This window comes from Endozoicomonas sp. ALE010 (genome assembly GCF_049310165.1).
Lineage (GTDB): Bacteria > Pseudomonadota > Gammaproteobacteria > Pseudomonadales > Endozoicomonadaceae > Endozoicomonas.
Genome location: NZ_JBLYNV010000022.1, coordinates 1 through 57,671, shown reverse-complemented (window position 1 = coordinate 57,671; position 57,671 = coordinate 1). Strand labels below are relative to the sequence as shown.

General features: G+C 49.0%; 47 protein-coding genes, 1 rRNA gene and 1 pseudogene (1 of these 49 running past the window's edge). 19 read left to right on the top strand and 30 right to left on the bottom strand.

Annotation, left to right across the window (positions count from 1 at the left end):
• On the bottom strand, positions 1–2,127 hold the 5' portion of the coding sequence (pflB, locus tag ACO6UY_RS11270; protein ID WP_422461679.1) for a formate C-acetyltransferase. 156 nt of this gene lie to the left of the window's left edge; 2,127 of the gene's 2,283 nt are visible here — the first part of the coding sequence; the start codon lies at positions 2,125–2,127; the stop codon falls past the left edge of the window.
• A 663-nt stretch (positions 2,128–2,790) separates the two neighbouring features.
• Between pflB and ACO6UY_RS11265 the strand changes: the two genes are divergently transcribed.
• Positions 2,791–3,249: a hypothetical protein gene (locus ACO6UY_RS11265; RefSeq protein ID WP_422445842.1), complete on the top strand. Its 459-nt coding sequence runs from the start codon at positions 2,791–2,793 to the stop codon at positions 3,247–3,249.
• A gap of 156 nt (positions 3,250–3,405) precedes the next feature.
• Here the strand turns inward: ACO6UY_RS11265 and ACO6UY_RS11260 are convergent, their stop codons facing one another.
• The 5 genes from ACO6UY_RS11260 to ACO6UY_RS11240 all read right to left on the bottom strand — a co-directional run bounded on the left by ACO6UY_RS11260 (position 3,406) and on the right by ACO6UY_RS11240 (position 8,759).
• Positions 3,406–3,864: a methylglyoxal synthase gene (locus ACO6UY_RS11260; protein ID WP_269674774.1), complete on the bottom strand. Its 459-nt coding sequence runs from the start codon at positions 3,862–3,864 to the stop codon at positions 3,406–3,408.
• A 120-nt stretch (positions 3,865–3,984) separates the two neighbouring features.
• The gene (locus tag ACO6UY_RS11255; RefSeq protein WP_422489957.1) at positions 3,985–5,283 is read right to left on the bottom strand and encodes a sodium ion-translocating decarboxylase subunit beta; all 1,299 of its coding nucleotides are present in this window, start codon (positions 5,281–5,283) and stop codon (positions 3,985–3,987) included.
• A gap of 67 nt (positions 5,284–5,350) precedes the next feature.
• Positions 5,351–7,171 (bottom strand): sodium-extruding oxaloacetate decarboxylase subunit alpha, encoded by a 1,821-nt coding sequence (oadA, locus tag ACO6UY_RS11250; RefSeq protein ID WP_422489956.1) that lies wholly within the window; start codon positions 7,169–7,171, stop codon positions 5,351–5,353.
• A 20-nt stretch (positions 7,172–7,191) separates the two neighbouring features.
• Positions 7,192–7,467 (bottom strand): OadG family protein, encoded by a 276-nt coding sequence (locus tag ACO6UY_RS11245; protein ID WP_422445848.1) that lies wholly within the window; start codon positions 7,465–7,467, stop codon positions 7,192–7,194.
• Positions 7,468–7,814: 347 nt separating this feature from the next.
• Positions 7,815–8,759: a tRNA-dihydrouridine synthase gene (locus ACO6UY_RS11240; protein ID WP_422445850.1), complete on the bottom strand. Its 945-nt coding sequence runs from the start codon at positions 8,757–8,759 to the stop codon at positions 7,815–7,817.
• A 487-nt stretch (positions 8,760–9,246) separates the two neighbouring features.
• On the opposite strand from ACO6UY_RS11240, the gene ACO6UY_RS11235 reads away from it, so the two are divergent.
• Positions 9,247–10,347: a hypothetical protein gene (locus ACO6UY_RS11235; RefSeq protein ID WP_422445852.1), complete on the top strand. Its 1,101-nt coding sequence runs from the start codon at positions 9,247–9,249 to the stop codon at positions 10,345–10,347.
• Between the two features lie 158 nt (positions 10,348–10,505).
• Entirely contained in the window at positions 10,506–12,518 is a 2,013-nt protein-coding gene (gene mnmC, locus ACO6UY_RS11230; RefSeq protein ID WP_422489954.1) for a bifunctional tRNA (5-methylaminomethyl-2-thiouridine)(34)-methyltransferase MnmD/FAD-dependent 5-carboxymethylaminomethyl-2-thiouridine(34) oxidoreductase MnmC, read from the top strand.
• A gap of 274 nt (positions 12,519–12,792) precedes the next feature.
• On the opposite strand, the gene msrA is transcribed toward mnmC, so the two are convergent.
• The gene (msrA, locus tag ACO6UY_RS11225) at positions 12,793–13,434 is read right to left on the bottom strand and encodes a peptide-methionine (S)-S-oxide reductase MsrA (protein ID WP_422445856.1); all 642 of its coding nucleotides are present in this window, start codon (positions 13,432–13,434) and stop codon (positions 12,793–12,795) included.
• 51 nt (positions 13,435–13,485) lie between these two features.
• Positions 13,486–14,286, bottom strand: a complete 801-nt coding sequence (locus ACO6UY_RS11220; RefSeq protein WP_422461687.1) for a M23 family metallopeptidase — start codon at positions 14,284–14,286, stop codon at positions 13,486–13,488.
• 306 nt (positions 14,287–14,592) lie between these two features.
• Here ACO6UY_RS11220 and ACO6UY_RS11215 point away from each other — a divergent pair, with 306 nt between their 5' ends.
• Positions 14,593–15,213, top strand: coding sequence for a hypothetical protein (locus tag ACO6UY_RS11215; RefSeq protein WP_422445860.1), 621 nt, complete (start codon positions 14,593–14,595; stop codon positions 15,211–15,213).
• A 28-nt stretch (positions 15,214–15,241) separates the two neighbouring features.
• Here the strand turns inward: ACO6UY_RS11215 and hemG are convergent, their stop codons facing one another.
• The 6 genes from hemG to alaE form a co-directional block, all read right to left on the bottom strand.
• Positions 15,242–15,847, bottom strand: coding sequence for a menaquinone-dependent protoporphyrinogen IX dehydrogenase (gene hemG, locus ACO6UY_RS11210; RefSeq protein ID WP_422466273.1), 606 nt, complete (start codon positions 15,845–15,847; stop codon positions 15,242–15,244).
• A 332-nt stretch (positions 15,848–16,179) separates the two neighbouring features.
• Positions 16,180–17,148, bottom strand: coding sequence for an ABC transporter permease (locus ACO6UY_RS11205; protein WP_422466306.1), 969 nt, complete (start codon positions 17,146–17,148; stop codon positions 16,180–16,182).
• Between the two features lie 5 nt (positions 17,149–17,153).
• Entirely contained in the window at positions 17,154–18,134 is a 981-nt protein-coding gene (locus ACO6UY_RS11200) for an ABC transporter permease (protein WP_101747624.1), read from the bottom strand.
• A gap of 132 nt (positions 18,135–18,266) precedes the next feature.
• On the bottom strand, positions 18,267–19,835 hold the full coding sequence (locus tag ACO6UY_RS11195) for an ABC transporter substrate-binding protein (RefSeq protein ID WP_422489952.1): 1,569 nt from the start codon (positions 19,833–19,835) through the stop codon (positions 18,267–18,269).
• 63 nt (positions 19,836–19,898) lie between these two features.
• Positions 19,899–21,647, bottom strand: coding sequence for a dipeptide ABC transporter ATP-binding protein (locus tag ACO6UY_RS11190; protein ID WP_422466277.1), 1,749 nt, complete (start codon positions 21,645–21,647; stop codon positions 19,899–19,901).
• Positions 21,648–22,054: 407 nt separating this feature from the next.
• Entirely contained in the window at positions 22,055–22,483 is a 429-nt protein-coding gene (alaE, locus tag ACO6UY_RS11185) for an L-alanine exporter AlaE (protein ID WP_163369906.1), read from the bottom strand.
• 461 nt (positions 22,484–22,944) lie between these two features.
• Here alaE and thiM point away from each other — a divergent pair, with 461 nt between their 5' ends.
• The 7 genes and pseudogenes from thiM (at position 22,945) to ACO6UY_RS11150 (ending at position 27,798) form a co-directional block, all read left to right on the top strand.
• A complete protein-coding gene (gene thiM / locus ACO6UY_RS11180) occupies positions 22,945–23,754 on the top strand; it encodes a hydroxyethylthiazole kinase (RefSeq protein WP_422445870.1) in 810 nt (269 codons plus the stop codon).
• The gene (ubiT, locus tag ACO6UY_RS11175) at positions 23,751–24,263 is read left to right on the top strand and encodes a ubiquinone anaerobic biosynthesis accessory factor UbiT (protein ID WP_422445872.1); all 513 of its coding nucleotides are present in this window, start codon (positions 23,751–23,753) and stop codon (positions 24,261–24,263) included. Before thiM ends, ubiT begins: the two co-directional genes overlap by 4 nt.
• A 208-nt stretch (positions 24,264–24,471) precedes the next feature.
• Positions 24,472–24,642, top strand: a pseudogene (locus tag ACO6UY_RS11170) (IS1 family transposase); the annotation flags it as partial.
• Between the two features lie 44 nt (positions 24,643–24,686).
• Entirely contained in the window at positions 24,687–25,643 is a 957-nt protein-coding gene (locus ACO6UY_RS11165) for an esterase/lipase family protein (protein ID WP_422445874.1), read from the top strand.
• Positions 25,644–25,711: 68 nt separating this feature from the next.
• Entirely contained in the window at positions 25,712–26,785 is a 1,074-nt protein-coding gene (locus ACO6UY_RS11160; protein WP_422445876.1) for a lipase secretion chaperone, read from the top strand.
• Positions 26,786–27,163: 378 nt separating this feature from the next.
• The gene (locus ACO6UY_RS11155; RefSeq protein ID WP_422445878.1) at positions 27,164–27,430 is read left to right on the top strand and encodes a hypothetical protein; all 267 of its coding nucleotides are present in this window, start codon (positions 27,164–27,166) and stop codon (positions 27,428–27,430) included.
• Entirely contained in the window at positions 27,430–27,798 is a 369-nt protein-coding gene (locus tag ACO6UY_RS11150; protein WP_422445880.1) for a type II toxin-antitoxin system PemK/MazF family toxin, read from the top strand. Before ACO6UY_RS11155 ends, ACO6UY_RS11150 begins: the two co-directional genes overlap by 1 nt.
• Before the next feature lie 190 nt (positions 27,799–27,988).
• On the opposite strand, the gene ACO6UY_RS11145 is transcribed toward ACO6UY_RS11150, so the two are convergent.
• Entirely contained in the window at positions 27,989–28,414 is a 426-nt protein-coding gene (locus ACO6UY_RS11145) for a helix-turn-helix domain-containing protein (protein ID WP_422461695.1), read from the bottom strand.
• On the bottom strand, positions 28,411–28,725 hold the full coding sequence (locus ACO6UY_RS11140) for a type II toxin-antitoxin system HigB family toxin (RefSeq protein WP_422445884.1): 315 nt from the start codon (positions 28,723–28,725) through the stop codon (positions 28,411–28,413). The genes ACO6UY_RS11145 and ACO6UY_RS11140 overlap by 4 nt, the downstream gene beginning before the upstream one ends.
• A 330-nt stretch (positions 28,726–29,055) precedes the next feature.
• On the opposite strand from ACO6UY_RS11140, the gene ACO6UY_RS11135 reads away from it, so the two are divergent.
• Positions 29,056–29,289: a DUF6364 family protein gene (locus ACO6UY_RS11135; RefSeq protein ID WP_422445885.1), complete on the top strand. Its 234-nt coding sequence runs from the start codon at positions 29,056–29,058 to the stop codon at positions 29,287–29,289.
• Positions 29,290–29,485: 196 nt separating this feature from the next.
• The gene (locus ACO6UY_RS11130) at positions 29,486–37,990 is read left to right on the top strand and encodes an autotransporter domain-containing protein (RefSeq protein ID WP_422489950.1); all 8,505 of its coding nucleotides are present in this window, start codon (positions 29,486–29,488) and stop codon (positions 37,988–37,990) included.
• Between the two features lie 171 nt (positions 37,991–38,161).
• On the opposite strand, the gene ACO6UY_RS11125 is transcribed toward ACO6UY_RS11130, so the two are convergent.
• Together ACO6UY_RS11125 and ACO6UY_RS11120 are read right to left on the bottom strand one after the other, a co-directional pair.
• Entirely contained in the window at positions 38,162–38,452 is a 291-nt protein-coding gene (locus ACO6UY_RS11125) for a helix-turn-helix domain-containing protein (RefSeq protein ID WP_422466281.1), read from the bottom strand.
• On the bottom strand, positions 38,433–38,570 hold the full coding sequence (locus tag ACO6UY_RS11120; RefSeq protein ID WP_422489949.1) for a type II toxin-antitoxin system RelE/ParE family toxin: 138 nt from the start codon (positions 38,568–38,570) through the stop codon (positions 38,433–38,435). The genes ACO6UY_RS11125 and ACO6UY_RS11120 overlap by 20 nt, the downstream gene beginning before the upstream one ends.
• 228 nt (positions 38,571–38,798) lie before the next feature.
• Between ACO6UY_RS11120 and ACO6UY_RS11115 the strand changes: the two genes are divergently transcribed.
• Positions 38,799–39,080 carry a hypothetical protein gene (locus ACO6UY_RS11115; RefSeq protein WP_422489947.1) on the top strand — a complete coding sequence of 94 codons (282 nt, stop codon included), beginning with the start codon at positions 38,799–38,801 and terminating at the stop codon, positions 39,078–39,080.
• On the top strand, positions 39,067–39,450 hold the full coding sequence (locus ACO6UY_RS11110; RefSeq protein ID WP_422445895.1) for a type II toxin-antitoxin system VapC family toxin: 384 nt from the start codon (positions 39,067–39,069) through the stop codon (positions 39,448–39,450). The genes ACO6UY_RS11115 and ACO6UY_RS11110 overlap by 14 nt, the downstream gene beginning before the upstream one ends.
• Before the next feature lie 39 nt (positions 39,451–39,489).
• On the opposite strand, the gene ACO6UY_RS11105 is transcribed toward ACO6UY_RS11110, so the two are convergent.
• The 8 genes from ACO6UY_RS11105 to menD form a co-directional block, all read right to left on the bottom strand.
• Positions 39,490–40,362, bottom strand: a complete 873-nt coding sequence (locus ACO6UY_RS11105) for a U32 family peptidase (protein WP_422461701.1) — start codon at positions 40,360–40,362, stop codon at positions 39,490–39,492.
• Positions 40,363–40,493: 131 nt separating this feature from the next.
• A complete protein-coding gene (ubiU, locus tag ACO6UY_RS11100) occupies positions 40,494–41,501 on the bottom strand; it encodes a ubiquinone anaerobic biosynthesis protein UbiU (protein WP_422466288.1) in 1,008 nt (335 codons plus the stop codon).
• 317 nt (positions 41,502–41,818) lie between these two features.
• On the bottom strand, positions 41,819–42,460 hold the full coding sequence (gene thpR / locus ACO6UY_RS11095) for an RNA 2',3'-cyclic phosphodiesterase (protein WP_422489946.1): 642 nt from the start codon (positions 42,458–42,460) through the stop codon (positions 41,819–41,821).
• A 123-nt stretch (positions 42,461–42,583) separates the two neighbouring features.
• On the bottom strand, positions 42,584–43,984 hold the full coding sequence (gene menE, locus ACO6UY_RS11090; protein WP_422489944.1) for an o-succinylbenzoate--CoA ligase: 1,401 nt from the start codon (positions 43,982–43,984) through the stop codon (positions 42,584–42,586).
• 36 nt (positions 43,985–44,020) lie between these two features.
• A complete protein-coding gene (menC, locus tag ACO6UY_RS11085; RefSeq protein WP_422466294.1) occupies positions 44,021–45,016 on the bottom strand; it encodes an o-succinylbenzoate synthase in 996 nt (331 codons plus the stop codon).
• 3 nt (positions 45,017–45,019) lie between these two features.
• Positions 45,020–45,859, bottom strand: coding sequence for a 1,4-dihydroxy-2-naphthoyl-CoA synthase (menB, locus tag ACO6UY_RS11080; RefSeq protein ID WP_422466296.1), 840 nt, complete (start codon positions 45,857–45,859; stop codon positions 45,020–45,022).
• A 20-nt stretch (positions 45,860–45,879) separates the two neighbouring features.
• Positions 45,880–46,701, bottom strand: coding sequence for a 2-succinyl-6-hydroxy-2,4-cyclohexadiene-1-carboxylate synthase (gene menH / locus ACO6UY_RS11075; RefSeq protein WP_422489942.1), 822 nt, complete (start codon positions 46,699–46,701; stop codon positions 45,880–45,882).
• The gene (gene menD, locus ACO6UY_RS11070) at positions 46,698–48,449 is read right to left on the bottom strand and encodes a 2-succinyl-5-enolpyruvyl-6-hydroxy-3-cyclohexene-1-carboxylic-acid synthase (protein ID WP_422489941.1); all 1,752 of its coding nucleotides are present in this window, start codon (positions 48,447–48,449) and stop codon (positions 46,698–46,700) included. The genes menH and menD overlap by 4 nt, the downstream gene beginning before the upstream one ends.
• 238 nt (positions 48,450–48,687) lie before the next feature.
• On the opposite strand from menD, the gene ACO6UY_RS11065 reads away from it, so the two are divergent.
• Entirely contained in the window at positions 48,688–49,929 is a 1,242-nt protein-coding gene (locus ACO6UY_RS11065; protein ID WP_422489939.1) for a hypothetical protein, read from the top strand.
• Between the two features lie 77 nt (positions 49,930–50,006).
• Here the strand turns inward: ACO6UY_RS11065 and ACO6UY_RS11060 are convergent, their stop codons facing one another.
• Positions 50,007–51,458, bottom strand: coding sequence for an isochorismate synthase (locus ACO6UY_RS11060; RefSeq protein WP_422445915.1), 1,452 nt, complete (start codon positions 51,456–51,458; stop codon positions 50,007–50,009).
• A 255-nt stretch (positions 51,459–51,713) separates the two neighbouring features.
• Between ACO6UY_RS11060 and ACO6UY_RS11055 the strand changes: the two genes are divergently transcribed.
• Positions 51,714–52,058, top strand: coding sequence for a hypothetical protein (locus tag ACO6UY_RS11055; protein WP_422445917.1), 345 nt, complete (start codon positions 51,714–51,716; stop codon positions 52,056–52,058).
• A gap of 53 nt (positions 52,059–52,111) precedes the next feature.
• Here ACO6UY_RS11055 and ACO6UY_RS11050 read toward each other — a convergent pair whose 3' ends face one another.
• Positions 52,112–52,336 (bottom strand): hypothetical protein, encoded by a 225-nt coding sequence (locus ACO6UY_RS11050; protein WP_101749297.1) that lies wholly within the window; start codon positions 52,334–52,336, stop codon positions 52,112–52,114.
• A 150-nt stretch (positions 52,337–52,486) separates the two neighbouring features.
• Here ACO6UY_RS11050 and ACO6UY_RS11045 point away from each other — a divergent pair, with 150 nt between their 5' ends.
• The gene (locus tag ACO6UY_RS11045) at positions 52,487–53,035 is read left to right on the top strand and encodes a hypothetical protein (protein WP_209203948.1); all 549 of its coding nucleotides are present in this window, start codon (positions 52,487–52,489) and stop codon (positions 53,033–53,035) included.
• Here the strand turns inward: ACO6UY_RS11045 and putP are convergent, their stop codons facing one another.
• Positions 53,036–54,556, bottom strand: a complete 1,521-nt coding sequence (putP, locus tag ACO6UY_RS11040; RefSeq protein WP_422445920.1) for a sodium/proline symporter PutP — start codon at positions 54,554–54,556, stop codon at positions 53,036–53,038.
• A gap of 216 nt (positions 54,557–54,772) precedes the next feature.
• Here putP and ACO6UY_RS11035 point away from each other — a divergent pair, with 216 nt between their 5' ends.
• Entirely contained in the window at positions 54,773–57,394 is a 2,622-nt protein-coding gene (locus ACO6UY_RS11035; protein ID WP_422489937.1) for a hypothetical protein, read from the top strand.
• 155 nt (positions 57,395–57,549) lie between these two features.
• Here ACO6UY_RS11035 and rrf read toward each other — a convergent pair.
• A 5S ribosomal RNA gene (rrf, locus tag ACO6UY_RS11030) occupies positions 57,550–57,665 on the bottom strand.
• Positions 57,666–57,671 lie beyond the last annotated feature (6 nt).

Genomic DNA, 57,671 nt, shown 5'->3' with positions numbered 1-57,671 from the left:
GTTGACGTTCAGGTGCTGACCGCCCTCGCGATGTTCCTCGTGATGGAAGTAGCCATCCATCAGACCCACCAGATTCCTGCTTTGGCTTTCTTCGTCCTTGCCCAGCGCCTTTGGTACGATAGAGAAGGTGTAAGAAATACCATCCTTCGCATAGGCAAATGGCAGCTTGGCAACAGAACTCAGGGAAGCAACCGCACCGCTGGTGTCACGACCATGCATTGGGTTGGCACCCGGGCCAAATGGCTGGCCTGCACGGCGTCCGTCTGGCGTAGTACCGGTCTTCTTGCCGTATACCACGTTAGAGGTAATGGTCAGAACGGACTGAGTTGGAATCGCATCGCGATACATCGTGTGAGAAGCGACTTTCTTCATGAACGTTTCAACCAGTTCACAGGCAATCGTATCTACACGCTCTTCGTTGTTACCAAACTTCGGAAAATCACCTTCAATTTCGAAGTCGATAGCAATGCCGTCTTCATCACGCACCGGCTTGACTTTGGCGTATTTAATGGCCGACAGAGAGTCAGCAGCAACGGATAATCCGGCAATACCACAGGCCATGGTGCGAATAACATCACGGTCATGCAGGGCCATCAGAGAGGCCTCGTAAGAGTACTTGTCGTGCATGTAATGAATACAGTTCAGGGCAGCCACATACTGGCTGGCCAGCCAATCCATGAGCGTATCAAAACGTGCATAGACATCGTCGTAATCCAGGTATTCAGACGTGATCTTGTCGGTTTTTGGACCAATCTGAATTTTCAGCTTCTCGTCAACACCGCCATTGATGGCGTACAGCAGCGTTTTACCCAGGTTGGCGCGGGCACCGAAGAACTGCATCTGCTTGCCAACAACCATTGGCGACACACAGCAGGCGATGGCGTAATCATCGCTGCTCATATCAGTACGCATCAGATCATCATTTTCGTACTGGATAGAGCTGGTATCGATGGATACTTTGGCGCAATACTCTTTGAAAGACACCGGCAGCTGCTCAGACCACAACACCGTGATATTTGGCTCTGGTGATGGTCCCATGGTGTACATGGTGTTCAGGAGGCGGAAAGAGTTTTTGGTAACCAGTGTACGACCATCAAGGCCCATACCACCGATAGCCTCAGTAGCCCAGATCGGGTCGCCAGAGAACAGCTGATCGTATTCAGGAGTACGCAGGAAGCGAACCATACGCAACTTCATTACGTAGTGATCGATCAGTTCCTGGGCATCCGTTTCAGTGATTCTGCCTGCTTCCAGGTCACGCTGGATATAGATATCCAGGAAGGTAGCCGTACGTCCCAGAGACATGGCCGCACCATTCTGGGACTTAACCGCAGCCAGGTAACCAAAGTACGTCCACTGAACCGCTTCACGGGCAGAGGCAGCAGGGTTACCGAGATCGCAACCGTATTTGGCCCCCATCTCCTTGATCTGCATCAGCGCCTTGATCTGCTCCATGACCTCTTCACGCAGCTGGATGGTACGCTCAAGATCCTCGCCGGAAGTCAGCGCCGCATCCAGAGACTTGTGCTGGGCTTTCTTGTCAACAATCAGACGATCAATACCGTACAGAGCGATTCGGCGGTAGTCACCAATAATACGTCCACGGCCATAAGCATCTGGCAAACCGGTAATTATGCCAGACTTACGACAGTTGCGAATGTCCGCAGTGTAAACATCGAAAACACCAGAGTTGTGCGTCTTGCGATATTCAGTGAAGATTTTGCTAACCATGTTATCCAGTTTACGGCCATAAACTTCACAGGAAGTTTCAACCATACGAATGCCACCGTTGGCGATGATGCCACGCTTCAGCGGCTTATCGGTCTGCAGACCAACAATGGTTTCCAGATCTTTATTGATGTAGCCAGCGTCGTGAGAAGTAATAGTGGATGGCAGATCGGTATCGAAATCCAGGGGGGCGTGAGTGCGGTTCTCTTCTCTGATGCCTTCCATAACATCAGCCCACAGTTTGTCTGTCGCTTCAGTGGAACCGGCCAGGAAGGAACTGTCACCCTCGTAAGGGGTGTAGTTTTTCTGGATAAAGTCACGAACGTTGATGCTTTCAGACCAGTCGCCGGAAGTGAATCCTTCCCATGCTGCTGGCAGTTCGCTGGTGGTTACAGTCATACTAAGAGGCTCCTGATAGGTTGGAGAATTCTTTGGGGATGCTGCTCCGGGTCAGTCAGACTGCATTGATTGGCGGCGACACCAACTTGATCTGCATCAATGAAAGTAAATCATTGTCGGCTTATCGTTTGCCTATCTTGCGGGGACGCAGACATTGCGATAACACATCATCACAAAAATCATCACATCTATGTGGTCATACCGCAGGTGTAAAACTGGCCAACCCGGTGAATAAGAAATAATTTCAGTCAAATTAACGTATATACGACAACTCTGCCATCAGTGTTAATACCTACCGGCTATAAAAAAACATAAACACATTTCCACAGGAATTAACAAAAAAAGATATCCTCTTATATTTTATTAACTATCCCTTGATTAGCAAAAATTAGTTATTACCAATAGTCCAAAATTCAAAAAAATTATGAAATCAAGCAACGATCTATTTTTATGAATGCTAGTCTTTGTTTCTGTTAATTCTATTTCGTTTCGTTTTTCAAAACAATTAACGACACTAACATTATACTGTTAACGTTTGTTGCCGTTTATTCAGAGAGTTTTAAGTAGTGTTACCTATTCATACCGAAAATGGGTTTGTCTAACATCGTCAACCAAATAAAGACATTTTATCCGTTTCTGGGAGAGGATGAACAGGAGGTAGTTATGAGCAAATATATTTACACAACCATTTATGAGCAGTTCACCGGCCTGAAGCCACCTGAGCCAAAAGACCACAAGCCACGTCGCCGTAGAGGCTACGGTCACCCTTATCGTATGCGCCTGAATATGCAGGAAGGTTCTGTCCAGAACAGTGAACTGCTGTCTGACCGGGACTCAGAAAGAGACCTGTATGAACAGACGCCTGTTTCCGTTTTTCAGCCATCGGTTACCAAGCAGCCTGTCCGCAGGTTTTCATCCGGTGGTCAAAGCTATCGCAGTGGTAACAGCGTTGGTAACAACAGCGCCATCAGCGGCACTATGAACTGCAGGCCTGCTGCGCCTGAAGACCGCCATAGCAGCGCCGAGCCCAAGGTAACCTACAAAAAGCGCCGCCAGTACGGGCCTTCAGGCTTCGGTATTGGCTCAATGAGCAGAGACGGCAACGACAACTCTGATTATTGAATACCCGTTTTATATTGATTGTTTTTGAATACTGACACTACCAGCCAGGCTTATTCAGCGGAGCTTGTCTAGCGGAACCCATTCATTACTTTCCCGGATTATTTTCGCCAAAGGCCCTTATTTCAAGGCCTTTGTGCTCTTTTTGAACCCATAAAATCAAAGCGTTCTTTGCTGTAGATAGCTGTCATAATCCGGAATATGCCGGTTATGAGATTGTCCAAGCAAGTCTGACGAGAATATGTAATCCGCCGAGCTCTGGTTACAGGCAACCGGGATATTCCACACCGCTGCGATCCGTAACAATGCCTTAACATCCGGATCATGGGGCATTGGCTCAAACGGGTCCCAGAAAAATACCAGCAGGTCCAGTTTGCATTCAGAAATCAATGCACCAATCTGCTGGTCTCCACCCAGCGGACCACTGATAAATTTTGTGACCGGCATAGACAGTTCTTTTTCCAGCAGACTTCCTGTGGTACCCGTGGCAAAAAGATCATGACCCTGCAGCTTTTCTTTATGGCGCAGACTCCACTGCACCAATTCCCCTTTCTTATTATCATGAGCGACCAGGGCAATGCGCTTCTTGGATGAGACACTGTATTCTTTATAAATCATAAAGTACTTCTCTATTTTTTCTGCGAAAAAATATAAAAATGGAAAGCGCTATATTCTCACTGAATAAAAAAAAATGCGATGACTTCTCTCGAAATCATCGCATTGTCCTTCAGAAAAAATTCATGACAGGTACTTAATCATCACCCCCGCTGCTACCGCTGAGCCAATAACACCCGCTACATTGGGACCCATGGCATGCATCAGCAGGAAGTTCTGCGGATTGGCCTCAAGCCCCATTTTGTTAGAGACCCTGGCCGCCATGGGTACCGCTGACACCCCGGCTGAACCAATCAACGGGTTCACTTTGGTAGACGACACCCGATTCATCAGTTTTGCCATCAGGACACCACTGGCTGTACCGATACAGAATGCCACAATCCCCAACGCCAGAATCCCCAGGGTTTCCATTTGCAGAAACTTGTCAGCACTCAGTTTGGAACCCACTGATAGCCCGAGGAAAATGGTGGTGATGTTGATCAGCGCATTTTGCGCTGTATCCGACAGGCGTTCAACCACACCACACTCTTTCATCAGGTTACCAAAACAGAACATCCCCAGCAGCGGAGCCGCATCGGGTAATAACAGGGCCACCAGCACCAGCATTAAGATCGGGAAAACGATTTTTTCCGTCTTGCTCACTGACCGCAGCTGTGTCATAACAATCCTGCGTTCCTCTACCGTAGTCAGCGCTTTCATAATCGGCGGCTGAATCAGCGGAACCAGAGCCATATAAGAGTAAGCAGCCACCGCAATGGCACCCAGCAGGTGGGGAGCAAGTACGCTGGATACATAGATCGCAGTAGGACCATCCGCACCACCAATAATACCGATAGCAGCGGCATCCGCCAGGCTGAAATTCATCAGCCCCATAGAGCTCAATACAATAGCGCCAAACACTGTGGCAAAAATACCAAACTGAGCGGCAGCCCCCAGAAACAGGGTTTTCGGGTTAGCGAGCAACGGACCAAAATCCGTCATGGCACCCACCCCCATAAAGATCACCAAAGGAGCAACACCGCTGCCAATAGCCACACTGTAAAACTGATAAAGGACACCGTTCGTGTACCCTGCATCAGCAATAATGTGACTCACTACAGTCCGGGTTGCCACATTCGCTTCATGGTATAAAGTATAAAGTTGATCCGGGGCAGTCGAAGCACTGCCCAGCGCTTCGGCAACCGCCTGCATCAGTGCAGGGTTAGCTATATGAAGCGCCTGCTCAATGGCGGAAAACGCCAGACCGGCCTGGGGAATATTGGCCAGAATTCCACCAAAACCAATAGGTACCAGCAGTAGAGGCTCAAATTGCTTGCGGATGGCCAGATACAGCAACCCAAAGCCCACCAGAATCATAACGAACTCTCCGGCGGTAAGGTTGTATAACCCGGAGCCCTCCCAGAGCGTTAATAGCTTTTCCATGGCATATTTCTCGACCAGACTTTTCTCTTTGAGAGACCTCTGTAAGAGGTCTCCCTAACGCTTTTTATTAAGCCAGGGCAAGCAGGGTATCACCCACCGCTACACTGTCACCTTCACGCACATCAACCGACGTCACCTGTCCGGAACGCGGGGCACGAACTTCCGTTTCCATTTTCATGGCTTCAAGAATAAGCAACACATCACCTTCTTGAATATGCTGCCCCGGTATGACATTCACCTTCCAGATATTACCGGCCAGTGGTGCGGGCATTGGCTCACCTTCAGAGGCTGATGTGGTTGTCGCTTCAGGTTGGGCTGTCGGCGCTGAAACCGGAGCCAGCATGGAAGAAACATCACCACCTTCTGAAACCTGAACGGTATAGGCATTGCCATTAACGCGAACGGTATAAACAGAATCCTCCGTTGGAGGAGCCACGGAAGTTGCCCGGGCAGCAGGCTTCACTTCCGGCTCGGTCCCGGGAGCAGGTTCGAAAGCATCAGGGTTACCGCGATTCTGCAGGAACTTCAGACCAACCTGCGGGAACAGGGCGTAGGTCAGAACATCATCCACGGTCTGATCCGCCAGATTGATGCCCTTCTCTTTGGCCAGGCCATGGAGTTCAGCAGTCAGTTCTTCAAATTCAGCTTCAAGCAGATCTGCCGGACGACAGGTAATCGCTATCTTACCCTCCAGCACTCTGTCCTGAAGACTTTGGTTAAACGGTGCCGGTGTAGCACCGTACTCACCTGTTAAAATCCCCCGGGTCTCTTTGGAGATGGTTTTATAGCGCTCACCGGTCAGTACATTGAGAACCGCCTGGGTGCCAACAATCTGGGAAGTGGGCGTGACCAGTGGAATCATCCCCAGGTCTTCACGAACTCTTGGAATCTCCTGCAGCACTTCATCAAACTTATCACTGGCCCCCTGCTCTTTCAGCTGACTTTCCATATTGGTCAGCATGCCACCGGGTACCTGAGCAATAAGGATTCTGGAGTCAACGCCACGGAGTTGACCTTCAAACTTCGCGTATTTTTTTCGGACCACCCGGAAGTAAGCAGCCACTTCTTCCAGCTTGTGCAGATCAAGCCCGGTATCACGCTCAGTCCCCTGCAATGCAGCAACGATAGCCTCAGTTGGCGAATGTCCATAGGTCATCGACATGGAAGAGATGGCCGTATCAACACGATCAACACCGGCTTCAACGGCCTTGAGCAGTGACATGGAAGAAAGGCCGGAGGTGGCATGGCAGTGCAGCTGAATTTCCAGGTCCGTTTCTCGCTTTAATCGGGAAACCAGCTCATACACGTCAGTCGGCGTAATAATGCCGGACATGTCCTTAATGCACAGAGAATCCGCACCCAGATCCTCGATCTCTTTGGCCAGAGAGACCCAGCTATCCATGGTATGAACCGGACTGGTGGTGTAAGAGATCGTCCCCTGGGCATGAGCACCCTGCTTCTTCACCGCTTTCATTGCCTGCATCAGGTTACGGGGATCGTTCATGGCATCAAATACCCGGAACACATCCATACCATTGGCAACGGCACGCTCAACAAATTTATCCACGACATCGTCAGCATAGTGACGGTATCCCAGCAGATTCTGTCCCCTTAACAGCATCTGCTGAGGGGTCCTGGGCATGGCTTTTTTCAGCTCGCGCAACCGCTCCCAGGGGTCTTCTCCCAGGAAGCGGATACAGGCATCAAAGGTGGCACCACCCCAGGTTTCGAGAGACCAGTAGCCGATCTGATCCAGCTGTTCTGCGATCGGCAACATATCTTCAATGCGAAGACGGGTAGCAAACAGTGACTGATGGGCATCCCTCAACACCACATCGGTAATACCCAGCGGCTTTTTATTGGCTAATGGCTTTTGTACGTCAGACATAACCCTTCTTTATCCCCCGGTTATTGGCGTTTTTCTGCTTGAGCTTTTTTTGTTCTGTGCATTTGAATGGCTGCACTGATAACAGCAATCAGTTCACCCTGATCATCGGATGACGATGGCTGGCTATTCACTGGAATGGGATTGGCTACAGATGGTAACGGTTCCTGAAAATACCGATCGATGATTGTTGACATCAGGCTGGTTGCCAGCACCAATAGCGTCAGAAACAGGAACACAAAACCCATTCCAAAGAGCATCAGGCTGGAACCTTCTGAAATAAGGTCCGATGGATTCATCAAGTAAGTCCTTTGTTTTTTTCAGGCTTGCAGGTCCGGTCAATCCCCTCAGGCAGTTCTGCCCTGCCGGAACCATTGCTGATTATTATTTCCATGAACAGGTTCATGGCTCTTGGCTGTCTTACGCCTCCTGGCTGCGTCAGTATACTACTGAACATTGTGTAATAAGCAATCAGTCATCCGGACTATGTTGTCTATAAAAGAAGCCCAGGACTACCTTCGACAGCATCTCGCAAAAGGAAGGTTGCCTCAGTCCGGAAAAAAATTCACCGACGTAAATCAATAAAAGTTGGCCAACCGATAAAATTGGCCATCCGTTATTAGGGCCTGTCGGACTTAAGACTGTCCTAGGCCGCTCTTGCCAGGTCAGAGCAGAGGATTTCCACAATGCCATCAGCGTCACGGAGGGAGCGGATGCGCTCAAACAGATTCTGGGCTTGCGGATACGCTTTACGCAGATAATTGAGCCACTGCTTCAGACGGGAAGGATGGTATTGCCATTTGCCATTTTGACGATCTCTGTCGCTTAATTGCAGAATCAGCTGCAACACTGAAGACCAGCTCATGGGCTTGACGGATTCGCGAATCATGGTTGTGATATTCGGCGTTACCAGCGAAGGCCGCCCGACCATCAGGTCAGTGCAGCCGGAAGCGTCCATACAGCGCCTGGCATCTTCATGATTCCAGATCTCGCCGTTGGCGATCACCGGAATCCCCAGGTTTTCCCGAATTTTGCCAATGTATTCCCAGTGAGCCGGAGGCCGATAGCCCTCCGCCTTTGTCCGGGCATGCACCGCCAGTTCCGAGGCGCCTGCCTGTTCAATAGCACGGGCGTTTTCCAGGAATAACGACTTGTCTTCATAACCCAGGCGAATTTTAGCCGTCACCGGCAGCTCTGCCGGAACAGCCTCCCGAACCGCCCGGACAATACTGAACAGCTGATCCGGCTCCCGCAGCAAAATTGCCCCGCCCCGGTTTTTATTGACCGTTTTTGACGGACAGCCGAAGTTAATGTCCACTCCGGGCGAGCCAAGTTTCACTGCACGCTGGGCATTCAGTGCCATATATTCCGGGTGACTGCCCAGCAGCTGTAAACGAACAGGTGTACCATTCGAAGTTTTTGCCCCCTGCAACAACTCCGGACAGGTACGATAAAAGACCCGGTTCGGCAACAGCGTATCTGTTACCCGGACAAACTCGGTAACACAGAGATCGAAGGTATTGATGCCGGTGAGCAGATCCCGCATATCGTGATCCATAACGCCTTCCATCGGCGCCAGTATCAACCGCATGGCATGCCTCTTGAGTGAAAAAGCGCCAATTCTACCGTCAGCAGGCCTGATAATAAAATAAGGAGCACTCACAGATAACGCTGACTTCACCTATATGGCTAACCATAAGGAATCGAATATTTATGGTGTATGCCGGAGTCAGGCACGGTGGGAACCAATATATTTTGCTGTGGTCACATAAGTCGCAATGATTCGCACAAGCGCTGCTGCTTACCCTATGCCAGCAGCATTAAATAAATACAAATCAGAGTTAGTTATGGATACGTCTATCAGAAATCTACCAGCCGTTGCGCAACGCCCACAACAGTCAGGGCCTCAGGAACCTCCTGTCGCCACAGAATTTTCAGGGTGGACTGTCTACATCGGTGCCGGTTCCTCAAATATACCCTCACTGCCGCCTACTCATTCGTTGCTCGACCTACCAGGCCCCGATTACTCATGCCTTCCTTCCGCTTGTACTTCAATTGCCAATAACCCGGGGACAGATTTGGTTTCAGGCGATAACCTCCCTGCAACCTTTAAGCGTTGCTTACTCAGGCTGAATGAGGCCTACGATACCAACTTTTCAGAACTGGCTGATACATTAAGCTATTGCGTACCAATGTCGTCAGCAAAGGCCCCATTCTGGAACATATTCCATGAAGTTATCGACCTGCCGTCACTGGAAAGCAACAGTAGTCAAAAAATCCGGGAAACAGGCCAAAAAATACACCAGCTATACATTGATGAACACGATGTTCTCGCTACTAAAAATGCATATTCCAGAATCAGTGAACTCACCATCGTGCTGTGCTTGCACTTCCTCGAGCAAAAGTTCATCCTCGAACATCCGGAGCCAATCCAGCAAAGCTCTGTCGATGTCACCAGGTCGGATGAAGCTTCAACAGACTGTCAACATTTACTGCCTGCCCGGGTCATAAAGACCTTTTTCGAAAAGTTATTATCTGGTATTGATAAATCCGGCAGGGCAGACGCTGGGATAAGAGTTAAAAAATTTATAAAAGATAACCAGCCAGGTTTAAAGAAGGATATGCGCCTTCAGCAGCCTGCCACTGGCCATCTGAAGTTTTCCGGACTGCGTTACGACGATATTCCCGGCGCTACTGTTGCGAAATTATATCATTCTGAACTTAGTGACCATTCACGTAATTTCTCTATCGATCTGTACGGTTTAATAGAAGCATTAGGTCAAACGCAGAGCCGAAGCTGGCCCCCTGTTACCCATGACCCTCTGCATTGTGCCATACACAGAGTTGCCTACGAAACATACAAACCAAAACTTGAACCGATAAATTTCTTCAAGAACAGGCTGGAGCCCTTCAGAGATCGGAATGCACGAACTCTGCTGGAATTAATAGAATACTTTCGAAACCGGTTTGCCTGGAAGCACCGCAATGGGCCAACCCGTGAAGCCCCAGAAATGGGTGAAAAATATAATGTTGTTCATCAAGCCCTTCAGGAATCATCCGCTGGCATCGGTCAGGGCAGTAGGACCATGAAAGACGAGCTCAGAAGATTCCTGGAACTCTGCTGTACTAATAATACGAGGGTAAAACAAAGGCTAGAAAGTTTTTTTAATAAAACGTGACGCCATTATATTATCCCGGATCTGGTACATGGTCAGAAAGAACCTTGAGCACCACTGCCACTACCAGGAGACTGTTCTCGGGCAGTCTCCTTGCTCATGGTTCTTTACCCGATAGTCGGCACTGACTATGCTTGCAGCTTTTCGCCTGATATTGAATATTGAAACAGAAAGCCGTGTCCAATCATCCACCAAACCATCCGAATCACACCATCACTGCTGATATCCAGTGGGAAAATGGCCTGCCAATCTCCACCCGGTTTAATGATGTCTACTTTTCCCGGGCCTCGGGTATTGCCGAAACACGCCATGTGTTCCTGGAACATAATCATCTCCCCGGGCGGTTTCGTCAACTGGTACCCGGTACCACGTTCACCATTGGCGAAACCGGCTTTGGCACTGGTCTGAACTTCCTCTGTGCCTGGCAGCTCTTTCTGGAAAAGGCCCCTGATAACACCTCTCTGGTCTTTATCAGCACGGAGAAGTATCCACTCCAGCAGGATGACCTGCAAAAAGCACTCAATGTGTTTGAGGAGCTGACACCTCTGGCCAACAGAATGATCAGCGCCTATCAATTGAGTGAGGAAAATATCGACCTGCAATTTTCAGACCGCGCATCAGGCAAACACATCCGTCTTCATATTTTGATTGGTGATGTGCTGGACACATTGCCTCATATCAACGAGAAGGTTGACGCCTGGTTTCTCGATGGCTTTGCCCCGGCCAAAAATCCGGATATGTGGCAACCCAAACTGTTCCAGACCCTGAAAGCCAAAAGCCATGAGCAATCAACCTACGCCACCTTCACTGCGGCCAGACTGGTTCGGGACGGGCTGACGGAGGCAGGCTTCTCAGTGACCAAACAACCGGGCTTTGGCCGCAAGCGGGATATGATTGCCGGCCGCTTTGTCCCCCCGGGTCTGCCTGTGAGCAAACCCTGGTTTGCGCCCGCTGGCCACAGCAACCCTGAAAAAACAGCCATCGTCGTCGGTGGCGGTCTGGCGGGCTGCAGCGCTGCATGGGCGCTGGCCCGTCGGGGATGGCAGGTCACCATTCTGGAACAACATCAGGCCCTGGCCAGCGAAGCATCGGGTAATCCGCAGGGTGTTCTCTATGCCAAACTTTCTGCCGATAACACGCCGCTCAGCCAGTTCATCCTTAAAGGTTATCAATTCACCCTGGATACGCTAAAAGCACTGGAAATTGAACAGTGGCAGCAGTGCGGTGTTATCCAGTTAGCCATTGATGCCAAAACGGATCAACGATACCAGGCCCTGGATAAACAACATCCGAATGCTCTGCTGCAATACCTGACGGAAGCGCAACTGAGCGATATCGCCGGATTGGGTATTCACTATCCCGGCCTCTACTTTCCCCAGGCAGGCTGGGTGCACCCACCCGCACTCTGTCAGGCTTTGGCCGATCACCCAAACATTCGGGTGGTCACCAGCACGACGGTGAATACGATCGAACCCGTTGAGCAGGGCTGGCTGGTGAAAACCGATGGCGACAGGTTGCACAGTAAAACCGTGATCATTGCCCGGGGAGCGGCCAGTCATCAGTTGTCACAGTTTAACTACCTGCCACTTAAAGCCATCCGTGGCCAGATTACTCAGGCCAGAGCAACCACCGAAAGTGACAAACTGGCCTCCTGTGTCTGCGGAGAAGGCTATATAGCCCCCGCTGTCGATGGCTATCACACCCTGGGCGCAACGTTCAGTTTTAACGACAAAGGTACAGAAGTTCGAGAAGCCGACCACCTGGAAAACCTGGCCATGCAGGCCGGGTATTTCCCTGCCATGTATCAGGCACTCGGTGGAACTGATGCACAAGTGACCGGCGGACGCACAGGGTTCCGCTGCACAACACCGGATTACCTGCCCGTGGTGGGTCCAATCGTTGACCTTAAGCACTTTGTTGCCGCTTATGCACCCCTCAGAAAAAACAGCAAGTTGACCATTGACGTCTGCCCTGAATATCTGGAAGGCCTGTACGTGACCGCCGGACACGGCTCCAGGGGAATAATCTCCTGCCCTGTTGCCGGTGAGATTCTGGCCACCATGATCACCGGTGAGCCCGATAGTACTGTCGGTCTATCAATGCCTGCAAAACTGCTGGAAGCGATTCACCCCTCCCGCTTCCTGATCAGGGATCTGATCAGAAATAAAATATAGGAGGCTTATGACGAGAGTTATAACGGAAGCGAGACTGCCGTCTTTCCTCGACCAATAAACTAGGTAAAAATCGCAAAAAAACAGGTAGCAATACGCAGGGAGGAATCAACAATGGCTGTCTATCTTAGTAGGCATGGATTAGGTAACACATGGTTACCTGTTCATGAAGCTCCTGTTTCAATCCATTCAGCAAACTGCGTCCGGGCAACCTGATCTATCTCTTGGTTGCCCGTTTTTTTGTCTGGGTGAAAATCTTTAGCGGCTACTTAAGTAGTTAACCAAGACAAACACCCGTACCTTTCAGACCACAGTAACCGCCGGGATTCCTGGCCAGATATTGCTGATGGTATTCTTCTGCGTAGTAAAACGGCGGAGCCCCACGAATTTCTGTGGTAATGTCCGGATAGCCCTGCTGTTGCAAAGACGTTGAGAATTCACTCCTTGAGCTTTCAGCCAATACGGCCTGTTCATCCGTGGTGGTATAAATGGCTGAACGATACTGAGTTCCCACGTCGTTACCCTGCCTCATTCCCTGGGTTGGGTCATGGGATTCCCAGAAACATGCTAATAAAGCCTGTGTCGTTACCTTTTCAGGATCGTAAACCACCATCACCATTTCTGTATGCCCGGTTGCTCCGGTGCAGACCTCTTCATAAGTAGGATTGGGTGTGTAACCACCTGCATAGCCAACCGCCGTTGTATAAACACCGGGCAGTTGCCAGAACAATCGCTCTGCTCCCCAGAAACAGCCAAGCCCCAGGTAGATGGTCTGCAAGCCTTCGGGAAATGGCGGCCTCAATGGCTGTCCATTGACATAATGCCGGGCCGGGACCGGCATCACGTCTTCCCTGCCCGGCAGGGCTTTTTCTTCAGTTGGAAGTTGCTGTTTATCAGGGTCTTTACCAAAGAATGTCATGATTATGTCCTCCCTGGCAGGGATCATAACATACCGCAGGGTCTGATGGATTTACTGATCCCCAAGGGTTAACAGTGCAGGGTCAAGCCGCTTATCAAACCAGTTATAGCGCCAGTCAAGATGGGCACCGGTAACCCGGCCTGTGGCACCCACTTCACCGATAGTCTGCCCTCGTTTGATAGCCGCCCCACTTTTCACAGAGACTTTGCTGAGATGGAGAAAGCTGGAAAAAATACCGTGGCCATGATCAATAATGATGGTGCCGCCGGAATAGTAGAGATCCGGGTCCACCAGTCGCACAACCCCATCAGCCGGTGCCACTACCGGTGTGCCTGTGGGTACGGCGATATCCAGGCCGTAGTGTGGCCGCCCCGGTTGACCGTTATACACGCGCTGGCTGCCATAAACGCCACTGATGCGACCTTTTACCGGCCAGTCAAAGCCGTTAAAAAAATCCGCCTGATCGGTATCAGGCACTCTGGCTGCACGCACCTGTTGAGCTTCTCTGCGGATACGGGATAGCACCCGCTCATCCGGTGATACATATTTTCTGGCAATCCCGGTCAACCGCTGAATATCATATTTCCGTGGCTTAAGGATTAAATTAAACGTCTTCAGTTCGCCACTGGCAAAATGCTCTGTATAGGACTGCTTCAGTTCTGCATCACGACCAAAGCCTAGAATAAAGCGCCCATCTTTCGCTACTCTGACTTCCTGGTTGTCATAAACAATCCGACTCCCCGGTGCTGCCTGACCGACCAAAATACCTCCGGGTGTCAGCTGGCTCTGCAGACCGTCTGCACTGACCATCAGAGAAAACACCAGAAGAAAAAAACCTGTAACGAGATGCATTTAAACGTTCTCCTTTTATCATCCTGCCTGGTAATCATTATCGACATTATGATGTTTAACAAAATTGGCACATAACAAAACAGCCTTAAATGGCAATAACTTATTTTTAGAGAAATAAGATATTAATATCAATAAGTTATATACCCCCTACCATTGCAAAAATAAGAATCAGCAGTATTGTCAGTAATACTAAACACAGTGTTATGAACTTTTGGCTCAGCTCGTTATAAATTACTCCCATAACTTGAACAAAACGCCCAATACACCGGATTGTATTGAAGAAACTACGGATAATGGAGTGTATCTATGTTTGGAACTGGAACTGCTACTGCTACTACTGGCAATCAACAAAAGACCACCTTTCTTACTGACTTCCAAACTGACATGATCAACGGAGGGCGCTTCGGGCAAAGGAAGACCACAAAGCCATCAACTACTTCAGCTACCCAGAAAAGTATGTCGGGCACTGACTTTTTGGCAAAGCCAAGTTTAAAAGACCGGCTGGTTTATCCATTCAAGGCGGTCAGAAACCGAATCTTAACGGCCATGATGTTCAGTGGCTCCGCAGGCATGTTTTTGGGCATGGGTGCCGGTGCGGCAGTCGGTGCTACAGCAGGATTTACTGTGGCTCTGATTCCTCAGATATTAGACTTGCTGACTTTTTCTTTTAACCCCTATATTGTTGCCGCTGGTGCCTATGTTGGCAAAGAGGCAGGCATCCGTACCGGTGCCGTTCTCGGGCTTGGCATTGGCGCAGTTGCCACTCTGGCATCTGCTGCCATAGCTCTTGCTCTCAGCGTGGTTCATCTACCAAGGGACATCTATCATGCGGCAACCCTGGATGCCCCCCGTCTGGATGCACCACTGCCGGAGAAGCCATGGCTCACACAGCAACTCAGTCAGGAATTGTCCAAATTTAACGAATAAAAGCCTCAGGACATCATTTTGGATTTAATCATTCCGGGAACTGAAGGTTTTCAATCACGGTACTTTTATAAGCTTCAGCCGCCATTGGGCGGCTTATTTTCTGAAAGTCCCGGTTTAACTGTTCGGCAAATGCCTTAACCCGCATCCAATCGGTAAACTCGGTATTCCTGGTAACATCAACAGGCCCCCCGGTCAGCTTCATAATCAAGCGGATCATCTGTTTATCAATCCAGCGATATCGGGTATACAGCAAAGCACCGGCAAACACTTCCACCCGGTCCGGAGTCCATGAACTCTGTTTCAGGAATTTCTGCAGGTAACGGTTGTTATGAGGGTCCCGTCGTTCAGGCTTGCGGGCGGTCAGATTGACGGAAAAAAAGTAACCCGGAATGGTTGCCAGCTGGTCACTGTATTGCCTGATAAACTGGTAACACGCCTTATGGTGTTTGCCATAACGAATCGAACAACCAAGAATAACACCATCATAAGACCGAAGTGAGAAGCCGTCGTTCAGATCAGTAATAGAGCTGACAAACGTCTCATGACCAGCCTGGGCCAGGCAGTAGCCGATTCTTTCGGTAATTTTTCGGGTCTGGCCTTCACACCCCTGGTGCAACAACGCTATACGGGACATATCTAAATACGTGAGTAATTATAAAACCAATATTTGCGTAGATAATAACCAACTTATAAGTCGGTAGTGTTAACTCAGATCAACAAAGCGGCGAATAGAAGTTGTTCAGATGGTCGCCCTGCAACTCCGTCCGGGACGAACGGAGTTTGGGAGTCATTGACGGGTTCCTTTATTGACCTCCAAACTCCGTTCGTCTTGAGCGGAGTCGAAAGGCGTAAACTCCATACCCTGAATACTGTGCCAATCACCCTTCGACCGTGCATCCTGAGCTGGGTCGAAGGACGCTCAGGGTGAGCGGAGATTATACACACCAAATTCATCGAAATGATGTGCTAGCCCTTATACAGTTTTGGATTCAACACATCCCGGAGCCAGTCCCCCAGAAGGTTGAGCACCAACACCAGCACCACCAGCACAATCCCGGGAATAACCGTAATCCACCAGCTGCCAGAGAAGATATACTCAAAACCACTGGAGATCAGAGACCCCAGAGAGGGCTGGGATACCGGCATACCAAGACCCAGGAACGACAACGCAGCCTCACTGATAATCGCATTGGCAATCTGCACCGTCGAGATCACCAGAATAGGCGACAGTGAGTTTGGCAGGATATGTCGAAACATAATGCGCCCGGCACCAAAGCCCATAACCCTGGCCGCCTCCACATACTCCTTCTTCTTTTCTGCCAATACCGATGCCCGAACCGTACGGGCATATTGAGGCCATTCGGCAATACCAATCACCAGTATCAGCATTAACATGGCCAGCTTACTGTAGAGTTCCGAACCAAAAGAGGCCTGGAAAACCGCCAGCACGATAATCGCCACCATCATGGTAGAGAACGACAGCTGAATATCCGCAACCCGCATCAGAAAACTATCGATTCGACCACCAAAGTAACCGGCGGTCAGGCCCAGAACAATCCCCAGAAAAGCCTGCAGCAACACCGCAAACAGACCGATCGCCAATGAGATGCGCATACCATAGAGAATGGTGCTGAACAGATCACGACCCTGGTCGTCGGTGCCCAGCAGAAAACGTTCATCCCCCTCTGCTGACCACACCGGGGCAATTTCCGAATCCATAATATCAATGGTGGAAAGATCGTAGGGATTGGTGGGTGCCAGGATGGGAGCCAGCAGCGCAGCCCCGACAAACAGCGCGAAAATCAGGGCACAGACCATGGCCACCTTGTCACGGGTGAAGCTGTACCAGAAGGTAGAGTTCCTGAAACGCTCCCAGCGCCCTGGCGCTATATTGGCCGCAGTAGATTCCTGATCGACCGGCGCGTTCGACATCATTTCACTCATTGGGCACTCCTCGCCAGTCTGACGGTGGGATTAATCAGGCCGTACAGCAGATCCACCAGCGTATTCACCACCACAAAAATGGCACCCACAACGATCAGGTAAGCAACAATCAGCGGCGTATCCACCCGGTTGACCGCTTCCAGAAACAGAAAGCCCATGCCCGGCCACTGGAAGACAGTCTCCGTAAGAATGGTATAAGCGACCATGGTTCCTATCTGCACACCGCCAACGGTAATCACCGGCAGCATGGTGTTCTTCAGGGCATGGAGGAAGTAGATACGTGCCTTTTTCAACCCTTTCGCTCTGGCAAACTTGACATACTCGGTATGCAGCACTTCTGACATTTCAGAGCGAATCAGTCGGATAAACAGTGGCAGCATAATGCTGGCCAGCGAGATGGCAGGCAGAATCAGATGCAACAGGCCATCTTGAGTAAACAGGCCACTCTCCCAGCCACCGATAACCGGCACCAGCTCACCACGGCCATAAGATGGCAGCCAGCCCAGCTCAATAGAGAACAGGTAAATACTGAAAATAGCGGTCAGAAAAACAGGAACAGAAATACCGAGAATACTGAACCCGAGAATTAACCGGGTAAACCAGCTGTTGGGTCGAATGGCGCAATACACTCCAGCGGGAATAGACACCAGAATAATGATCAAACTCGCGGCAAACACCAGCTCAAGGGTGGCAGGCATTTTGGCCAGGATAACGTCCAGCGCCGGTGCTTTAAAAAAATAAGAGTCCCCCAGGTCGCCCTGTAACGCGTTACCCATAAATCTTGTGTATTGAGTGAGGAACGGGTCGTTTAACCCCATCTCGTCACGCAACTTTTCACGTTCGGCTTCTGACACCGATTGCCCTACCAGCTCCCGGAGTGGATCCCCAAGATTGTCCTGTATGGAAAAGCTGATAATACTGATGACAAACATCACTATCAGCCCCTGCATAAGCCTACGCATTAAAAATAACAGCATAAATATCGATGCCCATAGCCTGCGATGCCAATAGTCGATGCACCGGATAACTAATAACCGGTGCTGACCGCAGTCACTTCACAGGAAGTAAAATGACTGCTGTCGTCCTTCAGATAAAGGTGTTCTAGGTGATTACTCCTTAATCACCAGGTCGCCCAGATAAGGGAAGTTCATCACGTTAACCACGTCTTTGGCGGCCACGTTCTTGCTGGCACCCCAGGCAAGGTTCTGCCAGTGCAGGGGAACAAAGGCTGCTTCCTCATAGAGGGTACGCTCAACGTCCTGCAGAATCTGTGCCCGTACGGTTGGATCGGTTTCAGAGCCAGCCTTCTTAACCAGCGCGTCTACCGCCTCATTGCAGTAATTGCCGGAGTTGTACTGTCCCCAGCCGGAAACCGAATCGGCACAGGCTGTGAGGTACTCGGTAAAGTTGGCGGAATCTTCCGTATCGGAGTACCAGCCAATCATCATCATATCCGCAGAACGCTCATCAAACTCTGGCCAGTACTGCGCTTTTGGCAGGGTTTTCAGATCCACTTTAATGTTGATTTTTGACAGCATGGAAGCCACCGCCTGAGCGATCCTGGCATCGTTCACATAACGGTTATTGGGAGCCATCATGGTGATGGCGAAACCATCTTCATAACCGGCGTCTTTCATCAGCTGCCTGGCCTTTTTCAGGTCATAACGTGGCTGCAGATCATAAACATAACCGGCGTAGCCTTTTGGCCCCTGCTGACCGGCAGGTGTCGCAAAACCTTTCATGATTTTTTTAACGATGCCGTCATTGTTGATGGCATAGTTAATGGCCTGACGAACACGCTTGTCTTTGAACGCGGGAACCCGCTCCTGATTCAACTGGAAACTGATGATACGGGTGCCACCAAGGGTCACCAGATCCGTATTGCCAGACCGCTTGATACGCTCATGATCGTTAGGCGGCACAGGGAAGATAAAGTCCACATCACCGGACAGCAGAGCGGCTACACGGGTTGGACCTTCTTTAATGGGGGTAAGCACAATTTCATCCACATTACCCGGCGATTGCTTATCCCAGTAACCAGCAAACCGTTGGAAATCGACACGCACGCCCTGCTCACGCTCGGTCACAATAAACGGCCCGGTACCAGAAGCATTTTTAGAGGCATAGGTATCGCCGTGCTTCTTCAGCAAAGACTTCTCCTGACCTGTGCTATCCAGACCTGCATAGAACTTGCTGTCCATCGGGAAGATATAGGTGGCAGAGTTCAATACCAGGGGGAATGCCTCTTTGGTCACCAGATCAAAGGTATGGTCGTCAATGACCTTCACGGCGGCAAAAGGCTCGAACACCGCTTTGAAATCCGGACTGCTGGCCAGTCGCTGAAAAGTCCATTGAACGTCGGCAGACGTCAGTGCATTACCGCTGTGGAATTTAACGCCTTTACGCAGGGTAAAGCGCATGGTCCTGTCATCAATACGCTGCCACTTTTCTGCCAGACGAGGCTCAAACTGAAGGTTGTCATCCCAGCGAACCAGTGGATCAAATACCAGGTGCGACAACTGCAGCGTGGCACCGGACAGCTGCTCATGCGGGTCCAGAGATACCGGATCGGAATCGTAGGCCATTTTTAAAGTAGCGGCCTGGGCCCCTACCGCCAATGATGCTGCCAGAATGGCTCCGGCCAGTCTTTTTATAGGTCTCTTAATAGAGAGCTTCATGGTTTTTTTCATCATTCCCCCATTACAGGTGTTTCACTTTTTAAAATTACTCAAGAACTATACCTAAGAATGCGCAGCAACACTGGCTTCAATATCCAACCCACTGCGGGACAGATGCTCAACCCTTGGCATCATATTGATCAGATGTCGGGTGTACTCATGGTGAGGATCACTGAAAATCCGATCGGTGTCCCCCACTTCAACCAGTGTTCCCATCTTCATCACACCAATGCGGTCACACATCTGCAGAATAACCGGCAGATCGTGGCTGATAAACAGCATGGTCAGGCCAAGCTCCTCCTGAAGGTCTTTTAACAGGTTGAGAATCTGAGCCTGTACCGATACGTCCAACGCCGAGGTCGGCTCGTCACAGATCAGGAATCTCGGGCGGGTTGCCAATGCCCTGGCAATGGAGATGCGCTGACGCTGGCCGCCGGAAAATTCATGGGGATACTTGACCCCGGCCCCACGACCAAGGCCAACGTGATCCAGCAGATCCGCCACGATACTATTGATCTGACGTTCAGATTCGGCCAGTTGATGAAAACGAATGGGCTCGGCAATGATGTCCTGCACCGTCATTCGAGCATTCATGCTGGAATAGGGATTTTGAAACACCATCTGAATCTGACGGCGAAATGGCTTACGCTGCTTTTCAGTCAGCCGGGTAATATCCTGACCGGCAAACTCAATCAATCCGGAGTCTGGTGGATAAAGACCGGCGATAATCCGGGCAATCGTTGACTTACCGGAACCGGACTCCCCCACCAGACCAAAGGTTTCACCGGCGCGCACCTCAAAAGACACCTGGTTGGATGCCTGAACGTAACGGCGATTTTTTTTCAGGAACGCAGACTGGGTTTCAAAACGAAGGTTAACGTCTTTCACGGTCAGCAGGGCACGGTCGCTCATCTCTGCATTCAATTCAGAAAGCTGCTCTTTCTGCCCCAGCCAGTGATTCTTCACATCAATATGACGCCCCTGTTCTTTTTCGATGTACTCAACCCTGGGAAAGCGGTGCAGTTTAATATCGGTTCTGGGCACGGCACTGATCAGGCTTTGGGTATAAGGGTGTTCCGGGCGACGTAGAATCTGTTCGGTGGAACCCAGTTCCACCAGGTCACCCATATACATAACAGCGACACGATCCGTCACATTGGCAATAACCCCCATATCGTGGGTGACCAGCAGGCAGCCAACGTCCCGCTCTTTACAGAGTTTGCGGATCAATTCGAGAATCTGATTCTGAATAGAGACATCGAGTGCCGTGGTGGGTTCATCGGCAATAATCAGCTCAGGGTCGCCGGACAGGGCAATGGCAATAACAACACGCTGTCGCATACCGCCGGAAAACTGGTGAGGGTACTGCCTGATACGGACTTCCGGCTCTGAAATGCCGACCGAGGTCAGCAGTTCTATTGACTTTTTATAGGCCGCAGCTTTATCAAGCCCCAGATTGACCATGATGGTTTCCACCATCTGAGTTTCAATGGTCAGAATCGGGTTAAGAGACGTCATTGGGTCCTGAAAAATAAACCCGATACGACGACCACGGATCCGGCGAATGGCTTCGCCACTGAGACCACTGATGGCCTGGCCATCCAGCTTGATATTACCACCAGCCACCACACCGGGAGGGCTCAGCAAGTCAATGACCGCATTACCAACGGTGGATTTACCGGCACCGGACTCACCGACAAGGCCCAGTATCTCCCCCTTTTCGAGGGTAAATGAAACCCCTTTAACAGCTACAGCAGTGCCATGACGAGATGGAAACTCAATGCGCAGCCCTTCTACTTCCAGTAAGGACATGCTTCCCCCTTGTAATGCTCAGTCCCGAACGTCAGAAGGTGAACCTCAGCTTCTGAAACTCGCAAGCCATGATGCAAATACGCTGTCGTATATGGGATAACAATGGTCCCCCCACAGAGGGCAGCGCAGTTTGACTTACGACAGATACAGACGATACGTGATACAGCTTATCCCCCATAACAGCCGTCACAAATTGAATAGAAGTTCAGGCCGGACTCATGGGTGACATGAGTGCATGGAGGTTATGTTATTAAGGCATTATTAATGCCAGAGTGCGTCGACAAATACATAAAACCATGTCGACTCATTTCGGAAAATAACTATAACGCCAGGACAGGAAAATAAAAAGCCCTGATTCGAAAATCGCTTACGAATCAGGGCTTTATTCATGAAAAACTGAAGAATTTTTATACAGCAGGAATTGTGACAGGCTTGAACCAGTTGCGACAGAGCTGCAAATAGATTCCGTATGGCCGCCCCATAATCAGCATCGCTCCTATCTGCCCTGCACAGGCAACCAGCAACTGCTCCAGATTGACACCTGTCGACAATAACAGCAAGGCATACAGCGGAATCTGAAACGACAGAAACGCCAGGGCATCCAGCAGCGTCATTTGCATAAACCCATTGCCGATAAACCGGCCACGACGAATCAGCCAGTCACGGTAAAGTCCATAAGCTCTTGCCGTTAACAGGTTAACGGGAACACTCATCAGACGGGATTGCAGTGACTGTTCAAAACTCAGCCCTGCCAGCAGTTCAACACTCATGCCAACCACAATACCAAAGGTAATCATGGCAAAAGTATCCGCCAACATATCCCGATTAAAAACCATCTCCCTCGCTCCTGAAACAAAAAGCCCTGATCGGGCAGAAAAAGCACAAAAAAATCCCTGCACCGATTCTGTGAAGGAAGAACCGGTCAATTCTTTTGAAATAAAATAGAATCCATCAGTCTGTTCAGGAGAAGGTTCTGAAGCCCCTTCCATAGGTAAAAACTGAGATCTGACGGGATAACTGATAAGCAGAAAACTGAACTAAAACGGTAGTATTCAGGCGGTAAAAAATATAGCTAGATACGACAAAAAACAATAGCCAATAAATCCATATTTAGATAATTTGCAGAATATAATTTCAAGATATCTCTTTTAAACAGGAATAGTTGCCAACAACAACCAACCTGATAACAAATGATCTACTCTTGAAATCATTTGTCAGGAGACAAGACCGTGACACGTGTCAATGCACTGTCCGCCAGACATCATTATTATTGAGCATGGATAAAAAGGCCTTTCCTATGCAAGAACAAATGATTCATTCACTCAAAGAAGTGAGAGAAAAGCAGCCGCTGGTTCACAACATCACCAACGATGTGGTCACCAACACCACAGCCAATGCCCTGCTGGCCATTGGTGCATCGCCGATCATGGCCCATGCCATTGAAGAAGTCGCTGATATGGTGAGCATTACCGGCAGCCTGCTGATCAATACTGGAACGCTGACCGGCTCCAGTCTGCAAAGTATGCTTCTGGCCACAGAAACGGCATTACAACTTGAAAAGCCCTGGATTCTCGACCCGGTCGGTGTCGGGGCAACACCCTTCCGGCTGACAGGCAATAAACAGTTGCTGGCCAACAAGCCATCCGTCGTACGGGGCAACGCCTCCGAGATCAAAGCCCTGTTTACCGGTGCCAATGAGGGCAAAGGCGTCGACAGCAGCACTAGCAGTGAGTCTACCCTGGAATTTATTCAGGAAAAGGCCCGTGAACATCACCTGATTATCGCGGTAACCGGTGCTACCGATTATGTGACCGATGGCTACGACGTCTACAAAATCAATAATGGCCACCCTATGATGGCCAGAGTAACCGGCACCGGTTGTACGGCAACTGCCATCATCGGCGCATTTCTTGCGGTCTGCGATACACCACTGATTGCGGCCGTATCCGGCCTTACCTGTCTTGGCATTGCCGGCGAACTGGCCAGTATGGATTGCCCCGGCCCTGGCTCCCTGCAACTGCGCATACTGGATGAGCTGTACTTGCTGGACCGGGCCACCATTGAGAAATTTGAAAAAGTGAGCAATATGAGAAGGAGCTGTCATTGAGTCTGCTGTCATCTATTAGACCTCCTCTGCCCGGTATTAACCTGCGGGAGAGATTCAAAAAACCAGGTATTGAGTTACTGGGCCTGCCGGTCAGGCTGTTGCCATCAGCCATGGTGAACAAGCCGCTGACCAAAGCCATCAACCACATCTTCCATACGCCAATAGAAGAAGGCGATTTTGATTTTCTGGAAAATCGCTGCCTGAAAATCCATATTACCGATCTCGACATCAGCTTCTTTATCAGTTTCGATGGCAGTCAGCTGACCGCTACCGGCCCACGACACTTTGATGTTGAATTCCGGGGAGACAGCAAATCTTTCCTGAAACTGGCCGGCCGACAGGAAGACCCGGATACCCTGTTCTTTCAACGCAGCCTGATGATTGAGGGTGACACTGAGCTGGGGCTTGGAGTAAAAAACCTGCTGGATAGCCTGGAGCTGGAACAGTTGCCGATTCCTGTGCAGCAACTGGCGCGAGTGGGGCAGCAATTGCAGAGAAAAAAAGTCTGACGCAGTGGGCAGTTGGCAGTGCCTATTAAAATCCACTGTCCAAAAAGCACAATAAAAGCTTTGCTTTCCGGCAATGTTGCTGTTTGCCGGGGAGCCTCTGCCTTGCCGAAGTGTTTACAATCCCGCAACCATTTCGATAGTAAAACTCTATGGCAATATAAAGCCTGTCGTCAGACAACCGGTTCAGTTCGAATAAAAACATAATGTATGTAAGAAAAACGCTCAAAAAACAGAACGCAAAAATTTGAATTTCAGAACTTGGATCAAGCGCTTGATAAAAAAGACAATATGCTTTTCAAAACCAAAGAGAATGCATGATTTCGTCATTGGCTTATTGATTAATAGGATTGAGTTTGGCATTAATATTCACGGGATATAAGAGGTTTAGCCCATTATACAATGACAACTAAATTTGAGATTGACATGACAGACACAATAATAAAAAAAATCCTCTGGACAGCACTGACATTTAGCGTTCTATTGAGCACACAGGCCAATGCAGCCTGTATGTTCTGGCAAGACTGTGACGCCTACAAAACCAAATACCCTATTGTTCTGGTGCATGGTGTGGCCGGGTTCGACTCCATTCTGGGCATTGATTACTTTTACGGTGTTCACAATGCTCTCAAGGAGAGAGGTGCCGAAGTCTACAGCCCCAACCTCTCTGCCTGGGAAGACGCCTATGTCAGGGGAGAGCAGCTTGTGACCTATCTGGAAGATTTACAAGCCGCCACCGGTGCCGAAAAATTCAATTTGACAGGGCACAGCCTTGGTGGACCCACTATCCGTTACGCAGCGGGTGTCAGGCCTGACCTAGTAGCCTCTGTAACCACCATAAACGCCGTCAACTTTGGCTCGGAGTTTGCCGATGTGGCCCGGGGCCTGGTTCCGATGGGTGGGAACACAGAAGCTTTTATAGCTCAGGCTCTTGAGCTGATGGGTCAAATAACCGACTTTCTTGCTGGCAACCCTGAGAATCCGCAGGATGCCCTGGACTCGATCACATTCTTGACGACAGCCGGTGCGGCAGAGTTCAACAAAAAGTTTCCCGACGGCATGCCATCCTCATCTTGTGGCCAGGGTGCCCAGGAAGTGAATGGAGTGCATTATTACTCCTGGGGAGGCAATGATGCCGCAACCAACGTTTTTGATATTTCAGACGCCTTCCTGATGCTGACCAGCACAGGCATCAGCGGCAACAATGATGATGGCCTGGTCGGCCAATGCAGTCAGCACTGGGGTAAAGTCATTGGCACTGATTACAGCCTGAATCATTTGGATGCTATCAATCATCTTTTTGGTATTCACCATCTTTTTGAAACCGATCCGGTTACCCTTTATGAAAACCACGCTGTACGCTTGAAAACAGCAGGCTTATAAAAGCAAGGTGTCATCAGTTGGAGAAGGTCTATGAAAGGTCTTCTCCAAACGGTACAGGCAGATAATTCATGAAAGCATCACGACGCAGACAACTCAAAATATCCTGTTTTATCTGTTTCTTGTTTTGTATTGGCGTAATCGTCTATAAACAAATCGCTGAAACAGATAGTCAGCCTGAGGCAGCCCAACCTGTTATCTCTGACCAGTCCTCACCCAATGCTCTGGAAAAGACATCATCAAATAGTTCAGCGGTTTATATGTCCAGCTTCGGAACCTTGCCCGATACACTTCAAGACACCAAGGTTATGGGACGTCTGGCTGTAGACGATAATGGACACCTGATCATTGCCAGTGATATCAGGCAGATCTTCGACTACTTTCTCTCTGCCGTAGAAGAGGAACCGATTGAAACCATTCTTGGCAGAATCAATGAATACCTGACGAACTCACTGACTGAACCGGCACTGTCTGAGGCCAGGGCGATTCTGAACAGTTATATCGACTTAAAACTCGCCTTGTACCGGTTGAAGCTGGAACGCTCTCCCTCTCTTCAGGCATTAGCGGCGGATGGTATCGAATTTGATAAAACGCTCTATCTTTCTTTGCTAGAAGCGCAATTTTCAGACATCGACCGACTGAAATCCATCTATTTGACCAGAGAGGTCCGTGAAGCTTTCTATGGCAAGGAAGAACGATACGATCAATATACCTTTGCCAAAATGAACGTATTGAACGATGGCTCCCTCAGCGATCAGGAAAAGCAGTATCAACTTGAGCAGATTGACGCAAGTGCCCCACAGGAAATGATCGAAGCCAGAAGGGAGGTTCAGATCATTGATGAATTACATCGCAGAACAGCGGATTTAAAGCAGGCCGGAGCTGACGAAAGTGAAATTCGATCCCTCAAAATAGAGATGTTTGGCTACGAGGCAGCAGAGCGTTTTGAGCAGCTGGAAAAAGACCGGGCTGTCTGGCAGTCCCGGATCGACCAGTACCTGGTTCAGAGAAATCATATCCTGTCAGCAGAAGGTTTAAGTCAGGAGGATCAGCAAGAGCAGATAGAAACCCTCAAAGAGTCGCTCTTTGAGGCCAGAGAGCAACTCCGGGTCGAAGTCTATGAACGACAAAAAACAGGTGCCTGATGCAGGCCAGCAGCTCAATTAAGGAATCAGATTTTACCATAGTCTCTGAGAATCAGAGGCTATAGAAAGAATGGTTATGCTCCTGTGGACTCGTTCCCACGCAGAGCATGGGAACGAGGGTGTAAACCCTGTGACTCCGCCCCCCCTTGGCAATTGCCACGAAACAAGTTCTGCATTTACCTGAAATTTGTGAAGGTCACTCCCCGCAAAAGCACAAGCAGCCTGTCTCTTTCGGCCAACAGCCAACGCCTATTAAAATCCACTCCCCAAAACGCACCCCCCCCCCAGCAAAGTTACTATTTGCCCGGAAACCTCTACCTTGCCAAAGTATCTACATCGTATACACTGGTATATTTACACAGCAGATATGGAGGGACAATGCGAACAGAATCCACCATCAAACGCTGGGGCAACGGCCTGGCCCTGCGGATCAGCGGACCGATGCGGGATATTCCCGGTTTTGAAGAAGGTATGGGGGTTGAGGTTGAGATCCATGCCGATGGGTTGTTTATCCGCCGCAAGGTGCCCGCCGGTCCGCTCCCTTATTCAGAACAGGAGCTGGTCGCCAGCCTGAAGGAGACCCTGGCAGACAATAAAGTCAGCGACTGGCTGGAAGATACACGGCCAGGTGAGGAGGACTTTTGATGGCCTCCTCAAGTTCCGGGGTTTACATACCCGAGAGGGGTGACATTGTCCTGCTTGATTTCCATCCGGGCAAGGGGGGCGAAATTGGCAAGCGCCGACCGGCACTGGTGCTCTCTTCGCGCCTCTATAACAAGGCCATTGGCCAGGCCATTTGTATTCCCATCAGCTCCCGGGGTAAAAAACGGCCCGCCAATGTGGAGATTTGCGGCCTGGATATAGAGCCATCCTTCGCTATTCCGGGGCTGATTCGTACCCTGGACTGGCAGCATCGCCGGGCTGAACGGGTTGGTCATGTAGATGCAGCCGTTTATAAAGAAGCGATCCTGAAGCTACTTCCCCTGATTGGCGCTGAAACATTCCTTGATTAACCGCCAGACAAACATTCTCAGGCTTCGCCTGTCACAATCAAAATCTGCCCCCGCAAACCTCGTCAGTCTGGGATAAAGTTGAGCAATCTTGTCCTCAAAGATCGCGAGAAGGAGGTAAAAATGATGTTACCGCACTCGGAGCCAGAAACAATTTAAGGCGTACTTTGACGTAACGCCTTGTGGAAACCGCTCAGGTTTTATGAAAAAACACAGACGGTGAAATCTTGAATCGCTCGGACAGAGCCTGAATATGATCTCTGGTCAGGTTTCTTGAGCCGTTTAAGATCATCGATACCAGGCTTTTACTGCCTAATTCGGTTTTAAGATCATCTGCCTTTAAGTGGTACTGATCCATCAAAGTCCGAAGAATAGCGACACCATCATCAAGTGCTTCGATGCGTCGGTTAAACTCAGAAAACTCTGCGGATTCTTTTTCCCATTTTTCAATAGCGATAGAAAGCACCTCAATCAATGGCAGGTATCGGTCATAATCTTCAATCAGTTCATCCATTAATTCCAGAGCTTGCTCATACTCAGACTCATTGTGGATGCGACTGATGAAACGAGCCTCTGCAAAAAAGTCCACTGCCTTTTCTTTTAAATTGGCGTATCTCATGAACCGGCCTCCTTTAGGTACTTTTTGCATAACTTGTCGTACTCTGAATGAGGGACAATATGCTTCACGTACATTCGGTTATCTCTAAATTCGATAAAGGCAATGAGTCGCAGGTTATTACCACCAATATCAATAATCCACCACTTGTCCTTGTATTTAAAATTATCCAGGCTTGGAAACAGGGCCTTCAATGCTTGCGGGCTGCTAAAGTCACCGTTTCGCAATGCTTTATAAGCGGCATCAATGGCAGCTGCATTGTTAGGGTATTTCTTGGCCGCGTCGTGAAACGGCTTCCTGGAGATAACGTGCATAGTGGTCTCAAAATTTACTTATTGTGAACTTTAGCATAGGGTTGATTTGTTTACAAATTGTGAATATTGCCTTTATATGCAGGGAAGCCATATTGCAATTGATGACAATCGAGGTCGTTTTCAAGTGACAATACAGGGTTGGCCAAGCGAATGATACCGCCTCTGACATCGTTGCCTTAGGAGTTGCCTGGAAATAACTTCCCTATTTTCATTGCCTGACTCCGTTCGGACAGAGCTTGTCGAAGTTCGGTGGCACGACCCTTCGATACTTCGACAAGCTCAGCACTCAGGGTGAACGGAAATCGGGAACTTATTAAAAGACAATTCCTTATGAGCAAACTGACGCTAACCGTTACCCCTGAAGTCATCAGACAAGCCAAAATATATGGCGCAAGCCAGCAGCAAAGCTTATCCAGGCTGGTTGAAAATTTTCTGAAAACCCTGCCCGAAGAGCCGGACACAGGCAAAGTTAGACCCGAAAAACAACTAACCGGCCGCAATGCGGAGCTGGCAGGCATTATCAGCGAAAAAGAGCTGATTTTTAATTATTACCTGAAACTATGAAAACAGGAAAGACCTGAAATAAACAATATATATAATTGGTAGTTTATCCACTACTCTCTTACTTAACTTTCTACCGTGCACCATCCATTTGTTCGCTAATCGTCGTTTTTACATAAGTCATTCGTCATTCATTTTTCGTTTTTTAAACCGTGATTGAACGCTTTGCAAACTTTCCCCGGTATTTGAGGTGTAAGCAATGAGTCGTATGTCTATTACATCAGGCAAAAAGGCCCTGGTCCTGGCTATCAGTTCGGTGCTGGCTGGATGGGTTGGCAGTAATGGCTCGTATGCCGATGGTTTAGACGATTGGCCTCCTAAACAAGCGGTACCAATCAGTGGTAATGAAGAAAAAACTGTGCCAGCCGGGATAATCACGATAAAAGATACTTGCGATGGGGGTAGCAGTCAGTCAGCATGCAACATTTCAATGACCGGTGGCACACTGACAATCCCGTCTAATGCCACTATCAAGGTAGAGGGAACAGGGGATGCAAGTATTGTCAGTAAAACTGGCAATAATACAATTACTAATGAAGGAAAGGTGAGTGTAGTTAAAGATGCTACGGGCGTACGATTAAAAGCTGACAAATTAACCATAGGTGGTGGCGGTGAGATTGATGCATTTTCGGGTGCGGACGATACCACCGGCGTTGTCATTGAGGGCGGCGAGCTGACAAACTCCAGCACGGTAAAGGGTTCTAATTCTAAAGCAGCTATTAAAATTGAGGGTGGCACGCTGATAAACTCCGGCAGCATAGAGAGCTCTGCAGCAGCTATAGAAATCACTGGAGCAGCTACCGCTACCTTTAATACGGGATCTACTGTTAAGGGATTACATGCCTCTGCACCCGTGGCGATTGATGCATCAGCCGCAACAGGAAAGGTCACCGTTAATATCAATGAGGGTACGTTTACTGGGGATATAAAGGGCAATGCCGGGAAAGACAATGAGCTGAACATTAAAAAAACTGGCGACGGCATCAAGAACAATATCAGTGGTTTTGAAACTATCAATATCACCGGCACGGGCTGGACAGCCCAGGGGCATGTATCCGGTGCAAACAAGTTGAACACCAACAGCGCGATCGAAGACCTTTATGTCAGTAAAAAAGATTCAGACTTAGTGACGAGCGCTGATCCTGATACCCTTAGAATTAAAATGGCATCTGAAACTCTGGCGATTGAAACCGATACCGCCAGCGGTGCTGACAGCAAAGTCAAAAATCTGCATATACTCGATGCTACACATCTCAACTTAAGCGACGGTAACAGCTCGTCGCCTGGCCCCGCTACAGTTGACACAATCACTGTTGGCGGCACTGCTGGCTGGCAGGTTGATGGTGTGGCTAAAGGTGTAACCGAAGTCAACACCACCGGCACCGTTGGCAAACTTTACGTCGATGATAAAGAGGCTAGTGAACTAAGCAGTATTCAAAGTGCTGCCGGTTTGCTGAAGGTAGGATCTGAAAACCTGAAGATTACCACCAATAGTCCTGGCACAATAGAACACCTGCATATACTGGGCGCTAAACAGCTCACCTTTGGTGAAACATCCTCTGGCTCCGCCTCGGTCGGGCAAATCAATGTTGGCCCTACCGCTGCCTGGACAACCGCTGGTAAGGCTGAAAATGTAAGCGTAGTCAAAACCACTGGCACCATTGAAAATCTCTATATCATCGAAAACGAAACGCCAGTCAGTGCTGCTGGTTCTTTATGGGTGAAATCTAAGTCTGACGGTCTAACAATCGCTACCAATATAAGCGGTGGTGCCGAAGGTAAAATCAGCAACCTGCACATACTCAGTGCTAAAAACAAGCTCACACTAAGCGATGACGAAGCAAATTATCAGTCCGGCTTTGCCACAGTTGACAAGATCATTGTTGGCGAAGAAGTTGGCAAACCAGATGGCGATAACTTGGATGTTGACGGTTTTGCCAGCGGAGTAACCAAACTCAACACCGTCGGCATTATTAATCTTAATGTTTATGATAAGAACCCTGAGACAAGTGGTGGTAGTAATGGGAGTGATACGCTCAAGGTCATCTCTGAAAAACTGGCGATTGTTACCGACATCGCCAAAAACCCTAACAGCAAAATCGAGAACCTGCATATACTCGGCGCTACACAGCTAAACTTAAGCGACAGCGTTAATGAATTTGGCCCCGCCGCAGTTGAACAAATCACTGTTGGCGATACCGCTGGCTGGCAAGTCAACGGCCTGGCCAAAGGAGTCAGCGCAGTCAACACCCGCAGTACCATTAACAATCTTTATGTCCGAGGCAATGCTGCTGTACCAAGTGCCATTACAGACAAAGAAAAAGACAACACTGTCGGTTCTTTGCAGGTAATGTCTGACCAGCTGGCGATTGTTACCGATACCGCCAGCGGGGCTGAAGGCAAAATCAACGACCTGCATATATTGGGTGCCACAAAGCTAACAGGAACAGCCCCTGCTATTGAAAATATTCAAGTCTATAGCGCTGAAGATTGGAAACTGCTCCCTGTTTTGAGTGGCGTTAAAAACATCACTGCCAAAATGCCTGCATCTGCATCAGGGGCTTCAAGTGTCCCAACATTTATTAGTGCAATTTCTTTGAGATCCGATGCAACAAATTTAAATGATTCTGATGCAAAGACTCTAAGTATCAAAGCTCTCAAATCCGATACAAACCACCCCAATATCACTGCAGATAAGCTCGGGCTAATAGAAAAACTGACCATCGGTAAAGAAGCAGGGATTGGCGATATCTCCAATGTGAAAAATATCGAAATAGCTACAGCTTCAGCTGATCCTGATTGGCAGGTCGGTTTGGTAAACAATGCCTCTGAAATTACTGTCACTAACAGCACCGTTAACAATCTTTCTGTCAACGTTAGCGGCGCTAATGTACCTGTTGGCAATCAAAGAAGTGCTGTCGGTTCTTTGCAGGTCAGGTCTGACGCACTGAAGATTGCTACCACCGGTTCTGGCAAAATCGACAATCTGCATATATTGGGTGGCACAGAGCTACAAGGATCGGGCCCTGTTGCTATTAAAAATTTAGAAGTCAATAGTGCTGACAGTTGGAAACTGCTCCCTTATCTGAGTGGCGTTGAAAAAATCACTGCCAAAATGCCTGCATCTGCATCAGGGGCTTCAAGTGTCCCAACAGTTATTAGTGCTATTTCTTTGGTGGGGGCCAATGCAAAAGATTTAACTAAGGATGCAAAGACTTTGAGTATCGTAGCTCCCAAGTCCCCTGCAACCTCTCCCCAGGTCACCGCAGATAAGCTCGGGCTAATAGAAAAACTGACCATCGGTAAAGCAGCAGGGATTGGCGATATCTCCAATGTGAAAAATATCGAAATAAATTCAGCTACTACTGATTGGCAGGCCGGTTTGGTAAAAAATGCCTCTAAAATTACCGCCACCAGCACCATTGAACATCTTCACGTCGACGATAGTAAAGCTAAAGAATTAAGTGCCATTGACAAAGCTGACGGACGACTGAAGGCAGGATCTGACAATCTGACGATTGTCGCAAATGCAAGCGATAAGTCCGCGAGCAAAATCAACAACCTGCATATACACGGTGCTGCACAGCTCAATATCAGCGATGGGAAAGACCAGCCCGGCCCCGCCTCGGTTGATAAAATCATTGTTGGCAAAACCGATGGCTGGAAAGTCAGGGGTTTGGCCAAAGCTAGTAACGTCGAAACCACAGGTACCATTAAGCATCTTTATGTCGGTACCCAAGACCACAAGCTAAGTGCGAGTGCAATTGAAGACACTGCTTCTTTGCGGGTGGTGCAGTCTGGCGAACTGAATATCAAAACTGATAAAAACGGCGACGCTGACGGCAAAATTGACAAGTTGCATATATTGGGTGGTACAACGCTGAAAGGCACAGATCTTGTTATTAACAATATTGAAGTCAATAGCACTGACGATTGGAAATTGCTCTCAGCTCTGAGTGGCATGAAATCCATCACTGCCAAAAAGCCTGCATCAGGAGAGGATTCAGGTAACCAGGAAGTTATTAGTGCGATTACTTTACAAGGGTCTGGTGCGACAAAGCCACCAGAAAACGTTTCAAAGACTTTAAATATTAATACTCCCAACTCCATTCAGATCAGCGCAGATGAGTCCGGGCTAATAAAAACTCTGACCATCGGTGATGCAGCCGCGGCTGGCACTATCTCAAATGTGAAACAGATTAAGATCAATTCACCTAATTCTGATTGGCAGGTCGGTTTGTTAAAAAACCCTTCTCTAATTACTGTTGATGATGCTGTCAAGGCAAACTCCATAACCATAAAAGGTCCCGGTAGCCCCGCCTCCAGGGCCAGCTCTGGCTCGACGAAGGGTGTCTTGAACGTAGCGTTTGACCAACCGGCGGATGATTTCTTTCACATTACAGGTGGTGATGCGATTGCCAAAATTGATTTTGCTAATACCAGCGAACGCCCCAGTCTCAAGTTTACGCCAACTAAGAGCATGACGTTTGACAACATAAACGGTCACCCCTCAAAACAAGATACCCTTGTATTTACGGGAGATGTAGGATTTTCTGATGATAAGAATAAGATGCCTGCAGGCTTTTTCGGCATTGAATACCGCTATATGCCTGACTCTGTTCCTGCCAACCTGAAAATGCTTGAATTGTCGTCTATTGACCAGTATTCAACAATCAAAGCTGTCAAAAAAGGATCTGAAGACAGTGATGGAGCACTTAACATTCCATTTGCTACTGCGAGCATGCCGACAGCGTTTTATCTGAAAACCGCCGACGATACGCACTACTCCATCGACTTCAGCTCTACTGACCGCCCCACCACGACCTTTGAAATTGCTAAAGGTCTGGTTACCGAACTCAAGAATGACAGCAGTAAAAATGACCAGTTAGTAATCCGTGGTGGTATTTTAGAGGGAGATATTGACAGCATCAGCTCTCTGGCCATAGCCGGTGGAGAGGCCGATGCCGGGGACTGGACGGCATCTGGAACGTTCAGCAACCTGAACAGCGTCAATGTCCTTGATAAAGGGGTATTAACCGCACTGAATGTTGCCGGGCCATCAAAGTCAGAGCAGCGCTCCGCACCAGGCCAGACCCTGAATGTAACCACTGCCAGCGGCCAGCCGCTGCCGGTTACTGTGTCCAAAGGCGGCCAGCTTAACACTTTGAAGATCAATGATGGTGCCAGCCTGGCAGCAGTTAAACTGCAGGGAGCTACCACCATTAACATTGACGAGAATGCTAAAAATTGGAACGTAGGTTCGGTTACGGATGCTGGTGCCATCCAGGCACCAACCCATGAGTTTACCCAGGTCAAGTTGGGTAAGGATTTAACCACTGGCCCGGTGAATCAGCAGAACCTGGTGTTAAATACCCTGAGCCATCCGGTATCGATAACCGCAAAAGGGATCAAAACGCTGGAACTGGCCAGTGGTGCAAGACTGGGAAATGCTGACGGTGTCAAACAACTGAACATTACCGGTACTGACTGGTCAGCGAAGGAATGGTTACCCGGGGTAAGCACGGTGCAAACCTCCAGTGCCATCTCAGACCTTTCAGTTACCAATAAACCAGCACCTGCAGGTGATGTTCAAGGCAACGCTGCCGAATCGCTGAATTCACTGAAGGTGGAGTCTGACAAACTGGCAATTGCCACCGATGCTAACGGAAAAATCGACCACCTGCAGATACTCGGTGCCACAGAGCTCAGCTTAAGCAGTGGTGTGAATAAGTTTGGCCCCGCCGTAGTGGACAAGATCACTGTTGGCAAAGATGCCACTGGCTGGAAAGTTACCGGATATGCCAGCACAGTCAGCGCAGTCAACACCAAAAGTACCGTGAACAATCTTTATGTCCGCGATGGCAACGCTGCTATACCAAGTGCCATTCAAGACAAAGACATCGCTACCGGTTCTTTGCAGGTGATGTCTAAAGAGCTGGCGATTGCTACTGATACTGTCGGAGCTCAAGGCAAGATCGGTAACCTGCATATACTCGGTGCTTCACAGCTCAACTTAAGCGACGGCGTTAATAAACTTGGCCTCGCCGCCGTTGACAAAATCACTGTTGGCGATATCGCTGGCTGGCAAGTCAATGGCCTGGCCAAAGGAGTCAGCGCACTCACCACCGACGGTACCGTAAACCACCTTTATGTCAGTGATAGCAACGCTGTTGTAATAAATGCTATTACAGACAAAGACAACGCAGCCGGTTCTTTGCAGGTAATGTCTGACGAACTGGCGATTACCACCACTAAGACCGGTGCTGCTGCTGGCAAAATCGACCAATTGCATATATTGGGTGGTACAAAGCTAACAGTATCAGCTCCTGTTATTAACAATATTGAAGTCAACAGCGCTGACGATTGGGAACTGCGCTCAGCTATGAGTGGCGTGCAAAGCATCACTGCCAAAAAGCCGGCATCAGGGAACCAGACAGTTATTAGTGGTATTTCTTTGGTAGGGGCTGATGCAGAAAAGCCAGGCCAGCCAAAGACTTTAAATATTAATGCCAAGTCTGATAACCCAATTCAGATCAGTGCAGATGAGTCCGGGCTAATAGAAAAACTGACCATCGATAAAGCTGCGGTGGTTGGCACTATCACCAATGTGAAAAACATTGACATAAAATCCAATGATTGGCAGATGGGTTTGGTGACTGATGTTGACCGCATTCAGGCAGAAAGCCTTAAATCAGTCAGGGTAGGTAAGGCTTTAAAAGCCGATTTGGTGAAGCAGCAAAGCCTGGTGTTAAATACCCAGAGCCGCCCGGTATCGTTAACAACAGCACAAGGGATCGATACGCTGGAACTGGCCAAGGGTGCAAGACTGACAACGGCCGACGCGGTTCATCATCTGAAAATTACCGATAATGACTGGTCAGCAACTGGAGCGGTTACCATGGTCGGCGATAAGGCCAGCATTGATATTATGGAGGGAATTAGCGTTGGTGCCATTGGCACGATTGCCACGATTGGCAAAGATGTTCAGGTTGCGGCGAAAAAAGCTGATGCTGTAGCGCCGCCATCATCGCTGAAGATTGCCTTTAACCCAACTGAATCTAAAACACTGAAAGTGACTAGCAGCGGTAATATAAAGGGCAATATTGATTTCACCGGGGTATCCGAAAACGCAACAGTAACTCTTGAGCAAACAGGCGGTATGATAGAAGGCAATATCACCGGTGTGAGTGATATTATGATCAGCGGTACCGATGAGTTAAAAGGCTCTATCAAAGGTAAGGTTAAATTAGATATTGTTAAAGGCGGTAAACTGAAAATCCACGAAACAGTCAATGACGGTGGCGACCTTTACCATCAGGTTGGCGATTTGGAGATGGGTCCCGGTACAAATCCCGACCGACCAGTGGTCGTTGCAGATCGCATTGAAATTGAACCTGATGCCAAGGTGGTTGTGGACCTGAAAGAAGTACAAATTAAAGATAAAGAAGAGTTGATGATCTCCAAAGCCCCCATCAAACGAGCCGTTACTCTGGATGTTAAGAATGAGCAGTATGAGCACTTTACCGCCATGCTGGATAGTAAAGATAACAAGCGTATGGTGGTTGCCAGGGAACCTATGGTCAACCATGTCCGTAAACTGGCGACAGCCGGTGGGGCACCCGCTTCTGCTGTCAGAGCCCTGGAAGTTGCCGCTAACAAAAAAGTGGCGGTGAGCGAAAGCGATGACAACCTCAATAAATTTGTGGTCCCTCTTGCCAAAACCTCCGACCAGGCTGCCCAACTTGCCAGACAGCTCACCCCGGATAACACCGCCAGTGCCGTCAGTGCCGCCCAGGGCGCACAGCGAATGTCCGGTAAAGCCATTGAGACCCGCACTACCAGCATCCGCACCGGCATCAGCAGTGGCGATATGATGGAGTCCGGCGGGTTCTGGATTCAGTATGCCTATAACGATGCCACCCAGGATGAACATGACGGTGTTTTTGGCTTTGATGCCAAAACCAATGGCTTTACCCTGGGGGTGGATACCGAACTGGATGATATGACCGATGTGGGGCTGGCCTATACCTACGCTAAAACAGATATCAGTGGTAAAGGCTCTGGCGGCAGCATGGATTCCAAAAATCATATTTTCAGCCTGTACGGTGCCTTTACCCAGGATGAGATGTTCCTGGATGGCCAGCTCAGCTACTCCTCTGGTGATAATGACGCACGGCGCTCCGTCGTTGGTAATGCAGTTAAGGCTAGCTATGACACCAAAAGCTGGGGCATCAGCCTGACAGCTGGCTATACCATGCCCATGGATGATGACTGGAGCTGGCAACCACTCGGTGCCTTTAACTACTACCGTATAGAGACTGATGATTATTCAGAATCCGCTGCTCTTAATCACCTGGCATACGACAATGTTAAAAATGACAATTACTCTATTTTAGAGCTTGGTGTCGGGGTTAAGTTAATGGGCGATATCTACATGGATGATATGGTATTCCAGCCAGCCTTCAAACTGATGGCCTTCCACGACTTTAAGGATGACCCGGTGACCATGACCGCTCACTATGCTGCCGGAGGCGATAGCTTTGTCGTACACGGTGCCAAGCGTGACGATAACCGCTTCCAGTTTGCCGCTTCGGTGGATATGGAGTTGGATAGTAATATGACGCTGTCGTTCAACTACAGCCATGACTGGATGGATAACTTCAAGTCCGATGGGTTTATCGCCCGGCTGCGGTATGACTTTTAGCAGGAGGAGTAATATTTCAGGCTAACGGTTATGTGTGCGTAGTGCTTATAGAGTGTGTACAGAGTTGCCTCCCTTTTCGGGAGGCTTTTTTTTTGCAGAGAAATCCGAGAAAACCGGAGTCAAGCCCTGATTCTTGACACCTGCCGGTCATTTATTCTGTCGGCTATAGTTTCAGACGGGTGAGAAGGTGATGTTCAGTTTGTGCCCGGTCGCTTCGGCGTATTTTTTCAACATGCCCAGGCTGGGCAAGGTTTTACTGTTGGCACTTTCAAGACGGCAGATGCTGGTTTTCTGGGTGCCTATTACCCGGGCAATTTCTTCCTGGGTCATCCCTGCCTCCTGCCGCATGCGGATCAGTTCGCGCCGAAGCGCGAAGAACTCTGCCTTTTCGGCCATGGCGGCTTGGACATCATCACGTTCAAGCATTTTATCCCGAAACGCTTTATAACTTGAGTTTGCCATGCTGTACCTCCCTCATTCGCTGATAGCCAAGCTCTAACTCTCTTTTTGGCGTCTTTTGAGTTTTTTTCTGGAAAACATGCAAAAGGCAGTTTACCCATGTCCTTAGCAACCCGGTCACTGTAGAAGTGGATTTGCCACGTCGTTTGTTTCATAAACACAGGTTAGCAATATTGTTAACTTTTATCAATGCGGTAATGTCGGCATGGTTCCGGGAAGCTGCCCGAGATTTACCCTATGCGGCAACAGCTCCTGCGCTTCTAAGGCAAGCCCAAAAAAACTGTCATCTTGCGTTTATGAGATGTACGCCCTATATTTACAAGCGTACACACCTTCAGGATTTTGTGTTATGTCTACGCAGCAGGAACCAGAACAGACTAGCCAGAGCGTTACCCTGACTCAGCTTCGCAAGAATATCTATCAGCTTGTCGATGATGTGATCGCCAGTGGTAAGCCATTAACCATTGAACGGGGGGGAACTCTGCTAAAACTGGATGTTGTCACCAGAGCTTCATCAAAACTTGGAAATCTTAAGGTCCGCAACACCTTGCTGCCTGATGGTCCTGATACGGCAGAAGGTCTTGAGGAAGCGATCACCCACCAGTGGGAGCCAGATAATGGTTTTGATTGATACGCATATTGCGGTCTTTCTGCACAGTGGTGATTTGGGCAAGGTTTCCCCGCAGGCTCAGGAGCAGCTTGAACATCATGATATTGTTTTGCCGGAACTGGCCAGGCTGGAGCTTCAGTATTTGCATGAGATTGGCCGGATTGCCTATACCCCTGCCGAGATAGTGGCGGATTTGTATGGTGATGTGGGCATGGTTTGTTCAAAAACGCCCACCGCAGGACTGGTGCAATCGGCTATGGGTATTCACTGGACTCGGGACGTTTTTGACCGGCTGATTGCCGCTGATGCCATTTTTTGCGATTGCCCGTTGATTACCCGTGATCAGCGTATCATTGAGCATTTACCTCAGGCGTTCAGTGCCCGCTACTGAGCAGACTTTAATGGGGGTTCTATCATTGCTCCCTGTTACTCAATGGGTTATGCCGGGCTTTCCTGACCAATAGCCATTACATTGTTGAATGTCCGAAGTCATGACCTTACTCCCCAACGCCATTGCCTGCGCCAGTTCATCAGCCACTTTCAGAATATCTTCCGAATGCCCGGAAAGACGCATGGCCTTCACTCCGGCACTGGCCATCACCTGCCACTGATCCAGAATATTATGACAACTGCCAGACAGTGTCTGAATACCGTTGATGGTAAACAGCGCATCACCTTCCCGGGTCGCCAGGGGAATACCTGCTGATGACTTAATACAGCTGAACTCGCAGCTGTCTTTGCTCAGCTCATGGGTTCGGGCGGTAAAACAGCGGGCCGAGTAGGCCAGTGGCAGGTAGCCATAGCTGAATACCTCGGTTTCCAGATCATCAATGCCCAGCTCTGGCAAGCGCCCCATAATCAACTTAAGGTGCTCAAAAGAGAGTTCAACCGGCAAAACCCAGCGTTTTAAACCGGTACCATGCAGAACCTGCAATGCTTCAGCACTGTACAGATTCACCGAAGGACCGGTAATAAAAGGGACGCCCGCTTTTGATAGATAGTGGACAGCGGCCATATCGTTGGCTTCTACAGTAAAGTCTCCGTTCTCACAGACCTTGCTCACCTGAGCCAGTTCAGACTCAGCTTCAATCAGCGTCAGTGTCGATAGAACGACTTCTTTGCCTTTAGACTGCAATAACCTGGCAATGGCTAACCAGTCATCCAGCTTCAGCTCACGTCTTTTCGAACAGACGACTTCTCCCAGGTAGACTCGTTCAAAGGCGGACTCGGCTACTTTCTCGTAAAACGCCATAACGTCTTGTTTAGGCCAGAAGAACAGTAGTGGGCCAAGGGTAATTTGCATAGTTTATTCCCTGTCTGCGCCGGGCGTTACCCGTAAACGCGATCTATCAGCCACAAAGCAAAGCAGGTAAAAACCTTTGTGGCTTCGTGTCTTTGTGGTTTAAATCAAAAGAAACAGCCAAGCAGCCAACATCACTGCCAGGGACGGTTATAGGCACCCAGTGTAGTCTGGCTACCTTCAGACAAACGGGAAAGGCCAGCCATCCAGCGTTCATTGGTGGTAAAACGATCCGGATTGGCCTGGTAATGGTCCAGCGCTTCCCGCCAGATTCTCACCACTTCGGCAACATAGGCGGGGCTTCGCTGGCGGCCCTCAATTTTCACCGCACTGATGCCAGACTGATACAGCTGAGGGATCAAATCCAGGGTATTGAGGCTGGTAGGCTCTTCAAGGGCATGACTGACCTGATCATTCACGGTAAAGCGCCCCTTGCAGAGGGTTGGATAACCGGCCTGCTCATGGTGATCAAAACGGTCGATCAACAAACCTCCCAGTCGGGTTTCCATCCCATTGGCCGTGGTCTGCCAGCGCACAGCGGATGCGGGAGAACAGGCACCGGCAGTATTGGGCGATTCCCCTGTCACATAAGAAGAGAGAATGCAGCGCCCTTCAGCCATAATACAAAGACTGCCAAAGGCAAATACTTCCAGTTCCACCGGGCTTTTCTGAGCCAGTCGCTCAACCTGTTTTAACGACAGCACCCTGGGCAGTACTGCGCGCTTGATACCAAAATGATCATGATAAAAAGACAGGCTGGCCTGGTTAGTGGCTGAAGCCTGAACGGAAAGATGAAGATTAAGATCGGGGTATCGCTTGCTGGCATAGTCCAGCACACTGATATCAGCAGCAATCAGGGCATCGACACCGAAGTCGGCACACATATCCACTGCTTTTTTCCAACGGTGCCAGTTGGTCGGCTGGGCATAGGTGTTTACCGCAACAAAAAGCCGCACCTTTTTTCCACGGGGATTTTTATCAACGTAGTCCAGTGCCTTCATGGCCCGCTGATCAGAAAAATTCAGACCGGCAAAATGCCGGGCATTGGTTTCATCACGAAAGCCGATGTATACGGCATCAGCACCATTATCGACAGCGGCTTTCAGGGAAGGAAGGTTACCGGCAGGACACACCAATTCCATAGAGAATTATCCAGTAGTTTTTGCGCAGCATAGCACGCTGAACAAAAAACCGACTTGATACTTATCAAGAAATAGCCAGAAAAACAAGTATCAACACCTAGCACATGGTTTCAATGAGTTTGGCGGGTTGTCATGCCTCCGAACTCCGTTCGTCCTGAGCTTGTCGAAGGGCGGAAACTCAGGACTCTGAGATCGTGCCAAGCACCCTTCGTCCGTGCATCCTGAGCGGAGCCGAAGGGCGCTCAGGGTGAACGGAGATTGTATACGTCAAACTCATTGAAGCCATGTACCAGGCAACCATCTACTCATCAGTGTTTTCATGCGCTAATAGCAAGAGGCAACAACGGAAAAGCATGGAGAGATTTATATCGCGTTCCCATTGCAGTGTTCTCACTTTCCAGTAATACCACCTCACCCACCGTCACCCGGAAGCTGGGAAGGTTAAAATACTGACTATGGGTGACATACCTTGGTCGTTTAAACCGCCCCAGGGTTACGTGGGGGCGAAAATTCCGGGTTTCAGCACTGAAGCCTGACTGCACTGCTGCCTGCTCACAGATATCAGCAAGCCGTTTTAACTCCTGTCCTGAATGCATCTCCAGAGCCAGCACCCGGGGGTTTCGGCCATTTGGAAAGAAACGAAAACAACCGGTCATACTGTCAAAGGTATGGTAGTCCGCCAGATCATTTTCAAGATTGCTGATTAACTGCTGTAACTGTCGGGGGGAGCTACTGCCCAGGAATTTAAGGGTAATGTGCTGCTGCTGGGGAGCTACCCAGCGCAAGTCGTGATCATGTCCTTCACCGGCTCGATGAATGGCTTTCTTATGCAGCGTTGCAGCAAGTTCAAGAGGAAGTTTTACAGCAAGAAAAGCCCTGACCGGTGAATTATGGGGCAGCGTCTCATCAAAAGAGGCCGGGATGCTGGAAGCGTTGTAGCTAATAGGGTTATTTTTCATATTATTCTAACTTCAACGTCTGACTGCTAAATTCAAACCAATTGCACCCTGCAATTTGGTTTGGCTAAGTTTGTTGAACCTAGTCTAGTACATTGTTGGCAGAAATCTGCCTGTATCGTCGTATTATTCCAAAAGTGCCTGAAAAAAGCGGCGATTAATCTTGATCCCTGATTCCGCTACCTGCTCAGGAAATAAACGAATATGTACCGGCACTTTGAATTTAGCTATCTTGCCTGCCAGCCTCTCTTTTGTAAATGGTTCATTCAGGGTACCGTCCACCGTCTGAACATAAGCCACAGGGCGCTGGCCATATTCAGGATCCGTCATGGCAACGACCACCGCCTGGACAATCTCCGGGAAGGTCAGCAAAGCCTGCTCAATCTCTTCAGGATGAATATTCTCTCCCCCTGAGATCAACATATTATCCATACGACCAAAGACCTGTAACTGGTCGCCGTGCCAACGCCCTTTGTCACCGGTATTAAACCAGCCACGGGTACCCGCAAATGGCGTCACCTCGCCCTGCTGAAAATAGCCTTTGGCCAGAGTGTCGCCACGCACCTGAATCTCACCTTCCTCTGTTAAACGAACCTCACGCCATGGCAATACCGCTCCGGAAGTAACACCACTACCGGTAAACAGAGGCTCTCCGGTACACACCTGGGAGGCCATCTCGGTCAGACCATAGGTGGTCAGAACAGTGACCCCCTCTGCTTTTACCGCCTCCACCAGCCTTGGGGAAGCAACGCCGCCACCCAGCAGAATATAACGCACACCCAAATCATAGAGTGATAGCCCGGACTGCAGCAGCCTGAATAATTGGGTATTCACCAGGGAAAGATGGGTCAACCGCTGTCTGGTCAGCATGTCATCCAACGACAACCGACGTTCAAACAGCACCATTGTGGTACCAGCCAGCAGGCAGCGCATAACAATGGCCAATCCGCCCACATGAAACAGCGGCAAGGATAGCAGCCAGGTATCACCATAGGTTAATGGCAAGGTATGCATTGAGCCCAGGGCGCTAAAATAATGATTTTTATAACTGTGCGCTACCGCCTTTGGAATGCCCGTTGTTCCAGAGGTGGCGATCAGGTCATAAACGGCTTCAGCATGAATCTTAATGGGCTGAAGTCTGCTCTCCGGTAGTGGCCGCATGAGAGCAATCCGTCGATGAAAATCGATACCTGCACTGTCTGCCACCTGTGCAGCGCCAATACGATCACGATATCCCGACATTTGCGCTTCCGGAAACGCCGGGTTTACCGGGCAGAAAACCCATTGGGAACGAAGACAGGCCAGGGCAACCACCACAGTGTCCAATGGTTTATGGGTGACAAAAAGAAGACGGCGGCCCGCTCTCATGCCCTTATCCCGGTATATACGACAACACTCATCCACCCACGCATCCAGCTGCCGAAACGTGACTCCGCCCTCCTCCAGCTGAATCGCTGTACAGGAGGACTGATGAATGGCTCGATAACGCAGGGGACAGTATTGCAATTCGGGGAAGATCGTTTTCATCAACGGCGTTCTGCTATGCTTCTGTTCAGCTCTGTATTACTGAAAAAAAGCGGGGTTAATGGCAACCGGCTGACCGGCAAAAATCCTTGCAGAGGTCAGGCTGTCGGTAAAAGCCGATAAAGTGTCCAGACCAGGTCGTTCTTCCGGTGTCCACTGAGCGCTGAGCTGCTCCAGTATGTGCAATCCAATAGACGACTCATAAGAAGAGCTGAAAACAGTCCTGACACCAACGCTTTTGCCGGCTGTCACCAGCTGTCGGCAACGGGCCAAACCACCCACCAGCGTCGGCTTGATCACAATGGCCACCAGACCCTGCATGGGTTTTAGATGGTATTTTGGGTGCTGGACCGTTTCATCCAGGGCAAAGCGAAGCCCGGTCTGCTCGTAGAGTTGTGAGAATTCGGCCACATGCGCGGTCGGCTCTTCAACATAAGCAATTCGCTCGACATCAATAGAGGCAGCGACCCTGATGGCTTGATCCAATGTCCATTGCTGATTGGCATCCAGCTTGATGCTGACGGACGTTGGCAAAGCCTGCAGAACCTGGTTAATTCTGACACAGTCGTCTTCTATTGAGTCTCGGCCTATTTTCAACTTGAACTCGGTCGGCCAGTTTCCCTGCCACAGTGCAAGTCGGCGGAGGATATCCTCGGTGCTACCCAGCAAAAGTGGTCCGGTTGCTGGCGGGTCAAACCAATGATCCTGTTGCAACCACCAAAGAGCCGACTCAATACCAAACAGCACTGACGGTACTGGCTGCAAATGCAGAACATCAGTGAGAAAAGCACTGTTGATAGATAACGGCCTGCCACCATTAACGGCCCGACAGAAAGCCTGAAGTTGTTCTTCCGCGTCTGCAAGACTCTCACGGCTAAACCCGGGCAGTGGCGCTATGTCGCCATAACCCCATCGGTCACCGATACGCAAACGCAAAATCAGCCCTTCCCGCTTATTCAGGCAGGTGTGCTTCAGCCATAACGGCTGCTTTAAAGGCAGCCGATACCTCAGGATATCGGCCTTACAGTCTTTCATGCTTCAGGAATTACGACCAAACCGACTGAAATCCGGCTGACGTTTTTCCAGGAAAGCATCCCGTCCTTCCTGTGCCTCTGCGCTCATATAGAAAAGCAGTGTCGCATTACCCGCCAGCTCCTGAAGACCGGTTTGACCATCGCAGTCGGCATTCATGGCGGATTTCAGGCAGCGAAGCGCCAGAGGAGAGTGCTGCAAAATCTCACGACACCATTCTACGGTTGTCCGCTCCAGCTCTGCCAGAGGCACAACGGTATTGACCAGCCCCATATCTTCAGCCTGTCTGGCATCGTACTGACGACAGAGGAACCAGATTTCCCGGGCTTTTTTCTGACCAACGATACGTGCCAGATAGCTGGCACCAAAACCACCATCAAATGACCCCACTTTCGGGCCGGTCTGACCAAAACGGGCATTATCCGCCGCAATCGTCAGATCACAAACCAGGTGCAGGACATGACCACCACCGATGGCATAACCGGCCACCATGGCAATCACCGGCTTTGGACAGGTTCTGATCTGACGTTGCAGATCGAGAACATTCAGATGATGAGTTCCTTTATCATCCTTGTAGCCCGAATCGCCGCGAACGCTCTGGTCACCACCGGAACAGAAAGCCAGATCTCCGGCACCGGTCAGAATCACCACACCCACCGACTCATCAAAGCGTGCCGACTCCAGGGCTTTCTGGATTTCTACAATGCTTTGTGGGCGAAAGGCGTTGCGCTTTTCCGGGCGGTTAATGGTAATTTTGGCCATACCCTCTGCCCGGTGATAGAGAATGTCCTCATAATCACCGCTGAGGTTTTCCCAGATCACACCTGAATCCAGCTGCTTGCTCATATCCAACTCCTTATAGCTCTTCAGAAGAGCTCTCTGAGCAACCGGGCCATAGCCTCTGGTTGCTCCCGATGAACATTGTGTCCACACCCGGTCACCGGGTGGACACTGTGTATCACATTCTCTGTCAGCAAATGCTGTCCAAGCTGCCCGAACTTGTGATCATTTTCACCATAAAAATAATGAACGGACAGTGGTGAACCAGCGCTGAGCTGACAATCAACCTTGAGCCGGGAAAGTGCCCGGCGATAGTCTGGCTGCTTCGATAGACTGAATGCCATCAAGGCATTAGCCAGAATCGAACCACTGCCTTTTGATCGCTCAGCAATCAAAGAGCCAATCTGGCTATCATCTAGGTCAGAAAAAACCGGCTGTTTATACCAGTCCAAAAGCACATCAGCCACTGATTCTTCAGTAAAGCGTCTGGCCCATTGCAGATCTGACCGATAACGCTCGCTTCTTTCCTGCTCACTGACCAGCCCGGGATGCGCTCCTTCCAGTAACAGCTGCGCCACTCGCTGGGGGAAAGCAGTGGTATACGCCATGGCCAGACGTCCTCCCAGTGAATAGCCCAGCAGGTTGAACCGTTTCAGGCAGATGCCTTCCACCTGTTCAATGGTTTGAACCGTCTGTTCCAGGCGATAGCAGAAGTAGTCAGCGCCCTGCTTATCTTCCTCCAGCCACAGACTTGAGCCGTGGCCCGGCAGGTCAACAGCAATCAGGCAATAGTCGTCTTTCAGCGCTGCCAGCAGGGAGCCCCAGTCGTTTGCACTGCCCAGAAACCCATGCAGTAACACCAGGACTGGCGCATGAACATCACCAGCGCAGTAGTAAGACAGGTTCACAGTGTTTTCGCCATAGCGACGGCCTGTTCAATACTTTTTGCCCCAAGGCCGGATTCAGTAAAGACTTCAATAATGGAGCAACCAGCCTGACTGCAGGCTCTATGAAACTGCGCGGTAAAGTCATCAATGGATTGCGGTGCCGAGTAACCAATTCTGAACATCTCAGCCGCATGCTCTGCTGTAAGACCGTGGGGTGTGACAAAATAATCATTAGTCACATGGGCAACCTCGTTGCTACACCCTTTGGTGGTCACATAGAAAATACCACCACCGTCGTTATTGATCAGCACAATAACCATCGGCGTTTTGCTCCGTGCAGCCAATTGCAGGGAGTTAAGGTCATGGAGGAAAGAGATGTCCCCGATCAATAACACCATTGGCCCCTGGTGTCCGGCAGCACATCCTGCCGCAGTAGCAATCAGCCCATCAATGCCACTGACGCCACGGCTGGCATAAACCCCGGGCAAATGGTGTGCTGAGAAGATATCCACCATGCGAATGGGCAGACTGTTCCCCAGAAATAAGTGGCTTCCGGGTGGTAACAGTTCCCCCAGAGAAGCACCGAGCCATTGCTCATTAAGCTGCTCTGGTCGTTGACTTTTCAGCAATTCACCAAGCTTTTCTGCCTGGGCTGTAAATGGTGTGCTCCATTCTCTGTCAGCCTGTATCGCTTCACTGTTGAGCAACAGTTGACGACAAACCGAATCAATATCACCCACCAGGCGCACACTCTGCCGCTGCCCTGTATCGACTCTTCTGGGAGCAGGGTCAAGCATCCAGTATTCCTGCCAATGGTGCCGGGCAATAAACTGATCCAATCGTTTCGACGTCAGGTAACCGCCAATCTGTAGCACACGATCGACCTTATTGAATAGACTTTCGCTGGCAGAACTGGCCAGTAACAGGTCAGCGTGCCTGATGGTTTTCCGGTGACCGTGCAGCTGTGATTGAACATCGGCAATTAATGGCCAGCCCAGGCGTTCGGATAACTGCACAATGATATTAACGTCAGTCTCAGGCATCACCCGCCCCACCACAATCAGGCCTTTACCATCGGCAAAATGCTGCCAGCGACCACTATCAGGCAGCCGGGTTAACTCTGGTACAAAGTACTCAGTATAAGGCGTTAATGAGGTTATCCATGGTTGGATACTGGCAAGATAGACGTCATTTTCAATAGAAACCGTTGCTTCCACCTGATGGGGGTAGAGCGGCTCCCGAAACATGCAGTTGATATGCAGAGGCAGCCCCAGCGCTGATGATCGGGCATACGCCTGATCAATACTGCCCAGCAGCCAACGGAGGGAGATGGACCTGCCCGGCGTTGGCAAGTCCAGCGTCGCGCCGGTGTAGTTACCAAAGATATTCAGCTGATCAATGGCCTGATTTGCACCGCAGTCAATCAACTCGGGAGGGCGATCAGCCGTCAGAACCACCAGCGGTATACCCGACTGGTGAGCTTCGATAATCGCCGGGTAGAGATTAGCAACCGCAGTGCCTGAAGTAGTGATCAAAGCCACCGGTTCTCCTGTGGCCCTGGCCAGACCCAGGGCAAAGAAACCAACCCCTCGTTCATCGAAATGAATATGGCGGGTCATACCATGATGATCTGCTACGGCAAAGGTCAATGGTGCTGAGCGGGATCCCGGGGCAATACAGCAATGCCGGATACCCAGTCGCCACAGTTCTTCGATCAGCACTGCAGACCAGATGCTGTTGATATTTGCGTCGTTGGTTTTAACTGTCATGAAAAACTCACCGCATGAGCAGCCAGTGATGATGGGACTTTCCAGACCTTTCATCAGGAAAGGCCTGAACTGCCGAAGATGATTCCAGCCCGGTAGTCATGGGCTGTTGATATGGTTATGAACTTTTCCTCAATTTGAGACTCTAATTCCACAGGGTTATTTATCAAACCATTACTTTAACGGCTGCTTATATTCTCTACAGGCAGGTTCTGTCAAACATTTTTTGAGGTGTATTATTGTGGACACAACTTTTTCTGCTTCTGCTACCGGTAGACCATTAACTTATCAAGAATCAATGGGCAATTCACTGAAGGAAACTGATGACATCAATAAACTGGCCGAAAATTTTATTAAAAAATCTACAGAAATCAATGAACAACGGCAAACTAATGCCGTTAATATCAGTGATATCAGAAAATCATTATTTGCCAGAACCATTAGTCGGTTGAACGAGTTATCGTCAACACGCTTCACGTTAACTCCCGGACTTTATCACCTGGCTAATCCTACTGATCCAAAGCGCTGGGACTGGAATGAATGGCAAAACAATTTAGTTGATAGCCAACAATATGATGCTATTGAAGATATCGTTAAAAATATACCTTTTGATCATAGAACTGAACTTTTGACAGATTTTTTACGAGCCATTGATCCACAATATTTCAATGATCATCTCATTGCAATTGTATTAAAAGATGACACCCCTTTTCAATTTAGAGCAATACTTGAAACCCGTCTTGTAGAAGCAAAGCCCTTTATTGAGACTGCGATCAAAAGAGGACTTGTGCAGGAAAATCTTATCAATAGAATATACAACGAAGGTATCCCTGATACTGGGAAATCAGCTTCACGCAGTGCATCCGCCACCAGGCCAACGAGTCACCAGGATCCCTTTAATGCACTCCAGAATCAGGCAGCCTCACAGCTTGCAACAGAGTTCTCCAGATTATCTGTGGCCCACGGAAACCTGGCTGACAACGACAAAAAACTTATGAGTCAGTTTATCTCTGTGTTAAACACCAACTATCAGTGTCAGGTAGGGTTGTACGAAACCAACCCTGAACTTGGCGAATCTTCTGAAACTTCCAGCAACAACCCAACAACATTTATTAAAGAAGAGTGGGAATCCTGGCAATTCGCTCTGTACGAGAGAGATGATAGCGTTGAACAAGCTTATTATGCTGCCAGGGAAGATAACAAGAGTGAACTTATTATTGAACAAATCGAACATCTATTATTAGCAGTCAGCTGTCCTCAAGAAAAAATCAAGAATGCCTTCCGATCAAATGCTGATATCCTCAGCTTACAGTTGGAATTCCCTGAAGTCGTTCTGGATGATGACAATCTGCTGGGACTTAGTTTTGAAGCTTGTCGCGCCAAAGGAATACCACTAAACAAAATTATTACAGGATTAATTGCGTCAGGTTGTTTAACACAAGAATTAATTGATCAGATCATGAAATTGGGGATTGATAATTAATTTAATATCGTATCCGATCAACCAGAATAAATGAAAGTATTGCACTACTTTCATCGCTTCTGAACTTTTCAGGGTTGTCAGCAGGTACGTGAAGAGAGTGCTGCATAATCATGGTCACTGTCTACACGTTGCCCTGCCTGACCCGACAATACAGCGATATCACCGGTCTGATGACGATCAAGAATATCCAGTACCGTGGCAATTTTATTGCCCAGCTCGGACCACTCTTCTTCGGCCACCGAGTCCTTCACAATACCCGCACCGGAGTAAAGCATCAGGGCATTATCAGCCAGACGGGCGCTGCGAATTGCCACACTGAAATCACTCTTTTGAACACCAACAATCCCACACACACCGGCATACAAGCCACGAGCATAGGGTTCGTTGGCGGCAATAAAGGAGAATGCATCCCCTCTTGGAGCGCCCCCCACTGCGGGGGTCGGATGAAGTACGTCCAGTAACTGTTGATCACTCACGTCGTGGTTCAGTACACCACGAATCTGGTAACGCAAATGTTGAATATGGCGCAATTTAACAATCGAGTGGCTGCGATCCGCTTCCAGGGACTGGCAGAAGGGTTGCAGCCTATGGCAGATATCATCCAGAACCAGACGGTTTTCATGGATATTTTTACCATCGCTCATCAGCAGGCTTTCCAGCTGAGCATCTTCAAGCAGGTTCTGACCGCGGACAATGGTACCTGCCAGGGCCTCGGTAGAAATAATATTTTCCAGTCGCTTCACCAGTCGCTCCGGAGAGCAGCCAAAAAACGTTTGCCCCTGCCCCTGAAACAGGAACTGATAGGAATGCGGATTCGCCTGCTGCCATGCGTAAAGCAATGAGAATGGGGAGAGATGCCCCTCAAGTTTCAGACACGTTTCCCGGGATAGCACCACCTTATCCAGCACACCCGATGCAAACGCCTGCCGGGCCTTGTCCACCAGTTGGTTCCAGACATTGGCATCAGGCTGATAACCTGCGAGCTGAAACGTAAAGTCAGCCTCGGGTAACTGCTGGCAGTAGTTGAGTGCTGCGATAATCTCCAGAGCCTTGCGAATACTGCCATGGTATTCCAAAGTATTGTCAGACCTGAGGTTCACACCCAACACCGTTCCCTTGCGAGTCTGAACCAGTTCCAGCAGTGGCAGGATGACCCTGCCATAACCAAAAGCAGGCCAGATTGACGCTTCATCATCCGCAAAAGAGAGGTAGCAGAGGCAGTGACTGCTCCTATGCGCCGGCAAATGGCTCAGGATTTTGTGAGCACTGGCAAATGCACAAGCCAGGTCCTGTCGGCAGGATAATGTTTCTGACCAGCTGTAACCGAGCGCCGCGATAGCATGATCGCCTTCCCGGTCTCTCCAGAATGCTTTTTCACAGCCATCCTGTGCCGCCAGAAAGCCCTGTAGGTGAATGGCCGGGAAAGGGAGCTCAATTCTGACCAGCCGCTTTTCAGGCACAGGTTGAGATAACAGCTTTTCCAACTGTTGCACCATCAATGCCAACTGAGTCTGAATTACACTGGTCAAGACATCCTGCCAATAAGATCGTTAAAAAAAGACATCGTAAGATAACGAAATTGTACGTAGATTGGCCACCGGTATCTGGATCGTATTTACCGAGAAAAGCCATAGCATCCCTAAGGGTATAACCGACTGTTGGTAATAGTAGATGAATTTTTCAACGTAACTTTCTATCATTGCATTTTTTTCAACGCTGAAATTCATGCCTTTCAGCAGAACTGAACCCTTGATCAGTTTCATCAGCACGGGTAACTATTCACCATGGCCACCAATGGAGAGTCAGCCAGACAATGGCTGGAACAGAACAGGGAGCAGATCTCGGAGGAACGAATTCTCCAGATTCGCAGTAACCTGGTAAAAAAAATAAATCAGTTGGCGGATGCTGAGGACCTGACTGTATCGGATGAACATCAGGGGTTGCTGGAGGCCCTTGATGTGATGGATGCCTGGCTTCAGGAACGCGCAACACCTCAGGAAACAGCAGCGGACGCTTCAACGCTGGATTACAGCCCGCTTATTCAGGAGCCGTCGGAAACAGTCCCTCAGCTGACTCAGGAAGAGAAGCTGCGCCGCTTCCAGAACCTGCTGAAGGACACAAAAAAATAACGGCAAATGGTAAGGTTGCGCTCAGGCAACCTCGCCAACCCGCTGCCGGGGCATCACACTTTCAACCGCTCACACTCTTCAACGACCCGGTCGTAGGTCCAGTCCCCGCCGCCGGGATGCTTCACCTCGTGTTCAATCAGCTTCTGGCACATCTGCATAGGGTTCAGTCCCTTTTTTGCCAGTCGCTCCAGAGTCTGCTTCAGCTCATTATCTGCTTCACTGAATTCCTGAGCGCTTCGGGATCCTTTCTTTCTGACTGCAACTTTTATTTGCTTCATCGTCAACTCACCTAAAACAACGTGGGCCTCTGGCAGGCCTGGAATAACACCCCGGCAAGAATAGCAGCGAGGTGATCTCTTCTCAGGCAGCCTCCCGGATAATCTATACTCTATTCTTAGATTCTGCGCGCAGTAAAGCAGGAGTTTACCATGAAACGTCTTTACTACCTGACCGGCTCTCTGGACAGCGTCACCAAAATTACTGAAGACCTGCACCGGGATGGCATCACCAACTGGCATCTCCATGTTTTAAGCCGAAACGAAGCTGGCCTGTATCACAAGCAGGTTCACAGTGCCAATATGCTGCAGGAAAACGATGTCATTCACTCCGGAGAACTGGGAGCCCTCATTGGCGGTGTTGTCGGCCTGCTGGCGGCCACAGTGATTGAGTGGTGGAACCCAATCGGGATAGAGATCCCGCTACCCGCCCTTCTGGTGGTCGCTGGTGTCTTTACCATGTTTGGTGCCTGGAGTGGTGGATTGGCAGGGATCACCCGCGAGAATTACAAAACGGCCCGATTCCACGATGATCTGGTAAAAGGCAAACATCTGATTATGGTGGATGTTTCCAGACAACAGGAGCAGCGGGTGCGCTACCATCTGAGCAAATATCATCCGGAAGCTTCTCTTGCCGGTGTGGATACCACCCTGACACTGCCTTTCAGCCCTAACTTCTGGCGTTATCCGCGCCATAATTAATCAACAACCAGCTTGTCTATTGTCAGGGGATGGTGATTTCACAAGCGCCTGCACCTCCTGAAAGGTTTCGGACTCCGCATCAGAAGGTGCTTTTCCCAACAGGCTAAACACCACTATTGCCACTGACGCCGCGATAAAACCGGGAATAATCTCGTAAACTTCAAAAATTCCCCCACTGAGCGAACGCCATACCACCACAGTTACGCCTCCCACAACAATACCGGCAAGGGCTCCCAACCCATTCATCCGCTTCCAGTAAAGGGAAAACAGCAGCGCAGGACCAAAGGCGGCACCGAACCCTGCCCAGGCATAAGACACCATCTCCAGCACCGAACTGTCCGGGTTGAGTGCCAGCACCGTGGCCAGCACCGCAATAGCGACAACGGCAATACGGCCAACCAACAGCATCTCAGCCTGAGTAGCATTGGGACGCAGCATATTGCGATAAAAATCCTCTGCTACCGCAGTAGAACAAACCAGCAACTGAGAATCTGCGGTACTCATAATAGCGGCCAGAATCGCGGCCAGGAGAATACCGGCTATGACCGGGTGAAAGAGGGTATTCACCATCAGCATAAAAATAGCTTCCGGGTCGTCTAATACCAATCCCTGCCGCTGGGTATATATGATTCCGGTTAAACCAACCAGCAAAGCACCCAGCATACAGATTCCAGTCCATGAAACCGCAATACGCCGTGCCAAGGTTAGCTGATGACTGGACTGCACCGCTTTAAAACGCGCCATAATGTGTGGCTGGCCAAAGTACCCCAGCCCCCAGCTCAATAATGACAAAACCGTAATCACAGAAAGCGCTTCCCCCCGAACATCAGTGAACATGCTGGTCAGATGGGGGTTCAGTTGGTTAATGTCGGCCATCACCTGCCCGGCACCTCCGGTGACTTCCAGCACGGTCACCGGAACGATCAGCAGTGCTGCCGACATCAGCAGGCCTTGCACCAGGTCGGTCCAGCAGACCGCCAGGAAACCACCAAACAGGGTGTAAGAGACCACACTCAACATGCCAAGAATCACTGCCAGCTGGTAGTCGAAGCCAAAAACAGATTCAAAGAGTTTGCCACCGGCTACCAATCCTGAACTGGTGTAAAAAAGAAAAAAAATCAGGATAAAACCCGCACTGACCGGTTGCAGAATATACTTCAGATCGGAGAAACGGTTGGAAAAAAATTCGGGAAGCGTCAAAGAGTCATTCGCAACCGCACTGTATATTCTTAAACGACGGGCCACCAGAAGCCAGTTCAACCAGGTTCCTCCCAATAGCCCCAGCCCCAGCCAGATCGCCTCAAAACCAGCCGCAAACGCATACCCTGGCAGGCCCAATAATAGCCACCCACTCATATCAGAAGCACCGGCGCTTAATGCCGCCGACCACGGCCCCAGTGAGCGTCCGCCAAGAAAATAGTCAGAGGAGTTCTGGGTTCTCTGCCAGGCAATATAACCAACCCCCAGCATGGCAATAAAATAGATCAGAAAGGTTATGGTTATTTGTATTTGGTTTTCCATGATGGCTAAACTCTTGGTATATATATCTTCAACGTTAGCCCACATTTATTTGTTCAATTCAATTGAAATACCTGCTGATTTAATTAGTTATTTATCAAATAAAGTCTGCCAAAAATATGACTCTTAGCCTTTCGATAATAAATTATTTTGATTTAAAGCTGCCCTTATATTGATCCAGTTAAGGTGCGCTATTATTCAAAAATGAACTTGTAATTTGTGGATACAGACATGGACAGTCAACGCATATCACCCCCCTCCTATAACCAGATAAAATTACCTGACCAAAAACCAGCAAGGTACGTTGGAATTGAATCAGGCAAGGACAGTAAAATATTGGATAGTCATGGGAAGCTGGTTTCCAAGTGGGGACGAAAGATTGAGAATTACCTTAAAATAGAGCGAATTAATCCAGAAAAATATGCTCGCAGTCAAAAAATGCATAAGTTCCAAGAATCCATGACCAGCAGACGGGTCAAACTTTTAACACAAGAAGTTCAAAATACATCGGATCATATTGATAGTATTTTGATGCTTCCTAACGAAATTCCAAATGACTGCGAATTTATCAGCCAGAAAAAATTCCAGAAGCTTGTTCAATCAGATGTTAAGAGATATCTCTCTTACGAAATCAAATCCTGCAACTCGGGAGAAAAGCTCCTTCAATTATACGAGGAAGTAAAGAGACTCGGCGATCACCATCGCCTGCCACCCAAAATAACAGACCCTCTAATTAAAAAAATTAATGCTCAAATGGCAATACTTGTTGAGAAAATGCCAAATCACCTCAGAAGCATTGATCCTTGTAAAGAAGATACTCCAACCCTTGAATTGACCAAGCAAAAGTGTGAAGTGGTAAAAGGTCTGTACAAGGCTGCCAAAACGATTGGTTATGACTTATGCAAAGAGCATAGAAAAGCACTAAGAGATACTATGATCGACATGTTTTCCGAAGATGTTGAAAAAGTAGCGACTTGGTGCAAAACAAGAAATAATCTGAAAGAGAATAAATATTTATCAGATCAAATTATAGAAGTAAGAAATTCAATAATATATCCATTCTTGGAAGAAGCTGATACAAAATATAACAAGTATGTTAATAAAGTCAAAAAAAGCACAGATATACAAATAAAAGATTTAGAAGAACAACGTGAAATAATACCCAAAATAATTACAAGACTTAATCAAAAACTAACAACTGCCTCTCAAATCATAAAAAATGAGGCGAAAGCAACGGCAGTTAATGAAAATTTATTAGAAGGCAAAAGAAAACCAACAAAAGCTACAATCCAAAAAATTGAAGAAAGAGAAGTTAATAAATTTAATGAATTTAAAAGTCTACAAAAAGAATATAAAAGCCTGTATGAAACATTGAATTCCAGACTGAAACAATTTGATTCCAGTGTCGAAATATATTTTAAAGACCAACAGAATCTGACACCAGAAGCCATCACACATCCTGAAGCATTCCTGACTGCTTATAGAGGAGTAGAATTAACCAAACCATGGGAAAGCCTACAAAGCCTGGATCCAACAAATACCAATTCTAATTTGGCTTTACAATCCTTCAATCATGCTTGCATTGATAGTCACTTTAAAGAACTTGTGTCTGAGGAACAGGGCTGGTTGCCTGAAAAGGAAATAAAAACACTCAAAAATCATGTTCAAGGATCAGTAATAGAAAACTCTGATCAGAAAGAAGCCTATGATCAATTGGTTGTTGCGCATACCGCCTGTGAGCTGGCCAGAAATGCATATCAAAAAGACACGAAGGATGAGACAAAAAATGCCAAGAGGTATCGTCGACAAGCCAAAATAGTGCAAGGCACTGTTACTTCGCAACAGCTTGACACAGCAAAACAACTGAGAATGTTGCATGCAAAGCCAGTAACCAATAAAACTGACCACATCGGTGTTGATGCCAAGCCCGACGCTGAAATGGATGAAAGCAATAATCACTCTTTGAGTAGCAGTTCTGCTGACTCAAGTAACAAAGCTCCAGCAGTAAGTGATGCTGAAGTACCTCAAGACAGTATTGACGCAAACATTACCTCAGGCCTGCATCAAGAATCAGCTACTGAAAAGCCACAGACCTTACAAGCCAAAAAAGTATTACCACCGATACCCAGTAACAGCAACACTACAGAGAACAGTGACGCTGAAATACAACCCAATGGAAATAAACTACCACCAATAGTACCCCCACGACCCGAAGAACAAACACCACCAAAACGCCCAAAACTACCAAAACTACCAAAACTACCAACATCAAATCGCCCAACCTGGCCAGCACCAAAACCACCATCTTCTGAAAACAAAACAAGTGGTGGAGCTAAAGGCCAAACCGATGGTAGTAAATCAGTACCGACACCACCACCGCCGCCGCCAGTACCTTCTGGCAAGACCACAAAATTCGGTGGTGCTAAAGGGCAAACTGATGGTAGTAAACCATTACCACCACCGCCACCACCACTACCTTCTGGCAAAAGCATAAAAAGTGGTGGAGCTAAAGACCAAACAGATGGTGGACATAAACCACCTCCTCCTCCGCGACAGCCAGCACCATCAGCCGGAAGTCAAACCACGCAAGCCAGTAGTGGAGTTAAAGGTCAAGATTCTGGAAGAGTTGCACTTTTAAACGAAATTCGCAATGAACAAAACTTACAAAAATTAAGAAAAGTGCCTGAAGCCAAAAAAAGCGATCGCTCCGCTGCAAACTCTAAAAAAAGCGAGGCCAAGGCACCAGATTCCTTTAACACAATCATAGAGGAATTTAAAAAAAAAATGAATCCTGATGGTGATGCTAATGCTAATGCTGATACTGATGACGACTGGAACTAAGACCACAAAGTTTGGCGCAAGAACATCTTACACAAGACTGCATTACCCGGGCACAGTTATCGAGAGGCAATCAAAAACAGCGTTAACAAAAAGAGGATTTTAAGCATATAGAAAAGAAGCCCCGTTGATTACTCAACCGGGCTTTTCTGTTGGGTGCCTGGCGATGACCTACTCTCACATGGGGAAACCCCACACTACCATCGGCGATCGGTCATTTCACTGCTGAGTTCGGGATGGGATCAGGTGGTTCTAACCTTCTATGGTCGCCAGGCTAATT

Coding starts and splice junctions, on each gene's coding strand:
- ACO6UY_RS11265 (WP_422445842.1), top strand. CDS start 2,791: ATGAGCAAATATATTTACACAACCATTTATGAGCAGTTCACCGGCCTG.
- ACO6UY_RS11260 (WP_269674774.1), bottom strand. CDS start 3,864: ATGATTTATAAAGAATACAGTGTCTCATCCAAGAAGCGCATTGCCCTG.
- ACO6UY_RS11255 (WP_422489957.1), bottom strand. CDS start 5,283: ATGGAAAAGCTATTAACGCTCTGGGAGGGCTCCGGGTTATACAACCTT.
- oadA (WP_422489956.1), bottom strand. CDS start 7,171: ATGTCTGACGTACAAAAGCCATTAGCCAATAAAAAGCCGCTGGGTATT.
- ACO6UY_RS11245 (WP_422445848.1), bottom strand. CDS start 7,467: ATGAATCCATCGGACCTTATTTCAGAAGGTTCCAGCCTGATGCTCTTT.
- ACO6UY_RS11240 (WP_422445850.1), bottom strand. CDS start 8,759: ATGCGGTTGATACTGGCGCCGATGGAAGGCGTTATGGATCACGATATG.
- msrA (WP_422445856.1), bottom strand. CDS start 13,434: ATGACATTCTTTGGTAAAGACCCTGATAAACAGCAACTTCCAACTGAA.
- ACO6UY_RS11220 (WP_422461687.1), bottom strand. CDS start 14,286: ATGCATCTCGTTACAGGTTTTTTTCTTCTGGTGTTTTCTCTGATGGTC.
- ACO6UY_RS11215 (WP_422445860.1), top strand. CDS start 14,593: ATGTTTGGAACTGGAACTGCTACTGCTACTACTGGCAATCAACAAAAG.
- hemG (WP_422466273.1), bottom strand. CDS start 15,847: ATGTCCCGTATAGCGTTGTTGCACCAGGGGTGTGAAGGCCAGACCCGA.
- ACO6UY_RS11205 (WP_422466306.1), bottom strand. CDS start 17,148: ATGATGTCGAACGCGCCGGTCGATCAGGAATCTACTGCGGCCAATATA.
- ACO6UY_RS11200 (WP_101747624.1), bottom strand. CDS start 18,134: ATGCTGTTATTTTTAATGCGTAGGCTTATGCAGGGGCTGATAGTGATG.
- ACO6UY_RS11195 (WP_422489952.1), bottom strand. CDS start 19,835: ATGAAGCTCTCTATTAAGAGACCTATAAAAAGACTGGCCGGAGCCATT.
- ACO6UY_RS11190 (WP_422466277.1), bottom strand. CDS start 21,647: ATGTCCTTACTGGAAGTAGAAGGGCTGCGCATTGAGTTTCCATCTCGT.
- alaE (WP_163369906.1), bottom strand. CDS start 22,483: ATGGTTTTTAATCGGGATATGTTGGCGGATACTTTTGCCATGATTACC.
- thiM (WP_422445870.1), top strand. CDS start 22,945: ATGCAAGAACAAATGATTCATTCACTCAAAGAAGTGAGAGAAAAGCAG.
- ACO6UY_RS11165 (WP_422445874.1), top strand. CDS start 24,687: ATGACAGACACAATAATAAAAAAAATCCTCTGGACAGCACTGACATTT.
- ACO6UY_RS11160 (WP_422445876.1), top strand. CDS start 25,712: ATGAAAGCATCACGACGCAGACAACTCAAAATATCCTGTTTTATCTGT.
- ACO6UY_RS11155 (WP_422445878.1), top strand. CDS start 27,164: ATGCGAACAGAATCCACCATCAAACGCTGGGGCAACGGCCTGGCCCTG.
- ACO6UY_RS11150 (WP_422445880.1), top strand. CDS start 27,430: ATGGCCTCCTCAAGTTCCGGGGTTTACATACCCGAGAGGGGTGACATT.
- ACO6UY_RS11145 (WP_422461695.1), bottom strand. CDS start 28,414: ATGAGATACGCCAATTTAAAAGAAAAGGCAGTGGACTTTTTTGCAGAG.
- ACO6UY_RS11140 (WP_422445884.1), bottom strand. CDS start 28,725: ATGCACGTTATCTCCAGGAAGCCGTTTCACGACGCGGCCAAGAAATAC.
- ACO6UY_RS11135 (WP_422445885.1), top strand. CDS start 29,056: ATGAGCAAACTGACGCTAACCGTTACCCCTGAAGTCATCAGACAAGCC.
- ACO6UY_RS11130 (WP_422489950.1), top strand. CDS start 29,486: ATGAGTCGTATGTCTATTACATCAGGCAAAAAGGCCCTGGTCCTGGCT.
- ACO6UY_RS11125 (WP_422466281.1), bottom strand. CDS start 38,452: ATGGCAAACTCAAGTTATAAAGCGTTTCGGGATAAAATGCTTGAACGT.
- ACO6UY_RS11115 (WP_422489947.1), top strand. CDS start 38,799: ATGTCTACGCAGCAGGAACCAGAACAGACTAGCCAGAGCGTTACCCTG.
- ACO6UY_RS11110 (WP_422445895.1), top strand. CDS start 39,067: ATGGTTTTGATTGATACGCATATTGCGGTCTTTCTGCACAGTGGTGAT.
- ACO6UY_RS11105 (WP_422461701.1), bottom strand. CDS start 40,362: ATGCAAATTACCCTTGGCCCACTACTGTTCTTCTGGCCTAAACAAGAC.
- ubiU (WP_422466288.1), bottom strand. CDS start 41,501: ATGGAATTGGTGTGTCCTGCCGGTAACCTTCCTTCCCTGAAAGCCGCT.
- thpR (WP_422489946.1), bottom strand. CDS start 42,460: ATGAAAAATAACCCTATTAGCTACAACGCTTCCAGCATCCCGGCCTCT.
- menE (WP_422489944.1), bottom strand. CDS start 43,984: ATGAAAACGATCTTCCCCGAATTGCAATACTGTCCCCTGCGTTATCGA.
- menC (WP_422466294.1), bottom strand. CDS start 45,016: ATGAAAGACTGTAAGGCCGATATCCTGAGGTATCGGCTGCCTTTAAAG.
- menB (WP_422466296.1), bottom strand. CDS start 45,859: ATGAGCAAGCAGCTGGATTCAGGTGTGATCTGGGAAAACCTCAGCGGT.
- menD (WP_422489941.1), bottom strand. CDS start 48,449: ATGACAGTTAAAACCAACGACGCAAATATCAACAGCATCTGGTCTGCA.
- ACO6UY_RS11055 (WP_422445917.1), top strand. CDS start 51,714: ATGGCCACCAATGGAGAGTCAGCCAGACAATGGCTGGAACAGAACAGG.
- ACO6UY_RS11050 (WP_101749297.1), bottom strand. CDS start 52,336: ATGAAGCAAATAAAAGTTGCAGTCAGAAAGAAAGGATCCCGAAGCGCT.
- ACO6UY_RS11045 (WP_209203948.1), top strand. CDS start 52,487: ATGAAACGTCTTTACTACCTGACCGGCTCTCTGGACAGCGTCACCAAA.
- putP (WP_422445920.1), bottom strand. CDS start 54,556: ATGGAAAACCAAATACAAATAACCATAACCTTTCTGATCTATTTTATT.